Source organism: Pseudomonas zanjanensis (assembly GCF_014268745.2).
GTDB classification, from domain to species: domain Bacteria; phylum Pseudomonadota; class Gammaproteobacteria; order Pseudomonadales; family Pseudomonadaceae; genus Aquipseudomonas; species Aquipseudomonas zanjanensis.
In genome coordinates this window covers 1,261,077-1,317,309 of record NZ_JABWRB020000001.1, presented here as the reverse complement: position 1 = coordinate 1,317,309, position 56,233 = coordinate 1,261,077, and the positions used below count along the sequence as shown (strand labels likewise).

54 protein-coding genes and 1 tRNA gene (2 of these 55 only partly in view) are annotated in these 56,233 nt (G+C 61.3%); 15 read left to right on the top strand and 40 right to left on the bottom strand.

What is annotated here, in order from left to right:
- The 11 genes from HU715_RS06015 to thrS all read right to left on the bottom strand — a co-directional run.
- Window positions 1-648 carry the 5' portion of a zinc-dependent alcohol dehydrogenase family protein gene (locus tag HU715_RS06015; RefSeq protein WP_186706642.1) on the bottom strand. 393 nt of this gene lie to the left of the window's left edge, so 648 of the gene's 1,041 nt are visible here — the first part of the coding sequence; the start codon lies at window positions 646-648; its stop codon lies off the left edge, out of view.
- Window positions 649-767: 119 nt separating this feature from the next.
- Window positions 768-1,007, bottom strand: coding sequence for a YceK/YidQ family lipoprotein (locus tag HU715_RS06010; protein WP_186706641.1), 240 nt, complete (start codon window positions 1,005-1,007; stop codon window positions 768-770).
- Between the two features lie 154 nt (window positions 1,008-1,161).
- A tRNA-Pro gene (locus HU715_RS06005) sits at window positions 1,162-1,238 on the bottom strand.
- A gap of 89 nt (window positions 1,239-1,327) precedes the next feature.
- A complete protein-coding gene (locus HU715_RS06000) occupies window positions 1,328-1,684 on the bottom strand; it encodes a MerR family transcriptional regulator (RefSeq protein ID WP_003179985.1) in 357 nt (118 codons plus the stop codon).
- Window positions 1,665-1,967, bottom strand: a complete 303-nt coding sequence (gene ihfA / locus HU715_RS05995) for an integration host factor subunit alpha (protein WP_002553164.1) — start codon at window positions 1,965-1,967, stop codon at window positions 1,665-1,667. Before ihfA ends, HU715_RS06000 begins: the two co-directional genes overlap by 20 nt.
- Window positions 1,968-1,970: 3 nt before the next feature.
- On the bottom strand, window positions 1,971-4,349 hold the full coding sequence (gene pheT / locus HU715_RS05990; protein WP_186706640.1) for a phenylalanine--tRNA ligase subunit beta: 2,379 nt from the start codon (window positions 4,347-4,349) through the stop codon (window positions 1,971-1,973).
- 26 nt (window positions 4,350-4,375) lie between these two features.
- Entirely contained in the window at window positions 4,376-5,392 is a 1,017-nt protein-coding gene (pheS, locus tag HU715_RS05985) for a phenylalanine--tRNA ligase subunit alpha (RefSeq protein ID WP_186706639.1), read from the bottom strand.
- A 109-nt stretch (window positions 5,393-5,501) separates the two neighbouring features.
- Window positions 5,502-5,858 carry a 50S ribosomal protein L20 gene (gene rplT, locus HU715_RS05980; protein ID WP_002553161.1) on the bottom strand — a complete coding sequence of 119 codons (357 nt, stop codon included), beginning with the start codon at window positions 5,856-5,858 and terminating at the stop codon, window positions 5,502-5,504.
- A gap of 30 nt (window positions 5,859-5,888) precedes the next feature.
- On the bottom strand, window positions 5,889-6,083 hold the full coding sequence (rpmI, locus tag HU715_RS05975; protein ID WP_002553160.1) for a 50S ribosomal protein L35: 195 nt from the start codon (window positions 6,081-6,083) through the stop codon (window positions 5,889-5,891).
- A 60-nt stretch (window positions 6,084-6,143) separates the two neighbouring features.
- Window positions 6,144-6,695 carry a translation initiation factor IF-3 gene (infC, locus tag HU715_RS05970; RefSeq protein ID WP_169432615.1) on the bottom strand — a complete coding sequence of 184 codons (552 nt, stop codon included), beginning with the start codon at window positions 6,693-6,695 and terminating at the stop codon, window positions 6,144-6,146.
- The gene (gene thrS, locus HU715_RS05965; RefSeq protein WP_014337550.1) at window positions 6,695-8,617 is read right to left on the bottom strand and encodes a threonine--tRNA ligase; all 1,923 of its coding nucleotides are present in this window, start codon (window positions 8,615-8,617) and stop codon (window positions 6,695-6,697) included. Before thrS ends, infC begins: the two co-directional genes overlap by 1 nt.
- 370 nt (window positions 8,618-8,987) lie before the next feature.
- Between thrS and HU715_RS05960 the strand changes: the two genes are divergently transcribed.
- Window positions 8,988-9,290, top strand: a complete 303-nt coding sequence (locus HU715_RS05960) for a hypothetical protein (RefSeq protein ID WP_186706638.1) — start codon at window positions 8,988-8,990, stop codon at window positions 9,288-9,290.
- Window positions 9,291-9,579: 289 nt separating this feature from the next.
- A complete protein-coding gene (locus HU715_RS05955; protein ID WP_007905882.1) occupies window positions 9,580-9,792 on the top strand; it encodes a cold-shock protein in 213 nt (70 codons plus the stop codon).
- Window positions 9,793-9,859: 67 nt separating this feature from the next.
- Here HU715_RS05955 and HU715_RS05950 read toward each other — a convergent pair whose 3' ends face one another.
- Together HU715_RS05950 and HU715_RS05945 are read right to left on the bottom strand one after the other, a co-directional pair.
- Window positions 9,860-10,174 (bottom strand): I78 family peptidase inhibitor, encoded by a 315-nt coding sequence (locus HU715_RS05950; RefSeq protein WP_186706637.1) that lies wholly within the window; start codon window positions 10,172-10,174, stop codon window positions 9,860-9,862.
- 155 nt (window positions 10,175-10,329) lie between these two features.
- Window positions 10,330-10,635 carry a hypothetical protein gene (locus HU715_RS05945; RefSeq protein ID WP_186706636.1) on the bottom strand — a complete coding sequence of 102 codons (306 nt, stop codon included), beginning with the start codon at window positions 10,633-10,635 and terminating at the stop codon, window positions 10,330-10,332.
- Window positions 10,636-10,762: 127 nt separating this feature from the next.
- Between HU715_RS05945 and HU715_RS05940 the strand changes: the two genes are divergently transcribed.
- Window positions 10,763-10,960, top strand: a complete 198-nt coding sequence (locus HU715_RS05940) for a hypothetical protein (protein ID WP_186706635.1) — start codon at window positions 10,763-10,765, stop codon at window positions 10,958-10,960.
- 46 nt (window positions 10,961-11,006) lie between these two features.
- On the opposite strand, the gene HU715_RS05935 is transcribed toward HU715_RS05940, so the two are convergent.
- The 8 genes from HU715_RS05935 to HU715_RS05900 form a co-directional block, all read right to left on the bottom strand.
- On the bottom strand, window positions 11,007-12,035 hold the full coding sequence (locus HU715_RS05935; RefSeq protein WP_003203636.1) for a nucleoside hydrolase: 1,029 nt from the start codon (window positions 12,033-12,035) through the stop codon (window positions 11,007-11,009).
- Between the two features lie 30 nt (window positions 12,036-12,065).
- The gene (gene rbsD, locus HU715_RS05930) at window positions 12,066-12,470 is read right to left on the bottom strand and encodes a D-ribose pyranase (RefSeq protein WP_186706634.1); all 405 of its coding nucleotides are present in this window, start codon (window positions 12,468-12,470) and stop codon (window positions 12,066-12,068) included.
- The gene (gene rbsK, locus HU715_RS05925; protein ID WP_186706633.1) at window positions 12,467-13,381 is read right to left on the bottom strand and encodes a ribokinase; all 915 of its coding nucleotides are present in this window, start codon (window positions 13,379-13,381) and stop codon (window positions 12,467-12,469) included. The genes rbsD and rbsK overlap by 4 nt, the downstream gene beginning before the upstream one ends.
- A 23-nt stretch (window positions 13,382-13,404) precedes the next feature.
- Complete coding sequence (locus HU715_RS05920; RefSeq protein WP_186706632.1) at window positions 13,405-14,424, bottom strand: LacI family DNA-binding transcriptional regulator; 1,020 nt, start codon at window positions 14,422-14,424, stop codon at window positions 13,405-13,407.
- 3 nt (window positions 14,425-14,427) lie between these two features.
- Window positions 14,428-15,405, bottom strand: a complete 978-nt coding sequence (locus HU715_RS05915; RefSeq protein WP_186706631.1) for an ABC transporter permease — start codon at window positions 15,403-15,405, stop codon at window positions 14,428-14,430.
- Window positions 15,402-16,955 carry a sugar ABC transporter ATP-binding protein gene (locus HU715_RS05910; protein ID WP_186706630.1) on the bottom strand — a complete coding sequence of 518 codons (1,554 nt, stop codon included), beginning with the start codon at window positions 16,953-16,955 and terminating at the stop codon, window positions 15,402-15,404. The genes HU715_RS05915 and HU715_RS05910 overlap by 4 nt, the downstream gene beginning before the upstream one ends.
- A gap of 55 nt (window positions 16,956-17,010) precedes the next feature.
- Complete coding sequence (locus HU715_RS05905) at window positions 17,011-17,970, bottom strand: sugar ABC transporter substrate-binding protein (protein WP_186706629.1); 960 nt, start codon at window positions 17,968-17,970, stop codon at window positions 17,011-17,013.
- A gap of 146 nt (window positions 17,971-18,116) precedes the next feature.
- Window positions 18,117-18,569 carry a hypothetical protein gene (locus tag HU715_RS05900; RefSeq protein WP_186706628.1) on the bottom strand — a complete coding sequence of 151 codons (453 nt, stop codon included), beginning with the start codon at window positions 18,567-18,569 and terminating at the stop codon, window positions 18,117-18,119.
- A 205-nt stretch (window positions 18,570-18,774) separates the two neighbouring features.
- On the opposite strand from HU715_RS05900, the gene HU715_RS05895 reads away from it, so the two are divergent.
- A complete protein-coding gene (locus HU715_RS05895; RefSeq protein ID WP_186706627.1) occupies window positions 18,775-19,074 on the top strand; it encodes a DUF1654 domain-containing protein in 300 nt (99 codons plus the stop codon).
- 5 nt (window positions 19,075-19,079) lie between these two features.
- Complete coding sequence (locus HU715_RS05890) at window positions 19,080-19,769, top strand: endonuclease (RefSeq protein ID WP_186706626.1); 690 nt, start codon at window positions 19,080-19,082, stop codon at window positions 19,767-19,769.
- Window positions 19,770-19,900: 131 nt separating this feature from the next.
- Here HU715_RS05890 and HU715_RS05885 read toward each other — a convergent pair whose 3' ends face one another.
- Complete coding sequence (locus HU715_RS05885; RefSeq protein WP_186706625.1) at window positions 19,901-20,266, bottom strand: SPOR domain-containing protein; 366 nt, start codon at window positions 20,264-20,266, stop codon at window positions 19,901-19,903.
- Between the two features lie 247 nt (window positions 20,267-20,513).
- On the opposite strand from HU715_RS05885, the gene csrA reads away from it, so the two are divergent.
- A complete protein-coding gene (gene csrA, locus HU715_RS05880; protein WP_003179932.1) occupies window positions 20,514-20,708 on the top strand; it encodes a carbon storage regulator CsrA in 195 nt (64 codons plus the stop codon).
- Window positions 20,709-20,902: 194 nt separating this feature from the next.
- Here the strand turns inward: csrA and HU715_RS05875 are convergent, their stop codons facing one another.
- From HU715_RS05875 to HU715_RS05865, 3 genes are all read right to left on the bottom strand, one after another.
- Window positions 20,903-21,358 carry a DUF2214 family protein gene (locus HU715_RS05875; RefSeq protein ID WP_186706624.1) on the bottom strand — a complete coding sequence of 152 codons (456 nt, stop codon included), beginning with the start codon at window positions 21,356-21,358 and terminating at the stop codon, window positions 20,903-20,905.
- A gap of 313 nt (window positions 21,359-21,671) precedes the next feature.
- The gene (gene cysS / locus HU715_RS05870; RefSeq protein ID WP_186706623.1) at window positions 21,672-23,054 is read right to left on the bottom strand and encodes a cysteine--tRNA ligase; all 1,383 of its coding nucleotides are present in this window, start codon (window positions 23,052-23,054) and stop codon (window positions 21,672-21,674) included.
- Between the two features lie 21 nt (window positions 23,055-23,075).
- Window positions 23,076-24,773, bottom strand: coding sequence for a glutamine--tRNA ligase/YqeY domain fusion protein (locus tag HU715_RS05865; protein ID WP_186706622.1), 1,698 nt, complete (start codon window positions 24,771-24,773; stop codon window positions 23,076-23,078).
- 248 nt (window positions 24,774-25,021) lie between these two features.
- Here HU715_RS05865 and HU715_RS05860 point away from each other — a divergent pair, with 248 nt between their 5' ends.
- Together HU715_RS05860 and HU715_RS05855 are read left to right on the top strand one after the other, a co-directional pair.
- Complete coding sequence (locus HU715_RS05860; protein ID WP_053121103.1) at window positions 25,022-25,525, top strand: peptidylprolyl isomerase; 504 nt, start codon at window positions 25,022-25,024, stop codon at window positions 25,523-25,525.
- Window positions 25,522-26,271, top strand: coding sequence for a UDP-2,3-diacylglucosamine diphosphatase (locus HU715_RS05855; RefSeq protein WP_186706621.1), 750 nt, complete (start codon window positions 25,522-25,524; stop codon window positions 26,269-26,271). Before HU715_RS05860 ends, HU715_RS05855 begins: the two co-directional genes overlap by 4 nt.
- Before the next feature lie 128 nt (window positions 26,272-26,399).
- On the opposite strand, the gene HU715_RS05850 is transcribed toward HU715_RS05855, so the two are convergent.
- The 7 genes from HU715_RS05850 to HU715_RS05820 all read right to left on the bottom strand — a co-directional run bounded on the left by HU715_RS05850 (window position 26,400) and on the right by HU715_RS05820 (window position 37,630).
- Complete coding sequence (locus tag HU715_RS05850) at window positions 26,400-27,929, bottom strand: DHA2 family efflux MFS transporter permease subunit (protein ID WP_186706620.1); 1,530 nt, start codon at window positions 27,927-27,929, stop codon at window positions 26,400-26,402.
- Window positions 27,930-28,122: 193 nt separating this feature from the next.
- Window positions 28,123-29,322 (bottom strand): HlyD family secretion protein, encoded by a 1,200-nt coding sequence (locus HU715_RS05845; protein WP_186706619.1) that lies wholly within the window; start codon window positions 29,320-29,322, stop codon window positions 28,123-28,125.
- Between the two features lie 15 nt (window positions 29,323-29,337).
- Entirely contained in the window at window positions 29,338-30,807 is a 1,470-nt protein-coding gene (locus HU715_RS05840; protein ID WP_186706618.1) for an efflux transporter outer membrane subunit, read from the bottom strand.
- Window positions 30,804-31,277 carry a MarR family winged helix-turn-helix transcriptional regulator gene (locus HU715_RS05835; RefSeq protein WP_186706617.1) on the bottom strand — a complete coding sequence of 158 codons (474 nt, stop codon included), beginning with the start codon at window positions 31,275-31,277 and terminating at the stop codon, window positions 30,804-30,806. The genes HU715_RS05840 and HU715_RS05835 overlap by 4 nt, the downstream gene beginning before the upstream one ends.
- 232 nt (window positions 31,278-31,509) lie before the next feature.
- Window positions 31,510-35,196, bottom strand: a complete 3,687-nt coding sequence (locus HU715_RS05830) for a translocation/assembly module TamB domain-containing protein (RefSeq protein WP_186706616.1) — start codon at window positions 35,194-35,196, stop codon at window positions 31,510-31,512.
- Window positions 35,193-36,920, bottom strand: coding sequence for an autotransporter assembly complex protein TamA (locus HU715_RS05825; RefSeq protein WP_437182500.1), 1,728 nt, complete (start codon window positions 36,918-36,920; stop codon window positions 35,193-35,195). Before HU715_RS05825 ends, HU715_RS05830 begins: the two co-directional genes overlap by 4 nt.
- A gap of 65 nt (window positions 36,921-36,985) precedes the next feature.
- On the bottom strand, window positions 36,986-37,630 hold the full coding sequence (locus HU715_RS05820; RefSeq protein ID WP_186706615.1) for a GNAT family N-acetyltransferase: 645 nt from the start codon (window positions 37,628-37,630) through the stop codon (window positions 36,986-36,988).
- Between the two features lie 177 nt (window positions 37,631-37,807).
- Between HU715_RS05820 and xthA the strand changes: the two genes are divergently transcribed.
- From xthA to HU715_RS05805, 3 genes are all read left to right on the top strand, one after another.
- Window positions 37,808-38,620 (top strand): exodeoxyribonuclease III, encoded by an 813-nt coding sequence (xthA, locus tag HU715_RS05815; RefSeq protein ID WP_186706614.1) that lies wholly within the window; start codon window positions 37,808-37,810, stop codon window positions 38,618-38,620.
- 216 nt (window positions 38,621-38,836) lie between these two features.
- The gene (locus tag HU715_RS05810; RefSeq protein WP_186706613.1) at window positions 38,837-40,171 is read left to right on the top strand and encodes a substrate-binding domain-containing protein; all 1,335 of its coding nucleotides are present in this window, start codon (window positions 38,837-38,839) and stop codon (window positions 40,169-40,171) included.
- A gap of 474 nt (window positions 40,172-40,645) precedes the next feature.
- Window positions 40,646-40,987, top strand: a complete 342-nt coding sequence (locus HU715_RS05805) for a DUF6124 family protein (protein ID WP_186710887.1) — start codon at window positions 40,646-40,648, stop codon at window positions 40,985-40,987.
- Window positions 40,988-41,323: 336 nt separating this feature from the next.
- Here the strand turns inward: HU715_RS05805 and HU715_RS05800 are convergent, their stop codons facing one another.
- Window positions 41,324-42,562, bottom strand: coding sequence for a M20/M25/M40 family metallo-hydrolase (locus HU715_RS05800; RefSeq protein ID WP_186708662.1), 1,239 nt, complete (start codon window positions 42,560-42,562; stop codon window positions 41,324-41,326).
- A gap of 85 nt (window positions 42,563-42,647) precedes the next feature.
- The gene (locus HU715_RS05795; protein WP_186708661.1) at window positions 42,648-43,733 is read right to left on the bottom strand and encodes a diguanylate cyclase; all 1,086 of its coding nucleotides are present in this window, start codon (window positions 43,731-43,733) and stop codon (window positions 42,648-42,650) included.
- A 268-nt stretch (window positions 43,734-44,001) separates the two neighbouring features.
- Here HU715_RS05795 and HU715_RS05790 point away from each other — a divergent pair, with 268 nt between their 5' ends.
- The 3 genes from HU715_RS05790 (at window position 44,002) to HU715_RS05780 (ending at window position 47,281) form a co-directional block, all read left to right on the top strand.
- Window positions 44,002-44,931 carry an alpha/beta fold hydrolase gene (locus HU715_RS05790; RefSeq protein ID WP_186708660.1) on the top strand — a complete coding sequence of 310 codons (930 nt, stop codon included), beginning with the start codon at window positions 44,002-44,004 and terminating at the stop codon, window positions 44,929-44,931.
- A gap of 144 nt (window positions 44,932-45,075) precedes the next feature.
- Window positions 45,076-46,464 (top strand): 2-oxoadipate dioxygenase/decarboxylase HglS, encoded by a 1,389-nt coding sequence (gene hglS / locus HU715_RS05785; protein WP_186708652.1) that lies wholly within the window; start codon window positions 45,076-45,078, stop codon window positions 46,462-46,464.
- A gap of 298 nt (window positions 46,465-46,762) precedes the next feature.
- Window positions 46,763-47,281, top strand: coding sequence for an Hcp family type VI secretion system effector (locus HU715_RS05780; protein WP_186708650.1), 519 nt, complete (start codon window positions 46,763-46,765; stop codon window positions 47,279-47,281).
- 501 nt (window positions 47,282-47,782) lie between these two features.
- On the opposite strand, the gene HU715_RS05775 is transcribed toward HU715_RS05780, so the two are convergent.
- The 6 genes from HU715_RS05775 to HU715_RS05750 form a co-directional block, all read right to left on the bottom strand.
- Window positions 47,783-47,956, bottom strand: a complete 174-nt coding sequence (locus tag HU715_RS05775; RefSeq protein WP_186708648.1) for a hypothetical protein — start codon at window positions 47,954-47,956, stop codon at window positions 47,783-47,785.
- A 26-nt stretch (window positions 47,957-47,982) separates the two neighbouring features.
- Window positions 47,983-48,225, bottom strand: a complete 243-nt coding sequence (locus HU715_RS05770; RefSeq protein ID WP_186708646.1) for a hypothetical protein — start codon at window positions 48,223-48,225, stop codon at window positions 47,983-47,985.
- A gap of 65 nt (window positions 48,226-48,290) precedes the next feature.
- The gene (locus HU715_RS05765; protein ID WP_186708644.1) at window positions 48,291-49,361 is read right to left on the bottom strand and encodes a lipocalin-like domain-containing protein; all 1,071 of its coding nucleotides are present in this window, start codon (window positions 49,359-49,361) and stop codon (window positions 48,291-48,293) included.
- Complete coding sequence (locus tag HU715_RS05760; protein WP_186708665.1) at window positions 49,351-51,819, bottom strand: ABC transporter permease; 2,469 nt, start codon at window positions 51,817-51,819, stop codon at window positions 49,351-49,353. Before HU715_RS05760 ends, HU715_RS05765 begins: the two co-directional genes overlap by 11 nt.
- Entirely contained in the window at window positions 51,819-52,487 is a 669-nt protein-coding gene (locus HU715_RS05755) for an ABC transporter ATP-binding protein (protein WP_186708642.1), read from the bottom strand. Before HU715_RS05755 ends, HU715_RS05760 begins: the two co-directional genes overlap by 1 nt.
- A gap of 352 nt (window positions 52,488-52,839) precedes the next feature.
- Window positions 52,840-54,537, bottom strand: coding sequence for a sulfatase-like hydrolase/transferase (locus tag HU715_RS05750; protein WP_186708640.1), 1,698 nt, complete (start codon window positions 54,535-54,537; stop codon window positions 52,840-52,842).
- A gap of 374 nt (window positions 54,538-54,911) precedes the next feature.
- Between HU715_RS05750 and HU715_RS05745 the strand changes: the two genes are divergently transcribed.
- Window positions 54,912-56,233, top strand: the 5' portion of a protein-coding gene (locus HU715_RS05745) for a UDP-glucose dehydrogenase family protein (protein ID WP_186708632.1). The gene runs 43 nt beyond the window's last position; 1,322 of the gene's 1,365 nt are visible here — the first part of the coding sequence; it begins with the start codon at window positions 54,912-54,914; its stop codon lies beyond the right edge, outside the window.

The window sequence follows — 56,233 nt, the reverse complement described above, 5'->3', positions numbered from 1 at the left end:
TGCATTGACCGTCGCAACGGCACCAAGCGACTGGGCAAGCTTGAGCTTATCGTCGGAGATATCAATCGCGATAACGTTCGCCCCGACAGCGTGGGCGATCATCACCGCTGACAGCCCCACACCACCACAACCATGAACCGCCACCCACTGGCCCGCCGTGACCTTGCCTTGATCGACCACCGCACGGAACGACGTGACGAACCGACAACCCAGGCTCGCCGCCGTGGCGAAGTCCATGTTGTCCGGCAGCGCAACCAGGTTCAAATCCGCCTGGTGAATCCCAACATACTCGGCGAAAGAGCCCCAATGGGTGAACCCCGGCTGAAACTGGCTGTGGCACACCTGCTGGTTGCCGCTATTGCATTCCGGGCACGCGCCACAGCCACCAACAAAAGGCACGGTAATGCGATCGCCCACCTTCCATCGGGTGACGTCCTTGCCCACCTCCGCCACGATCCCGGCCAACTCGTGACCGGGCACATGGGGCAGCTGAATGTCAGGGTCATGGCCTTTCCAGCCATGCCAGTCGCTTCGGCATACGCCCGTGCCGAGGACCTGGACAACCACACCGTGACGCTCGGGGGTTGGATCTTCGACGGTCATCACATGTGGAGGTTGGGAAAAGGCTTCGTAAACGACGGCTTTCATGCAGGATCCCTCTACTTTGGAAAAGCGCTATGCCTGAACCCTGGCTCGCGGACTGGCCTGGGCACACACAAACGTCAACAGTAGCCACAAACGCCCCTGCACGTAAGAGCCTCTGTCGCTTAGAGGTTGCAGCTGTATTGATATTCGAAAGGGAAGAATACGGTATCGACCACCAAGGAGAACGGTGCGTCGATCAGCAGGAAAGGGATCAGCTTTCCTTTGGACGTGCCCACCAGCCACCAATCAAAGCGCAGGCCGATGTAGGGGCATCGGTGCTTGTCGTAGTCCATTCGCATCGCGGTGGCCATGCAGCCGCTTAGGCTGGTGATCAGCACCAGTAGAACCGCTTTCCGTAGCACGTAGTGTCCTTATTATGCTTTTGCCCGGCTGCGCAGGCAGGCTTAGTCGAATCTTCAGCACCGGATGCGAAGGAACATGGCCACAAATTTTTCGCAGGCACAAAAAAGCCGATCTATATGATCGGCTTAACTGTCTGATTTTACTCAGTAAATATGGTCGGGACGGAGTGATTCGAACACTCGACCCCTAGCACCCCATGCTAGTGCGCTACCGGACTGCGCTACGCCCCGACTAGGCGTGAATCTTGTTCCGCTTCTCAGCGGAACGCTCAGGAATATAACGCAAGCTTTTGAAAACTGGAAGTATTTAAAAGCAGAAATTATTTCTTGAGCACCACCAGCACATCTTCAAGCTCGGCGATCATCTGGCGGATCATCTGTTTGTACTGGGTTGTATCGTCCTTGGCCTCATCACCGGAGAGGCGCAGGCGTGCGCCGCCGATGGTGAACCCCTGGTCATACAGCAGCGCGCGGATCTGCCGGATCATCAGCACGTCTTGTCGCTGATAATACCGGCGGTTTCCGCGGCGCTTGACCGGGTTGAGTTGAGGAAACTCCTGCTCCCAGTAGCGCAGCACGTGTGGTTTTACCGCACACAGCTCGCTGACTTCACCAATGGTGAAGTAGCGTTTGCCCGGGATGACGGGTAGTTCGTCGTTATGACTTGGTTCCAGCATAAGCCTCAACTCGGGCCTTCAACTTCTGCCCTGGACGAAAGGTGACCACACGGCGAGCCGTGATCGGGATTTCTTCTCCCGTTTTCGGATTGCGGCCAGGCCGCTGGCGTTTGTCCCGAAGGTCGAAATTGCCGAAACCGGACAACTTGACCTGTTCGTTGTCTTCCAGAGCGTGCCTGATTTCTTCGAAAAACAGTTCGACCAATTCTTTGGCCTCCCGTTTATTCAGGCCCAGCTCCTCATACAGACGTTCCGCCATCTCAGCTTTCGTCAGAGCCCCCATACGTCACTTCCTTAACGTGGCGTTCAACCTGGTTTCGAGCGAGGTGAGGATATTTTGCGTTGCGGTATTCACCTCATCGTCATTAAGAGTGCGCGATGGATGCTGCCAGGTCAAGCCGACTGCAAGGCTTTTTCTATGCGGATCAATACCTTTACCCTGATACACGTCAAATAGCCTGAGGTCCGTTAGCCATTCGCCTGCATTTTCACGAATTACCTCCAGTACTGCACTGGAAGCGACCTCACGGTCGGCCAGCAGCGCAAGGTCACGGCGTACTTCAGGAAAGCGCGATAACTCCTGGAATTTCGGCATTTTCCCCTGTGCCACTTCGGACAGGACCAGCTCGAAAACGAAGACAGGACGATCAAGGCCCAAGGTTTTCGACAGTTCCGGGTGAATGGCACCGACATAGCCGACTTCACGCCCGTCTCGCTCGATCCGCGCAGTCTGCCCCGGATGCAGCGCCGGGTGCTTGCCCGGTACGAAAGTGAATGCGTCGAGCGCGCCGGCGAAGCCCAGCACCGCTTCCACGTCAGCCTTGACGTCGAAGAAGTCGACAACATCGCGACCTTGCGCCCAGCCTTCCGGCAAGCGACTGCCACAGACGACACCGGCCAACATCGGCTCTTGCTTCAAGCCTTCCAACTGACCGACAAAACGCAGGCCGCTTTCGAACAGGCGCACACGATCCTGCTGGCGGTTCAGGTTGTGCTGGAGCGACTTGACCAGGCCCGGCCACAGGGACGAACGCATGGCGGCCATGTCGTTGGAGATCGGGTTGGCCAACAACAGCGGCTCGACGCCCGGGCTGAACAGCTCGAACTGGCGTGGATCGATGAAGCTGTAGGTGATCGCTTCCTGATACCCACGGGCCACCAGCAGGCGGCGCAGTTCCGGCAGGTCGCTGCGGGCTTCAGCCTTGGCTTGTGGGGCCAGGCGGGCTTGCGGGTAGCGAACCGGCAGGCGGTTGTAGCCGTACAGGCGGGCCAATTCTTCGATCAGGTCGACTTCCAGGCTGATATCGAAGCGATGGCTTGGCACTTCGACGCGCCACTGCCCTGCCCCATCGGCGCTGATGTTCAGGCCCAGGGCGCTGAGCAGGCGTTCGACTTCGGCCGAATCCATTTCCATGCCCAGCATCTGGGTGATGCGCTGGGCACGCAGGGTGATCGGTGCAATCTTGGGCAGGTGCTGTTCGCTGACAGTCTCGATGACCGGCCCGGCTTCGCCACCGGTGATATCCAGCAGCAGGCCGGTGGCGCGCTCCATGGCTTCACGGGCCAGCTGCCAGTCCACGCCTCGCTCGTAGCGGTGCGAGGCGTCGGTGTGCAGGCCATAGGAACGAGCCTTGCCAGCGACGGCGATCTGGTCGAAGAACGCGCTTTCCAGGAATACATCGCGGGTGGTGGCGGATACGCCACTGTGCTCGCCACCCATCACGCCGGCAATCGCCAGGGCGCGGGCGTGGTCGGCAATCACCAGGGTGTCGCTGCGCAGGGTCACTTCCTGGCCGTCGAGCAGCACCAGCTTCTCGCCTTCTTCGGCCATGCGTACGCGGATGCCACCGTTGATTTCGGCGAGATCGAACGCATGCAGCGGCTGGCCCAGCTCCAGCATTACATAGTTGGTGATGTCGACGGCGGCGTCGATGCTGCGCACGTCGGCGCGACGCAGGCGCTCGACCATCCACAGCGGCGTTGGCTTGGACAGGTCGACGTTACGGATCACCCGGCCCAGGTATCGCGGGCACGCCGCCGGCGCCAGGACTTCAATCGAACGCACTTCGTCATGCACGGCCGGCACGGTCGCAACCGTCGGACGCGTCACAGGAGCTGCATACAGCGCGCCGACTTCACGGGCCAGACCCGCCAGGGACAGGCAGTCGCCACGGTTCGGCGTCAGGTCGACCTCGATGCTCGCGTCGTCCAGGCCCAGGTATTCACGAATGTCCTGGCCCACCGGCGCATCGGCCGGGAGCTCCATCAGGCCATCGTTGCCTTCGCCAATCTGCAGTTCGGCCTGGGAGCACAACATACCGTTGGACTCGACGCCGCGCAGCTTGGCTTTCTTGATCTTGAAGTCGCCCGGCAGTTCGGCGCCGATCATGGCGAATGGGATCTTCAGGCCCGGGCGCACGTTGGGCGCGCCGCAGACGACCTGGAAGGTTTCCGCGCCATTGCTGACCTGGCAAACCCGCAGCTTGTCAGCGTCAGGGTGCTGCTCGGTGCCCAGCACCTCGCCCACCACCACACCGCTGAATGCACCGGCGGCCGGCGTTACGCTATCGACCTCGAGGCCGGCCATCGACAGGCGAGCAACCAGCTCGTCCTGGCTTACCTGCGGGCTTACCCAGCCGCGCAGCCATTGTTCACTGAATTTCATCCTGCTCTCCTAAAGGTTCGTTACGACTAGCGAAATTGCGCGAGGAACCGCAAGTCGTTGTCGAAGAACAGACGCAAGTCGTTCACGCCGTAACGCAGCATGGCCAGGCGTTCCACGCCCATGCCGAAGGCAAAGCCCGAGAATTCTTCCGGATCGATTCCGGACATGCGCAGCACGTTCGGGTGAACCATGCCGCAGCCCATGACTTCCAGCCAGCCCGTCTGCTTACAGACGCGGCAGCCTTTGCCGCTGCACATCACGCATTCCATGTCGACTTCCGCCGAGGGCTCGGTGAACGGGAAGTACGAAGGGCGGAAACGCACGGCCAGCTCTTTTTCGAAGAACACCCGCAGGAATTCTTCGATGGTGCCTTTGAGGTCGGCGAAATTGATGTCGCGATCAACCAGCAAGCCTTCGACCTGATGGAACATCGGCGAGTGGGTGATATCGGAGTCGCTGCGATACACACGGCCTGGGCAGACGATGCGGATCGGCGGCCGCTGCGATTCCATGGTGCGGACCTGTACCGGCGAGGTATGGGTGCGCAACAGCATGTTCGCGTTGAAATAGAAGGTGTCGTGCATCGACCGGGCCGGGTGATGGCCTGGGATGTTGAGCGCCTCGAAGTTGTGATAGTCGTCTTCGACCTCGGGGCCTTCGGCAATGCCGTAGCCGATGTGGGTGAAGAACTGCTCGATGCGTTCCAGGGTCCGGGTGACCGGATGCAGGCCACCAGAAGTCTGGCCACGGCCAGGCAGGGTCACGTCGATGGACTCGGCGGCGAGCTTGGCAGCCAGGTCCGCCTCCTCGAACAACGCCTTGCGCGCATTGAGGACCTCTGTGACACGCTCCTTGGCAACGTTGATCAGCGCACCGACCTGCGGACGCTCTTCGGCTGGCAGGTTCCCCAGGGTCTTCATCACCTGAGTCAACTCGCCCTTCTTGCCAAGGTAGTGAACCCGGATTTGCTCCAGGGCATTGATATCTTCAGCGCTTTGCACAGCCTCTAGTGCTTGAGCGACCAGCGCGTCCAGGTTTTCCATGTACAGACTCCAGATACAAAATAGGGGAAGAGCTTTAAGGCTCTTCCCCTATTTATGACGTTTGACACCCGGGCCCACAGAGGTGGACCCCGGTGACTGCCGGGGGTACTTAAGCCAAGGTGGCTTTAGCTTTCTCGACAATCGCAGCAAACGCCGCTTTTTCGTTCACTGCCAGATCAGCCAGAACCTTACGGTCGATCTCGATGGACGCTTTTTTCAGGCCAGCGATGAAACGGCTGTAGGACAGACCGTTAACACGAGCACCAGCGTTGATACGAGCGATCCACAGAGCGCGGAACTGACGTTTTTTCTGACGACGGTCACGGTAGGCGTATTGGCCTGCCTTGATTACCGCTTGCTTGGCAACACGGAATACGCGGGAACGCGCGCCGTAGTAGCCTTTAGCAAGTTTCAGAATTTTTTTGTGACGTTTACGGGCAATGACGCCACGCTTTACACGAGCCATGAGTTACTTCCTCTATTCTTGATCCAAAAATTAACGAAGGCGCAGCATGCGCTCGACTTTTGCCACGTCAGACGGATGCAGCAAGCTGCTACCGCGCAGTTGACGCTTACGCTTGGTCGACATTTTGGTCAGGATGTGGCTCTTGAAAGCGTGCTTGTGCTTGATACCGTTAGCAGTTTTCAGAAACCGCTTAGCAGCACCACTTTTGGTCTTCATCTTTGGCATGTTCGGATACTCCGCATTCAGTTGATAAACATAATCGCAAGGCCTGCCGTGCCCTGGTGATTACTTCTTCTTTTTCGGGGCGATGACCATGATCAGCTGGCGTCCTTCCATCTTAGGATGCTGTTCGACCGAACCGTACTCGAGCAGGTCTTGTTCAACCCGCTTGAGGAGTTCCATCCCCAGCTCCTGGTGGGCCATCTCACGGCCGCGGAATCGCAAGGATACCTTGGCCCTGTCCCCATCACTCAGGAAACGTACCAGGTTGCGCAGTTTTACCTGGTAATCCCCTTCCTCCGTCCCTGGACGAAACTTGATTTCTTTTACCTGAATCTGCTTCTGGTTTTTCTTCGCCGCGGCAATCTGCTTCTTCTTTTCGAAGATCGACTTGCCGTAGTCCATCACCCGGCAAACCGGTGGGACTGCGTCCGCGGAGATTTCTACCAGATCAAGCTTGGCTTCTTCAGCAATACGAAGCGCTTCATCAATCGAGACGATGCCAATCTGCTCGCCGTCAGCGCCAATTAACCGAACCTCGCGTGCCGAGATATTCTCGTTGATCGGGGCTTTCGGTGCAGCTCGTTTATCTTGTCTCATTTCACGCTTAATAATAATTACTCCAAATCTGGGCGACCACGCCGGGAAACCGCTTGCGCGAGGAACTCAGCGAATTCGGCGACGGGCATCGAGCCCAGGTCAGCACCTTCACGAGTACGCACAGCGACAGTCTGCATCTCGACCTCCCGATCTCCAATAACCAAGAGAAAGGGAACCTTGAGCAAAGTATGCTCGCGGATTTTAAAGCCGATCTTTTCATTTCTCAAGTCGGACTTGGCACGAAATCCGCTTTGATTGAGAGTTTTTTCGACTTCAGCGGCAAAATCTGCCTGTTTATCAGTGATATTCATGATCACTGCCTGGGTCGGCGCCAGCCACGCAGGGAACGCGCCCTCGTAGTGTTCGATCAGAATCCCGACGAAACGCTCGAACGAACCGAGGATCGCGCGGTGAAGCATGACCGGGTGCTTGCGGCTGTTGTCTTCGGACACATATTCAGCGCCCAGACGGATCGGCAGGTTGAAATCGAGCTGCAAGGTACCACACTGCCACACGCGACCGAGGCAATCTTTCAGCGAAAATTCGATCTTCGGACCGTAGAAGGCGCCCTCGCCTGGCTGAAGGTCGTACGCAAGCCCCGCGCTATCAAGGGCGGCGGCCAGGGCCGCTTCGGCGCGATCCCACAGCTCATCGGAGCCGACGCGTTTTTCCGGACGAGTGGACAGCTTCATCTCGACCTCGGTGAACCCGAAGTCGCGATAGACGTCCATGGTCAGCTTGATGAACGCGGCGGATTCGGCCTGCATCTGCTCTTCGGTGCAGAAGATGTGCGCATCGTCCTGGGTGAACGCACGCACGCGCATGATGCCGTGCAGCGCACCCGACGGCTCGTTGCGGTGGCAGGCACCGAACTCGGCCAGGCGCATTGGCAGTTCGCGGTAGCTCTTCAAGCCCTGGTTGAACACCTGCACGTGGCACGGGCAGTTCATCGGCTTGATGGCGTAGTCGCGATTTTCCGACTGGGTGGTGAACATGTTGTCGGCGTAGTTGGCCCAGTGCCCGGATTTCTCCCACAGGCTGCGGTCGACCACTTGCGGCGTCTTGATCTCCAAGTAGCCGTTCTCACGCTGAACCTGGCGCATGTACTGCTCGAGCACCTGGTACAGGGTCCAGCCGTTCGGGTGCCAGAACACCATGCCCGGGGACTCTTCCTGGGTATGGAACAGGCCCAGGCGCTTGCCGATCTTGCGGTGATCGCGCTTTTCGGCTTCTTCGATGCGCTGGATATAGGCCGCCAGTTGCTTCTTGTCCGCCCAGGCGGTGCCGTAGACGCGCTGCAACTGCTCGTTCTTCGCGTCGCCACGCCAGTAGGCGCCGGACAGCTTGGTCAGCTTGAAGGATTTCAGGAAGCGCGTGTTCGGCACGTGCGGGCCGCGGCACATGTCGACGTATTCTTCGTGGTAGTACAGGCCCATGGCCTGCTCGTCCGGCATGTCTTCCACCAGACGCAGCTTGTAGTCCTCGCCACGGGCCTTGAAGACTTCGATGACTTCGGCGCGCGGGGTGACTTTCTTGATGACGTCGTAGTCTTTCTCGATCAGCTGCTGCATGCGCTGTTCGATGGCCGCCATGTCGTCCGGGGTGAAAGGACGTTCGAAGGCGATGTCGTAATAGAAGCCTTCATCGATGACCGGCCCGATGACCATCTTCGCGCTCGGGTACAGCTGCTTGACCGCATGGCCGACCAGGTGCGCGCAAGAGTGGCGAATGATCTCCAGCCCCTCTTCATCCTTGGGCGTGATGATTTGCAGCGTGGCGTCGCTGTCGATGACGTCACTGGCGTCGACCAGTTTGCCGTTGACCTTGCCGGCCAGGGTGGCCTTGGCCAGGCCAGCACCGATGGATGCGGCGACCTCGGCTACGGAAACCGGGTGATCGAACGAACGTTGACTGCCGTCGGGAAGAGTAATAGTTGGCATGGCGCCTCCTCTCCTAGTGGTGACCCCTACCAAAGGTCACGTGGGTTGGGATGAGCCAGTACAAGATCCAGTCCAGGCCATTCAATGACGAACGCCTGCCTTACAGCGGCAGGAGCCTTGCGGCCAACCGGAAAACCGAACCAGAGTGACTGGGATTCAAATCAGGGTTATTCGGGTTATTTGCCACCGGGACGAACGATCATCCGCAGCCTGGAAATAGCCGAGCCCGGCATGCTAGCACAGATGAACGGTCATCGCCGCGTGGGAATTGAAGCAGACGTAAATCCAGGGTTTTTATGCCAGAGTGCTGAACTGAAGCGAGCGCAACGCCTCAGATAACAAGACATCGACCCGAAAGGAGCATCTTCGCATGCGTCTGAATACATTGTTCGCAGTAGTCGCCCCCCTCGCCCTGCTGCTTCCACTGACCGCCCATGCCGACTGGCCCAAGGGCGAGCGCGAAAAATACATGGCCCAATGCACGGAGGCGGCAACACCCCAGATCGGCGCGGCCGCGGCCAAGTCCCATTGTGCCTGTGGCGCCGATGCGATCAAGTCCTACCCTGCCTCGGACATCCAGGCCTTGATGGACAACAAGGCCACCCCGGAGCTGCAGCAAAAGGCATTGGGGCAGATCGCCAAATGCAAGGCCAACCCGCCCGCGAAAAAATGAATAATCGGGGCCTTGCGAGGCGCCCGACAGGGATAAAAAGGCTCGAATAAAGGCTTTTTTCTTTGATTTATGCAGGTTTTTCAGCTTTTTTTATCGTCTTTACTTTCGGCTGAAAGCCTTTAAAACCGGGCCTTTCAGCGGGTAAAGGCGATAAAGTAAACACGACTGATTGGCAAACAACGCCTGCGGGGGGCTCCCAAATCGAACATTTCGACTATGATACCCGGGTGTGCCCAGTTGGCCTGAGCAGCACAGTACACTGAAAATATATGTTTCTTGGAGATACACCATGTCTAATCGCCAAACCGGCACCGTTAAATGGTTCAACGATGAAAAAGGCTTCGGCTTCATCACTCCTCAAGGTGGCGGTGACGACCTGTTCGTACACTTCAAAGCTATCGAAAGCGACGGTTTCAAAAGCCTGAAAGAAGGCCAGACCGTTTCCTTCGTGGCTGAGAAAGGCCAAAAGGGTATGCAAGCTGCACAGGTTCGCGCTGAGTAATTTCTCCGCGTACTAAAAAACCCCGTCCATGTGACGGGGTTTTTTATGGGCGATTGAAAAGCGTCAATCAGCCGCAGTTCACTCGATTGATCACCAGGTTGGCATCGGTATTGAGGTTCAGGCGATCGGAGCGATATTCAAGCGTCACCATGTCGTTGGGCTTGAGGATCCGCGCATTCTGTGCGCCGGCACGGGTACGGGCCTGCTCCAGCAGCTCTGGCGAAGCCTTCTTTCCAATGGTGAACTCGGCGGCCTTTGCTTCGCAGCGGCTGTGACCGGTCTCGGCCGCCACAGGTTCAGGGGTCGATTCAGAGGTGTTGCTGCAACCGCTCAAGATCATGGCGGCCAGCAAAGTACTCAATGACGCGAGCTTCCAAGGCATGAAGCCTCCTTTTTTCGATGAATAAACAGTGAGCGTGCGACAACCTAAACGGCGCTTGGTTGCAACACCGCAGCCATCAGACTGGGAAAGCTGGCAGTTTGCCTGAGCCCGCTCCCGCTGTTCAGGCTTGAATCGTGACTGGATATGAACGCGACTCAATAAACGTCGATGTAATCGAAGGGCGGATTGGGCCAGTTGTCCTTCAGCGCGTTGTAGATCTGCATGACCCAAACCTCGTCACTGGCAGCGACACGCCCGACGTAGCCCGAACCCTTCGCCCAGGTCTCGAGGCGAAACCGTAAACCGTCGATGTCGGTGCCGCCGACCACGCCCGAGGACAAATAGGCGATGCCGCCTTTGGTCACGCGCAGCTGGGTATGCTCGTCATCACTGGCCGAGGCCAGCAACTGACGAACCGCCTCGACGGTCAGGCCATCAGGAGCGTTCAAATCGATCTGCACGGTGGGGCTCCTTAAAAATAAAAGACCAAGTGTCGCACAGCCCTCCCCCAATGCCTAAGTCGCAGTGCCAAATCCTCGGCAAAAATGGTTAACTCAGCCTACAGACCTCCAACTCGCGAGCCCGACCATGAGCACCGTCAGCATCGAAGCCACCATCAATGCCAAATGGTCGCAGGGCCACAGCTCCTATAGCCCGGGCAGCCCGGAGGAACTGGCGCTCATCGGTATAGAATTGTTGGTGAAGGAGCTGGGAACGGAGGTCGCACGCGATTTCATCCAGCAAGCCTTCGAACGCTACCCGAGCATCGTCGACGCCGTGGATTGAGGCTCATGCACCCGCAGCTCCGGCCTGCGGGCACATGTCAGGCAAGTTACTTCAGGCGCGCCAGGCGCTCGGTCAGCAGATCGAAGAAGCCCTGGGCATCACCGTTTTCCACCCAGAACGCGTTCTTCGGTGCCTTCAAGCCGTCGTACCAGTCAACGATGGTCTGCCCGAACGTTGGCCCCTCACGGCTGTCCACGACGACATTGACCGAACGGCCGGTGAACAATTGCGGCTTGAGCAGGTAGGCAATCACCGTCGCGTCATGCACCGGCCCGCCCGTCATGCCGTAGTGCTCCATGTCGCCCTTGACGTATTCGTTGAGAATATCGCCCACCAGCTTGCTGGCGTTATTGTTCAACGCCGCGATCTGCTTCAGGCGCGCTTCGCTGGTGAGGATCTTGTGGGTCACGTCCAACGGCAGGTAGGTCAGCTTCACGCCGCTCTTGGCCACCACCTCGGCCGCCTGCGGGTCGGCGAACAGATTGAACTCGGCCACCGGCGTGATATTACCGCCGTTGAAGTGCGCGCCGCCCATGATCACCACTTCCTTGATGCCCTGGACGATATCGGGCTCCTGGACCAAGGCCAGCGCCAGGTTGGTCTGCGGACCCAGCATCGCAATGGTGATGCTGTGGGGCTTGGCAGCCTTTAGCGTGTCGATCAGGTAGTTGACGGCATTGCCCTCGGCCAACCCCTTCTTCGGCTCATGTACCGTGACACCCGACAGGCCTTCCTTGCCATGGATGTTTTCCGCGTAGATGGGCGTGCGCATCAACGGTTTCGGCGCACCGGCATAGACCGGCACGTCTTCGCGCCCCGCCCATTCACGGGCCAGGCGAGCGTTGCGCGAGGTCTTGTCCAGGCGCACATTGCCGGCGACGGTGGTCAGCGCACGGATATGCAGTTCCTCGGGCGATGCCAGGGCGAACAGCAGCGCCACCACGTCGTCAGCGCCTGGATCGGTGTCGATGATCAAGTCAATTTTTTCCGCCGCCTGGGCGCTCGTTGCGGTGATCAGTGACAAAAGCAGCAGACTCCGGATCAGTTGATGCATTTTCTGAGCATAGCGGTGCATGGCGCACTCCTTGTGCAGGGTTGAACGGGATTAGAACGTCACTCCAGCGACCAGCACGATATTGCAGTATGGCGAGCACTCGCCGGTGCGAATGATCGCCCGCGCCTGTCGGCTGATGACCTTGAATTGCTCATGACTGACCAGCGTCCGCTCACCCAGCGCACCCTCTGCATTCAGCTCTTGCAGGGTCGTCAGGGCCGACGGTTGCTTGTCGAGGATTTCCTCGGCCAACACATGGCTTTCCACCTGCATTTCGCTGAGCACCACCTTCAAGGTGCTGACAAAGTCAGGAATGCCATGGGTCAGGGCCAGGTCGATCAATTCGACCTGGGGCGGCACAGGCAGACCGGCATCGCCGATGACCACCTTGTCTCCGTGGCCGAGGGAGGCGATCAGTCGGGACAGTGCCACATTCAACAACGGCGTCTTTTTCATGATTTGAAAGCCTGTACGTCCAGCAATGTGGGAATTGAAGGTTGCGCGCCGGATCGGGTGACCGACAGCGCGGCGGCGGCCTGACCGAAACGAATCGCTTCGACTTCGTTCTTGCCGCCGGCCAGGGCTGCCGCGAAGCCGCCGACAAAGGTGTCTCCGGCCGCCGTGGTGTCCACTGCCTTGACCCGCGGGGCCGGGAAATGTTCGAAGCTGGCACCGTTGGCGAACATCAAGCCCTGGCCCCCCAGGGTCACGATCACCTTGCCGGCACCGGCGGCGATCAGATGCGCTGCGGCGGCTTCGGCGGTTTCCAACGATTCCACCGCCAGCCCGCTCAGCACCGCGGCTTCGCTTTCATTGGGAATCAGATAATCGACACAGGCATACCAGTCGGCCGGCAACGCATGGGAAGCCGGTGCGGGGTTGAGAATGACGATTTTGCCCAACTCACGGCCGCGCTTGAGGGCATGGCCGACGGTGGCGTCCGGCACTTCCAACTGGCAGATGATGACATCGGCGCTTTGCAGCACTGCATCGACACTGTCCAAGACCTCGGCGGTGAGTGCTCCGTTGGCGCCGGCGACGATGACGATGGCATTCTGGCTGTTGTCATCGACGACAATCAGCGCCACGCCACTTGAATCCTCCACCACGCGCACCGCCTGGCAGTCGATGCCCTCGACCAGCAGCGCGCCGCGCAATTGCTCGCCGTAGGCATCGCTGCCCACGCAACCCACCATCGACACTTGCGCCCCCAGGCGCGCGGCGGCGACCGCCTGGTTGGCGCCCTTGCCGCCCGGGATGGTGGCGAACGAATGACCAATCAGCGTTTCACCGCCACGGGGCAGGCGCGGCGCCCGGGTCACCAGGTCCATGTTCAGGCTGCCTATTACCACTACTTTTGCTGGCATACATCACTACTCATCAATTCGGTTCAGCGGTATTGGGCGAATGTACCGGACAGCGGTGCAGTCGACTCTCGCAGGACAATACTCGGCGTCACGATCCGCTGGTCAGTGGCAAGGCTCGGCGTCGCGATACGCAGCAGCAGCACTTCGGCCGCCATCTCGCCAAGCTGCAGGATCGACTGCCCCACCGTGGTCAACGCCGGATAGACATAACGGCTCATCTGGATGTCGTCGAAACCGATGACCGACAGTTCGCTGGGCACGCGCACGTTGCGTTCGGCGGCGGCACGCAGCACACCGATGCCGATCATGTCGTTGGCCGCAAAGATCGCGCTGGGCGGCTGCCGCTCAAGCAGTTGCGCAGCGGCGCGGTAGCCGCCGGTACTGGTGAAGTCGCTTTCGAGCATGCGCTCGACGGGCAACTCGATCCCCGCCTCTTTCAGCGCTCGGCAGTAACCGGCCAAGCGCATTTGCGCCACGCTGGTATTGGCCGGGCCGCCAATGAAGGCAATATCGCGGTGCCCCAGCTCCAACAGATGCCGGGTCGCCAGGTAGGCGCCGTATTCATGATCGATGCGCACCAGGTCCGCATCGACACCCTCGAGCCCGCGGTCGACGATCACCATGGGCGTGCGCACGTTGGCCAGCCCCTCGGCCAGGCCGACATCACCGCCGGTGGACGCGAAGATCAGCCCATCGATACGTTTTTCCAGCAATACCCGCAGGTAGCTGCGTTGCTTGTCCGGGTTGTCGTCGGAGTTGCACAGGATCACGCAATAGCCGTTGCGCTCACAGTAATCCTCGATGCCCCGGGCCAGTTCGGCAAAGTAAGGGTTGAGGCTGTTGGGCACCAGCAGGCCGATGGTCGCCGTGGTCTTGGCCTTGAGCGACCGGGCCACGGCGCTGGGCACGTAGTCCAGGCGCTCGATGGCCGCCTCGACCTTGAGCCGCACCTCCTCGCTGACCGGTCGCGTCTTGTTCACCACGTGGGACACGGTGGTGTAGGAAATACCCGCGAGCGCCGCTACATCCTTGATCGTCGCCATGGTTCAAGCCCGCCGACTGGCGCGCTGGCTGCGGTAGGTATCGAGCACGACCGCCACCACGATCACCGCGCCGGTAATGATGCGCTTGGTCGGCTCGGTGGCGCCAATCTGCGCCAGGCCCGCCGCGAGCACGGAGATGATCAGCACGCCAAAGAAGGTGCTGATGACCGAGCCGCGCCCACCCATCAGGCTGGTGCCACCAATGACGACTGCAGCGATCACTTGCAGCTCGAGCCCCGAACCGGCGTTCGGATCCGCGGCCTCCAGGCGAGAAATCTGGAACAGCGCCGCCACACCGGCCAGCAGACCCATCAGGCTGAACACCAGGATCTTGTAAGGCTTTGGGTTGATGCCGGCCAGGCGCACGGCTTCTTCATTGGTGCCGATGCCGATCAGGTAGCGACCGAACACCGTGCGGGTCAGCACCGCTTGGGCAATGAAGATCACCAGCAAGGCGATGATGAACGAAGGCGAGATGCCAAAGGCGATGGGGTTGGACAGCCAGGCGAACGAGTCGCCGATGTAGGCGGTCCGGGAACCGGTCATCTGGTACGCCAGGCCTCGGGCCATTTCCAGCACGCCGAGGGAGACGATGAACGATGGAATCCGCCATGCCACGGTGATCGAACCGGTGACCGTGCCCGCCAGCGCCGCCACGGCCATGCCGAGCAAGGCCGATGGCCAGACGCTCCAGCCCCAGCCGAGCACGGCCACGCTGACCGTCGAGGCCGCCAGTGCGAGCACCGAGCCCACCGACAGGTCGATGCCGCCGATGATCAGGATGAAGGTCATGCCGACCGCCAGCACCATGAGGTCGGGAATCTGGTTGGCCAAGGTGCTGAACGTGTCATAGGACAGGAAATGGCTGCTCAGGACCGAGAACAGCGCGACCATGGCCAGCAGCGCGCCGGCCAGGCCCAGGTAAGTCCCGAGGCCATAGAAGTTGCCACTCGATTTGCCGACGGCAGATGCGGTTTTCATGAAAAATCCCTAGGCGCTGCTTCGTTGAGCAACGCATCACGTTTCTGGTAGCCGGCGAATGCGGCGGCAAGCAAGTCATCCTGGGTCCAGCTGTCGCGCTCGAAGGTGTCGATCAAGCGTCCGGCGGACAGCACGCCGATCCGGTCACAGATCAACATCAATTCCCGCAGGTCACTGGACACCACGACCAGCGCCTTGCCCTGGCGAGTCAGCTCGCCGAGCAGTGCATAAATGTCGAATTTGGCGCCGACGTCGATGCCACGGGTCGGCTCGTCGAACAGCATGACCGCACAGTCGCGTTCGAGCCAACGACCGATCACGACTTTCTGCTGGTTGCCGCCCGACAATTCGGACACCAATTGGGTTGGGCTGGAACTGCGGATGCGCATGGCATCGACCTGCCGCTGGGCCAAGGCTAATTCGGCATCGCCATTGACCAGGCCGGCGCTGGAAATCTCCGGCATGTTGCCCAGGGCAATGTTGGCGGCGATGGATTGGGTCAGCAGCAGGCCTTCGCCCTTGCGGTCTTCGGTGATCAACGCAATGCCATGGGCCACCGCATCGGCCGGCGAGCGAATGCTCACGACCTGGGCCGGCGAACCCAGCGCCACCGTGCCACTGTCGGCCGGGTCGGCACCGAAGATCAGCCGCAACAACTCGGTGCGCCCGGCCCCGATCAGGCCGGAGATGCCAAAGATCTCGCCACTGCGCACTTCGAAGGACACGTCACGGACCTTGTCGGAACGGGTCAGGCCTTTAACCGTCAACGCCGGTGCGCCGATCTGGCGCGGACCAAGGTCGATATGCTCGCCCAGCTCCCGACCGACCATCAGGGTCACCAGTTGCTCGCTGTCGTAGTTGGCCATCGGCTCGACACAGACCAGGTTGCCATCGCGCAGCACGGCAATGCGCTGGGCGACTCGCGCCAGTTCTTCGAGGCGATGGGAAATGTAGATGATCGACACGCCGCGCGCCTGCAAGCGAGTGATCTGCTCAAAAAGCATCTCGACTTCGCGCGCCGTGAGCATGGCGGTCGGCTCATCGAGAATCAGCACATGGCAATCGCCGATCAGGTTGCGGGCTATCTCGACCATCTGCTGGTGACCGATCCCCAGCTCGCCGACCAGCGTGTCGGGATCGATGGCATCGAGCCCCACCTGGGCCATGGCCTCGATCGCCGCCTTGCGCAACTGCTTGCGGCTGATCCAGCCACCGTGGCTGGGCAGGTTGTCGAGAAACAGGTTTTCAGCCACGGACAGGGTCGGCAGCAGGTTGAGTTCCTGCATCACCATGCGCACGCCCAGCTCTTCAGCCTGGGTCCGGCTGCCAGGGCGATAATCCTGACCTTGAAATTGCATCTGCCCGGTCGTCGGCGTCACCAGCCCACCGATGATCTTGGACAAGGTGCTTTTGCCGGCGCCATTTTCACCGGTCAGCGCCAGCACTTCACCGCGCATCAACGTCAAAGTGATATCGGTCAGTACCGGCTGGGCATAGGTCTTGCCGATACCGCTGACGCACAGGACAGCGTTCGGGTCGCGAACGGACATAACAAACTCTCCAATGCGCTCGCCCGGACGGGCGAGCACCGTTGTGTCGCCAGGATTACGGCTTGGTCACCAGCTCGACCGGAGTTTCGATAACGCCGTTGGTGCCGCTGTCGACTTTTTCGCCCTTGAGCATCTTCAGCGCTGTTTCGATGCCGAACACCGCCTGCTTGGCGGCGAACTGATCGGCAGTCGCCAGGACACGACCGTCCTTGAGCATCGGCTTGATGGCGTTGATGTTGTCGTAGCCGACCACCTGCACCTTGCCGGCCTTGCCCGCCGCGCGCACGGCCGATACAGCACCGACCGCCATGCTGTCGTTACCGGCCAGCAGTGCCTTGATGTTCGGGTATTCGCTGAGCATCGACGCGGCCACCTGGTTGCCCTTGTTGATTTCCCAATCGCCGGATTGCAGGGACACGACCTTGACCTGCGCCGCTTCCATCGCATCCTTGAAGCCCGCGGTGCGGGCCTGGGCGTTGGTGGTGGTGGAGACGCCTTCGATGATGCCGACTTCGTCACCGGCCTTGAGTTGCTTGGCCAGGTATTCGCCCACCAGACGCGCGCCCTTGCGGTTGTCAGGGCCTACGAACGGCACGGTGATGTTCTTGCTCTTGACCACGGCCGGATCGAGCTGGTTATCGATGTTGATGACTGTGATGCCGGCATCCACGGCTTTCTTGATCACCGGCACCATCGCCTTGGAATCCGCGGGCGCGATGATCAGGGCATCGACCTTGGACACGATCATCTGCTCGACGATACGGATCTGGTTGGCGGTGTCGGTTTCATCCTTGATCCCGTTGGAGATCAGGTCGAAATCGGCGGAGTGTTCCTTCTGATAAGCCTTGGCGCCGTCTTCCATGGTCAGGAAGAATTCGTTGGCCAGGGATTTCATGACCAGGGCGACCTTGGGTTTTTCTGCGGTCTGGGCGAATGCCGAGGAGAGAGGCAGCGCAGCGGAGGCGGCCGCGAGCATGGCAACAGCGAGAAGGCGTCCAGCGAATGGCAACTTCATGGGTTCACTCCGATCTTATGATTATTGTGAGCAAATCAGTGCACGGAACGCCGCGCAAACGTTTGCGTGAAGTGAACTATGGTAAGGCTTCGGGGATTTGTCAACGTTGCGGTTTCATCGGCAACGTCGCCGCTCAACGTAGAGACTCAGGCCGTCGTGTTGACCACGGTACCCGAACCGGCGCCCTTGGCCAGCTCCGTGACCAAATGGCCGGTGACTTCCAGCAACGCGCCACTGGTATCGGCGATTTGCCCCTGGATCGCCATGACCGCCGAGGTCTTACCTTCCGGCGTCGGATAGTTGCGCGCCTGGGCGACGGCCAGTTGCTGTTGCTGCTCACGAAGCTGTTGCTGCAGCTCTTGCATCCGCTTGAGCAGCACCTGGACGGCAACGCTCTCGGTGCTACCACCCTCCTGCGCCTGGTCGGTTGCTTCGGCGCTGGCCCCCATGCCCGTGCGGACCTTGCCCGAGGCTCGCGTCGTACCCAAGGCCTCATCGGCGGCCTGGGCTTCTGCCTCGCTCAGCGCCGTCAGGGTGGCTGCGGATTTGCCGCCGATGGTCACGGCTGCCGCACTGGGAAAGCCGATGGAAAAGGCCATATCAAAACTCCATGAAGGGGGATTCCTACGAAGGACATCGCCCGCCGAAACATTTTCTTTAGCGCCCGCTGAGATCAATCGATAGCTTCGCCACCCTGAACGGGTGACACCTGTTTATGCAAGCCGAGAAAAAAATCCTTTCTCCTACACCAAAACGAAAAAAGTGCTGTCAGACGATCTTCTTGAATTTTAAGTAGTTGCGTAAATGCCTACGGTTAAATACTGTATGCCCGTACAGCTTAATAAGGATAATCCTGTGGCCACTCCCTCCGCTGCAACCACCCCCTTAGATTCCTATACGCGACTCGGCCTTCGGGTCTCGAAAATCATCAACGCCCCCACCGCGCAAAAAGCCAAGGCCGCACTGCTCTTCCGCCTTCCCGACGAGCCTGTGGATGAGTGGGAGCGCCTCCTGGAAGAAATCGACGAGAACGACAACGTGACCCTCGCCTATCGCGACGACGGTGGCGTGCAGGTTTTCTGGGTTGTGCCGAAGGAAGATTGAGCGTGATGAGTGTTCGCTGTTTAGCTTTACTGCTTGTGTTTATCGCCACGGGCGCACAGGCCGGTGCCCCACGCACCTTCAACGAAGCCAAGAAAATCGCCTGGAAACTCTACGCCCCGCAATCCACGGAGTTCTATTGTGGCTGCAAATACACCGGCAACCGCGTGAACCTGGCCGCCTGCGGTTATGTACCGCGCAAGAATGCCAGCCGCGCCGCTCGTATCGAGTGGGAGCATATCGTTCCGGCGTGGCAGATCGGCCATCAGCGTCAATGCTGGCAAGCAGGCGGTCGCAAGAACTGCACCCGCTATGATCCGGTCTATCAACGGGCCGAGGCCGACCTGCACAACCTGGTGCCGAGCATCGGGGAAGTGAATGGCGACCGCAGCAATTTCAGTTTCGGCTGGCTGCCGGAGCAAAAGGGCCAATACGGCTCATGCCTGACCCAAGTGGATTTCAAGGCCAAGAAGGTCATGCCCCGCCCTTCCATCCGAGGGATGATCGCTCGGACCTATTTCTACATGAGCAAGCAATATGGCCTGCGCCTGTCGAAACAGGACCGACGCCTGTATGAAGCCTGGGACAAGACCTACCCGGTCGAAAGCTGGGAACGCCAGCGCAACCAGAGCGTGGCGTGCGTCATGGGACGTGGGAACGAGTTCGTGGGGCCGGTGGACATGAAGGCCTGCGGTTGACCTCCCCTTTGTAAACACCACAAACCCACTGTGGGAGCTTGCTCGCGATAGCGGAGTAACAGACAACAGTTTGTCGACTGATACACCGCTATCGCGAGCAGGCTCGCTCCCACAGGTTTTGTTCTGTCCGGTTATTGAGTGACCGGGTAATCCACTACCAACGCCTCGATGTTGCGTTTCTTCGCCCGAACCAACGCGGCCGTGACCTGTTCCTGCTTGGCTTTGGCTTCAGCCTCGGAGCTCAAAGGGCCGACCAGGACGCGTTCCTTGCCGTTTTCCCGCACCACGGTCGACATGAAGCTGTGCTCGATGAGCCAACCGGTCAGGTCGCTGACAGCCTGCGGTGTCTGCCCGCGAACCTCGACGGCCCACTGCGGTGCGGCAGCGGCGGCCGGTGCGGAGGTCACGGCGGGTTTCGGCTTCGGTGCCTCGACGTCACGCCCTTCCCCGCATCCTGCCAGTGCCAATACCGCAATTACCCAAGCCAATTTGCGCACAACGTTTCCCCTGGAAGACATGAGGCACGGATTTTAGCACCCGTGCCCATCTAGATCGCCGCAAACAATGCTCAAAACACGAGAATCCTGCCCGGCGTCTCTGTATAGTCGCACCCTGGGAATTAATGCAGCATCTGCACGTCAGAAAGAGGCACCCACATTGTGACACTTAGCACTAATCTATAAGCAGTACCGACAACTGCACTGTCTGAATCAGGTGCCCTATAAAGCAATCAAGGAGAACACCATGCTGATACTCACCCGCAAAGTCGGTGAAAGCATAAACATTGGTGACGACATCACGATCACCATTCTGGGCGTTAGCGGCCAACAGGTCCGGATCGGCATCAACGCCCCGAAGAACGTTGCGGTGCATCGCGAAGAGATTTATCAGCGCATTCAGGCCGGCCTCACCGCGCCCGACAAGCCGCAAACTCCCTGAGCCTTGCAAGCAGTCCGCAGCCAGCCCGTTTGCATCGTCGCAATGGCTGGCTAAAGATTCTGGTCGACCGCGCCGTACCCCTGCCCTCCTCGTCTTCTTTCGTCCCGCCCGTGAACCGATACTAATGGCATGGCCTCTAGCATGGCTGTCAGACGTTTCGTTTTAATGATGACGAAGCGGGCGTTCGCGGCCGGTCAGCCCAGGCCCACGCCGCGCGCCATGCCTGTGGCGGCGACCACCATCAAGATCAGCAACAAGGCTTCGATGTGGCTGATCCGCGCAAGTCGACCGGCTTTCGAAGGATCGATCGCCGTCCCTTTGCCCAGCGCCATCCGCCATTTGATCAGGGCGATCATCGGCACGATCTCCAGCAGCAGGATCAGCAGCAGCAAGGTCATCTTCAGGTGAAACAGCGGTTGGTGCAGATAATAGTCCGTGCCTTTTTCGAACCCGCCGAACGCTCGCATCCCACCGGTCACCAACAGCACCAGCGCCGACAGGCCCCACACGTTGTCGGCGACCAAGACACCCCGCACCGCATCCACGCCGCCCGCCAGGCGTCGTAGCGCCGTGCCGCGCGTCAGCACCGCCCAGAACCCGAGGGCGAACGCCAGCAAATGGATTGCCGCAAGCGACCAATGAGCCAACATGGAAGACTCCTGACAGAGAGAACGTCGAATCGACCTGACAGTACTAGCTCATAAAGCAATGATTGCCAGGGTTGGCATGCAAAAAACTGCGGGGGGGTATCAGTGGCAAAAATGCTGCCTGACACACCGCATTCGCGAGCAGGCTCGCTCCCACAGGGGATTTTTGGTGTATGCGATGGCAGTGAGCCGCGCAAAAAAATGTGGGAGCGGGCTTGCTCGCGAATGCGGTGTGTCAGTCAACAAATCATTAACTGAGGCACCGCATTCGCGAGCAAGCCCGCTCCCACAGGGGGTATTGCAGGCTTTGAAGATCTTAGTCCGCCAGTCGCCAGGTCGTCCCGCCCTTCCCGTCTTCCAGCACCACGCCCATGGCGGTGAGCTGGTCGCGGATGCGGTCGGATTCGGCCCAGTCCTTGTTGGCCCGGGCGGTCAGGCGCGCCTGGATCAAGGCTTCGACCTCGGCGGCGTCCACCCGGCCTTCGGCGCCGGCCTGCAGGAAGTCATCGGCTTCGAGCTGCAACACACCCAGCACGCTGGCCAGTTCTTTCAGACGGGCCGCGAGACCGGCCGCGGCATTGAGATCGCTCTCACGCAGACGGTTGATTTCGCGCACCATCTCGAACAGCACCGCGCAGGCTTCCGGCGTGCCGAAGTCGTCGTTCATCACTTCGGTGAAACGCGCCACGAACCCCTCGCCACCAGCAGGCGCCACGGCAGGCAGGCCCTTCAACGCGTGGTAGAAACGCTCCAGGGCACCCTTGGCGTCCTTGAGGTTATCTTCCGAGTAGTTGATGGCGCTGCGATAGTGGCTGGATACCAGCAGGTAACGCACGACTTCCGGGTGGTACTTGTCGAGCACGTCGCGGATGGTGAAGAAGTTGTTCAAGGACTTGGACATCTTCTCGCCATTGATGCGAATCATGCCGCAATGCATCCACGCGTTGGCGTAGGTCTTGCCGGTGGCCGCTTCACTCTGGGCGATTTCGTTTTCGTGGTGCGGGAATTCCAGGTCGCTGCCGCCACCATGAATGTCGAAGGTCTCGCCCAGGCAGCAGGTGGACATCACCGAGCATTCGATATGCCAGCCCGGACGCCCGGCGCCCCATGGCGACTCCCAGCTCGGCTCGCCCGGCTTGGCAGCCTTCCACAGCACGAAGTCCAGCGGGTCTTGCTTCGACTCGTCGACTTCGATGCGTGCGCCGATGCGCAGGTCTTCGATCTTCTTGCGCGACAGCTTGCCGTAGCCCATGAACTTGGCGACGCGGTAGTACACGTCGCCATTGCCCGGTGCGTAGGCATAACCTTTGTCGATCAAGGTCTGGATCATCGCCAGCATGCCTGGGATGTGGTCCGTGGCACGGGGCTCCAGGTCCGGCTTGAGGATATTGAGGCGCGCCTCGTCCTCGTGCATGGCCTTGATCATGCGCTCGGTCAGCGCATCGTAAGGCTCGCCGTTTTCACGGGCACGGTTGATGATCTTGTCTTCGATGTCGGTGATGTTGCGCACGTAAGTCAGGTCGTAGCCACTGAAACGCAACCAGCGGGTCACCAGGTCGAAGGCGACCATGCTGCGACCATGGCCGATGTGGCAGTAGTCGTACACGGTCATGCCGCAGACATACATGCGGACCTTGTTGCCATCCAGCGGCTTGAAGACTTCTTTGCTCTTGGTGAGCGTGTTGTAGATCGTTAGCACAGGGTTTCCCTTAAGACTTGATCACTGACCCCAGGAATCGCGCAAGGTCACGGTACGGTTGAATACCGGAGCACCGGGTTTCGAGTCCTTGATATCCGCGCAGAAGTAGCCTTCGCGCTCGAACTGGAAACGGTCTTCCGGCTGTGCGTTGCCCAGCGAAGGCTCGGCACGACAACCCGTAAGTACTTGCAGGGAGTCAGGGTTGATGTTGTCCAGGAAGCTGGCGCTGTCTTCGGCCTTCTCCGGGTTCGGCGAACGGAACAGGCGATCGTACAGGCGCACTTCGCACTCGACGCTGGCGGCGGCCGGTACCCAGTGGATCACGCCCTTGACCTTGCGACCTTCCGGGTTCTTGCCCAGGGTGTCGGGATCGTAGGAGCAACGCAGTTCGACGATGTTGCCGTCGGCGTCCTTGATGGCTTCGTCGGCGCGGATCACGTAGCTGCCACGCAGGCGCACTTCACCGGCAGGCTCCAGGCGCTTGTAGCCTTTTGGCGGCTCTTCCATGAAGTCTTCACGGTCGATGTAGATTTCCCGGGCGAATGGCAGGACGCGCACGCCCATGTCTTCTTTCGGGTGGCGCGGCAGCTCGAGGTTCTCGACCTGGCCTTCCGGGTAGTTGGTAATGACGACTTTCAGCGGACGCAGCACGCACATGGCGCGGGGGGCGCTGTGGTCCAGGTCGTCACGGATGCTGAATTCCAGCATGCCGAAGTCCACCACGCCGTCGGAACGGTTGGTGCCGACCATCTCGCAGAAATTGCGGATCGATTTGGGAGTGTAGCCGCGACGACGGAAGCCCGACAGCGTCGACATGCGCGGGTCGTCCCAGCCATTGACGTGCTTCTCGTCCACCAGTTGCTTGAGCTTGCGCTTGCTGGTGATGGTGTAGTTCAGGTTCAGGCGACTGAATTCGTACTGGCGCGGGGTGGCCGGCACCGGCAGGTGCTCGAGGAACCACTCGTACAACGGACGGTGGCTTTCGAACTCCAGGGTGCAGATCGAATGCGTGATGCCTTCGATGGCATCCGACTGGCCGTGGGTGAAGTCATAGTTGGGGTAGATGCACCATTTGTCGCCGGTCTGGTGGTGATGGGCGTGACGGATGCGGTACATGATCGGATCGCGCAGGTTCATGTTCGGCGAGGCCATGTCGATCTTGGCGCGCAACACCCGGGCACCGTCCGGGAACTCACCGGCGCGCATGCGGGCGAACAGGTCCAGGTTCTCTTCCACGCTGCGCTCACGGAACGGGCTGTTCTTGCCCGGCTCGGTCAGGCTGCCACGGTATTCCTTGGCCTGCTCGGGGGTCAGGTCGCACACGTAGGCGTTGCCGGACTTGATCAGCTCCACTGCCCAGTCGTGCAACTGGTCGAAATATTGCGAGGCGTAGCGCACCTCACCGGACCATTCGAAACCCAGCCACTTGACGTCGCTTTCGATTGCGTCGATGTATTCCTGGTCTTCCTTGGCCGGGTTGGTGTCGTCGAAACGCAGGTGCGTGACGCCGCCGAACTCCTGGGCCAGGCCGAAATTCACGCAGATCGACTTGGCGTGGCCGATGTGCAGGTAGCCGTTGGGTTCCGGTGGAAAACGCGTGACGATCTGTGTGTGCTTACCCGAGTCCAGGTCCGCCTGGATGATCGGGCGCAGGAAATTGACCGGCACGGCCGGGCCGGTCTTGGAATTCGAGGTAGGGTCGACAGTGGGCTTGCTCATAGGATCCTTGAACAGACAAGTGCGCGGCCGGGTGCGGCCTGATAAATCAAAGCCCGTATCATAGCCGATGCTGTCAAGCACCTGACAGGCCAGGCCGGCAAACGATTGAATTTAATCGACGGCCAGATGAAAAACAGCCTCGAATTTCGTGCCTGGCGCGCTAAACTGCCCAACCTGGCGATTGCAGCCGGACCGGTTGCGGGCGTTCGCGCCCCGAAACCCACGAATTTCTTGAAAGAGTAGTAATCATGACCCAAGTCAAACTGACCACCAACCATGGCGACATCGTCCTGGAACTGAACGCCGAGAAGGCTCCGATCACCGTTGCCAACTTCGTTGAATACGTCAAGGCAGGCCATTACGAGAACACCGTTTTCCACCGCGTGATCGGTAACTTCATGATTCAAGGCGGTGGTTTCGAGCCGGGCATGAAGGAAAAGAAAGACAAGCGCCCAAGCATCCAGAACGAAGCCGACAACGGTCTTTCCAACGACAAGTACACCGTCGCCATGGCCCGCACCATGGAACCGCATTCGGCCTCCGCGCAATTCTTCATCAACGTCGCCGACAACTCGTTCCTGAACCACAGTGGCAAGAACGTCCAGGGCTGGGGCTACGCGGTATTCGGTAAAGTCACCGCTGGCACCGACGTGGTCGACAAGATCAAGGGCGTCGCCACCACTTCCAAGGCTGGCCACCAGGACGTCCCGGCAGAAGACGTGATCATCGAGAAAGCCGAGATCATTGAGTGATACTGCTGATTTCAGACTTGCATCTGGAAGAGGAGCGCCCGGACATCACCCGGGCGTTTCTGGATTTACTGGCCACACGCGCCCGTTCGGCGCAAGCGTTGTACATCCTGGGCGACTTTTTCGAAGCCTGGATCGGCGACGATGCGATGACGCCCTTCCAGCGTTCCATCTGCCAGGCCCTGCGCGAATTGAGCGACAGCGGCACGGCCATTTTCCTGATGCACGGCAATCGCGATTTCATGCTGGGGCAGGCCTTCTGCAAAGCGGCCGGCTGCACCCTGCTCAAGGACCCAAGCGTCGTGCAGTTCAATGGTGAGCCGGTGCTGCTGATGCACGGTGATAGCCTCTGCACCCGCGACGAAGGCTACATGAAGCTGCGGCGCTGGCTGCGCAACCCGGTCACGCTGTTCATCCTGCGTCACCTGCCGCTGGGCAGCCGCCAGAAACTGGCGCGCAAGCTGCGCAGCGAAAGCCGCACGCAAACACGCATGAAAGCCAATGACATCGTCGACGTCACGCCTGAAGAGATCCCACGGATCATGCAGCAATACGGCGTGAAGACCCTGGTCCACGGCCACACCCACCGCCCCGCCATCCACAAGTTGCAACTGGGCGAACACGCCGCCCGACGCATCGTGCTGGGGGATTGGGACAAGCAAGGCTGGGCGTTGCAGGTGGATGAACAGGGGTTTGCGTTGGCGCCGTTCGGGTTTGGTAACGCGCAGTTGGCATTGCCAGGAACCTGAAGCATACATAGATCCTGTGGGAGCGGGCTTGCTCGCGAAGGCGATGTGTCAGTCAACATAAAAAATGACTGTCATGCCCCTTTCGCGAGCAAGCCCGCTCCCACATTGGATTGCATCCAACCCTTGGATCAGTGTCCTGCCGATGCAGGCCCAGCCTTCGCCGCAAACGGCGGCTTCGCCAGCCACACCAGCACGATCAACCCCATGAACGCCCACCCCAGCAACGTGAAGTAATCCACGGTGGAGAGCATGTACGCCTGGCTGTTGAGGATCTGGTCGAGCTGGGCATAGGCCGGCGCACTCGCGCCGCCGAGCTGGTTGAGGGCTTCGCGGGTGGTGGGCTCGAAGGTGCTGATGCTTTCGCTCAGGTAGGCGTGATGCTGGTCCGCCCGGCGGATCCAGATCCAGGTGGTCAACGACGCGGCAAAGCTGCCGCCCAGGGTCCGCAGGAACGTCGCCAGCCCCGCGCCGTCGGCAATCTGGTGCGGCGGCAGGTCCGACATCAGGATGCTCAAGGTCGGCATGAAGAACAGCGCCACGCCAATACCCATGAACAACTGCACCAGCGCAATGTGCTGGAAATCCACTTCGTTGGTGAAGCCGGCGCGCATGAAGCAGCTCAGGCCGATGGCCAGGAACGCCAGCCCGGCCAGCAAGCGCAGGTCGAACTTGTGGGCGTACTTGCCGACGAAGGGCGACATCAGCACCGGCAGGATGCCGATCGGCGCCACCGCCAGCCCAGCCCAGGTCGCGGTGTAGCCCATCTGCGTCTGCAACCATTGTGGCAGGATCAGGTTGATGCCGAAGAACCCGGCATAGCCGCCCACTAGCACAATAGTGCCGATGCGGAAGTTGCGATAAGCGAACAGCCGCAGGTTGACCACCGGATGACGATCGGTCATTTCCCAGATCACGAACACCGCCAGGGCAATGACTGAAATCAAGGCTCCGATGACGATGAAGTTCGACTCGAACCAATCCAGGTCGTTGCCCTTGTCGAGGATCACCTGGAGTGCACCGACGCCGATGATCAACGTGATCAACCCGACGTAGTCCATCGGTTGATGACTGGTGACCACAGGCCGGGCCTTGAGCTGCTGGCGCACCACCATCACCGCAAAGATCCCAATCGGCACGTTGATGAAGAAGATCCACGGCCAACTGTAGCTGTCGGTGATCCAGCCGCCGAGGATTGGCCCGGCAATCGGCGCCACCACCGTGACCATCGCCAGCAGCGCCAGTGCCATGCCCCGCCTGGCCGGCGGGTACACGGCAATCAGCAGCGTCTGGGTCATCGGGTACAACGGCCCGGCCACCAGCCCCTGGACCACACGAAAGCCAATCAGCTCCGGCATCGAAGTGGAAATGCCACACAGGAACGAAGCGAGCACGAACAGCATCGTTGCCCACAAAAACAGCTTCACCTCGCCAAAGCGCCGGCTCAGCCAGCCGGTGAGCGGCAGGGCGATGGCGTTGCTCACCGCGAACGAGGTGATCACCCAGGTGCCCTGCTCCGAGCTGACGCCCAGGTTGCCGGAAATGGTCGGCAAGGCGACGTTGGCGATAGTGGTGTCGAGCACTTGCATGAACGTCGCCAGCGACAGCCCGATGGTGCTGAGCAACAGGCTGGGCGGCGTGAAGGACGCGTTATTGCTCATTGCGAGAGTCCTATGAAGCGGAGGTGGCGAAATCCCTTGAGACGGCAAGCCCTCCCTGTGGGAGCGGGCTTGCTCGCGAAGACGATTTCACATTCAACATCTGTGTTGGCTGATACTGCGCATTCGCGAGCAAGCCCGCTCCCACAGGGTTTTTTACCATCCTGCTAATGCTCAGATCGCCCGCCAACAGTGGTCAGCGCTGCGCGGTCTTGCTCGCCGCGGCACTGTTGTCGTGGATCAGGCGAGTGATCATCGCGTCGGCATCGGCCAGTTGTCGGTCATAGGCCTGGGTGCTGAACGAGGCTTTCTGCGGTGGTTGCTGGGCCAGCACCGGGCCGCTCTGGTCGTGCAGGTTGACGCTGACCTGGGTCGACAAGCCGACCCGCAGCGGATGCTTGGCCAGCTCCTGGGCATTGATGTGAATCCGCACCGGCACCCGCTGGACGATCTTGATCCAGTTACCGGTGGCGTTCTGCGCCGGCAGCAAGGCAAACGCGCTGCCGGTCCCGGCGCCCAGGCTGTCGATGGTGCCGCTGTACTTCACATCGCTGCCGTACAGGTCGGTTTCGATGTCCACCGGCTGGCCGATGCGCATGTCACGCAGTTGGGTTTCCTTGAAGTTGGCATCGATCCACAGTTGATCCAGCGGGATCACCGCCATCAGCGCCGTGCCCGGCTGCACCCGTTGGCCCAACTGCACGGTGCGCTTGGCCACATAGCCAGTGACCGGCGCGATCAAGGTGCTGCGGGCATTGGTCAGGAAGGCCTGGCGCAGTTGCGCGGCCGCGGCTTGCACATCGGGATGGGATGACACCACGGTATCGTCCACCAACGCGCTGGTCGTCTTGAGCTGTTGCCGGGCATTGGCCAGGGCGTTCTGCGCCGAGGTCAGGTCATCCCGGGCGTGGGACAGCTCTTCCTGGGAAATCGCCCCGCCGGCCGCCAGGTTCTTGCGTCGGCTGTAGTTTTCCTGGGCCTTCTGCACTTCGGCCTCTTGGGCATTGACCTGCGCCCGCATGCCGTCGACGTTGCTGTACAAGCCACGCACCTGGCGCACGGTCCGGGCCAGGTTGGCCTGGGCACTTTGCAGCCCGACTTCGGCATCGTTCGGATCGAATTGCACCAGCACCTGGCCTTCACGCACCAGGTCGCCGTCATCGGCACCGATGCTCACCACGGTCCCGGTGACTTGCGGAGTGATTTCCACCACGTTGCCATTTACATAGGCGTCGTCGGTGCTTTCGCTCCAGCGGCCATACAGTTCATGCCAGCCCCACACCCCGAGGCCCGCGAGGATGACGATCAGCGTGAGTGCCAACAGCATGACCTTGCGCTTGCGTGGGTTGCCGCTGTCTTGGGTTTGTGCGGATTGAGTCGTTTCGGCAGTCGCCATGACAAGTACCTCGAATCAGTGGGTCGGCGTGGCAGGGGTCGGCGTGGCCGCCGCCAGGGTCTGGGCTTCGAAACCACCGCCCAGGGCCTGCATCAGTTGGATCGACAAATCGATCTGCTCGGCATTCAGGTTCGCCAGTTGGCGCTGGGCCTGAAGCAATTGCTGCTCGATGCTCAGCACGTCCAGGTAATTGCCGATGCCCGAGCCGTAGCGCTGGACCACGGTGTCGTAGGAGTTCTGCGCAATGTCGGTGGCATGTTGTTGGGCACCGATCTGGCGAGCGATGTCACGCAACTGGTTGATGGTGTCGCTGACATCGCCAAGGGCCGTGACCAGGCTCTTGTTGTACTGCGCCACCGCCAGGTCGTAATCGGCGTCCCGGGCATCCAGGTCCGCCCGCAAACGGCCGCCGTCGAAGATCGGCAGCGACACGGTGGGCGCCACGTTGAAGAAACGGCTGGGCGAACCGAACATCGCATCGCCCAGCAACGACTGCACTCCCGCCGCCGCGCTCAGGTTGAGGTTGGGATAGAACTGGGTCTTGCCAGCCTCGATGTTCTTGCTCGCCGCCTCCACCCGCCAGCGCGCCGCGACCAGGTCGGGACGGCGGCCCAGCAGCTCGGCCGGCAGGTTCGACGGCAAGGCGACCACGCTGGCTTGCAGCACGTTCGGCCGGGCGATTTCGTTGCCGCGGTCCGGCCCCTTGCCCAGCAGCACGGCCAGGGCGATCTTGGCGCTCTGCAGGCGTTTCTCGGCGTCGATCAGGGTCGCATCGGCGCTGGCTTCCAGGCTTTCGGTTTGCTGGAACTGATATTCGCTGTCGATCCCGGCGCTGAGACGGCGCTTGCCCAGATCGAGCATTTGCCGGGTGCGCTTGAGGTCCTCGGCGGCCAAGTCATGAATGATGTGGGCCTGGCCCAGATCGCTGTAGGCCCGGGCCACGTCGGCGGCCAGGGTCAGCTGCGCGGCCTGGCGATCGATCTCTGCGGCGCGGGCCTGGCCCAGGGCGGCTTCCCAGGCGGCACGCTGGCCACCCCAGAGGTCGAAATTGTAGTTGAAGTCCACGCTCAGCGAACGCAGGGTGCTGTAGGCCCCGCCCTGCCCTTGCGGGTCCTGGTCACGGGCCAGGCGCGAACGGCTGACGCTGCCGCTGGCATCCAGGGTCGGCAGGCGTGCGGCGTTGGCGGCATAGGCCGCGGCACTGGCCTGGTGGACCCGGGCGCTGGCGACTTGCATGTCCGGGCTGTCGCGCAAGGCTTCACGGATCAGGCCGTCGAGTTGCGGGTCGCCGAGGCTTTTCCACCAATCGTTTTTCGGCCACGCGGCCGGCGACAGCGTGACCCTATTCAACGATTGTCCAGCCTGGAGACTCTTGGCCTCGAGGCTGACGCCTTCGGTCTTCAAGCCACTGTAGCTGGCACAACCGGCGAGGCTCATGGCCAACAGCACCAGGCTCAAGCGGGTACGCAAGGTTTGACGTTTCATTTCTCCCCCAATCGCAACACGGTGATGGGATCACCGGCGGCGAGCAGTATTTTCTTGAGGATGTCTTCGAGGGTTTGCAGCTCCTCGCGGCTGATGGCACCGGCCAATTGATTCATGGCGTCGGCACCAATGAACGGCAGGCGATCGGCGAGGGCCTGGCCAGCTTCGGTCAACACCAATTGCACCTGGCGCCGATCCTCTGCCGAGCGCTGGCGGACCAGGAAACCTTTCTGCTCCAGGCGATCGAGCATGCGCGTCATCGAGCCGCTGTCCAGGGACAGGTAGCGACACAGCTCGACCGGCGTGTCGATGCCGTGCTGGGCCATGATGATCAACACCTTGAACTGCGCGGCGGTGATGCCGACGGGTTCCATGTGGGTGTCGATGATCCGGTCCTTGAGCAGCGCGGCGCGGCCGAGCAGCATGCCGAGGTGGCAATTGTGAAATTCGTCAGGGGTGAAATGCTTCATCCGGGCACCGTTTGCTGCCTAGGCAGTGAATGTATGTCGAAATATTACTGCTTAGGCAGCAAATGTCAAACAAATCGTTAGCGTGCTATTCACCAACAGACGAAACGCAGACAAACCTGTGGGAGCGGGCTTGCTCGCGAATGCGGCGTGTCAGTCAACAAATCGCTAACTGATACACCGCATTCGCGAGCAAGCCCGCTCCCACATTGGACGCTGGGGATTCAGGAAGAGGTTAGAAATCGCGCTTGTAGAAGATATCCAGCGAGCTGGCGACGCCGCTGGCGGCTTCGAGGTAGACCTTCTTGCTGAGCTTGTAGCGCAGGGCGATGGTGTTGGCCGGTTCGAACACGCCGACGCCGTAGCGCAGGCTGAGCTTTTCCGAGAGGTTGCCGCTGGCGACCACGCTGGTGGTATTGCCGCTGCCCTGGGTGTCGAGCTGGAAATCATCGATGCCCAGGTTATTGGCCAGGCTGCTGGTCACCCCCGAACTGCCCATCAACCCCAGGCCCAAGGCGGCCTGGGCGAGCATGTTGTTGTCCTCGCCCGTCGTGCTCAGCGGTCGGCCCAGCACCAGGTAGGACAATGCCTGCTCCTGGCTCATGGCCGGTTCGGAAAAGATTTGCGTGGTCGGTTGCTCGGCGCTGCCGCTCAAGCGAATGCCGGCGACCACATCGTCGGTCTGGCGGATGGCTTCGATGTCCAGGTAGGGCTGGTCGATGGGTCCGGCGAACAGCAGCCGTGCCCGACGCACCGTTAGCCGTTGCCCGTAGGCGCGATAGCGGCCGTCGTTGAGCCACAGTTCACCGCGGGTGTCCATGTTGTCGCCGATGTGCACCTGGCCCTGGACGTTGGCCGTCAGGCCGAAACCCGAGAATGCGAGTTTGTCCTGGCCGACGATCACGTCGATGTCCATCGCCATGGCCAGCGGCGCCTTGCCCTCTTCGGTCTGGTGGCCGACGATCACCGTATCATCCGAGACCTTGACGGTGGACGGTGGCAGTTCGCGAACAGTGATCTCGCCTTTGGGCACCAGGACCTTGCCGGCAATGGAAAGCTGCTCGCCCTGCATCGTGATGTTCAGGTCCGGTGCCACGTCGAGCACCGCATAAGGCTCAACGGTGACCGGCAGTTGCGAGCCCTTGAGGGCCAGGTTCATGGAGAGGGCCTCGCCCCAGCCGATGTTCCCGGTCAGGCTGCCCTGCCCGCGCTTGCCACTTTTCCAGTCGCCGTCGAGCCGTACCGTTTCGCCGGCGATCATCGCCCGCACTTGCAAGGCTTCGAGGCTGACCGGCAGCTCCGGCCCGGAGACTTCTCCGTCGCTGAGCACCAGGTTGCCGTTGACCTGGGGCGCGAGCAAACCACCGGATAATGTCCCGCTGCCGTTCAGGTGACCGGTGAGGGTTTCCACCATCGGCACGAACGGCCGGGCCACGGACAAGTCCAGGCCGGTCAGGCGGAATGAGCCGCTCAAGGGCTTGCTCGCCGGCAGCGGGTTGATTTGCGCCTGGAGCATCAGTTCGCCGAGCCTGGCACCGACGAAATTCAAGTCGGTGTCGATGCGCTTGGGGGTCAGGCGGCTGTTGAGCGTCAGGGTCTGGTACGGGAAGTCCAGCCATCGCGGTTTATCACTCGCCTTATCCCGAATCCGCAAGGTGCCTCCACTGGCATCCACCAGGATGCGGCCATTCGGGCCGCTGGCCGGCAGGTCCAATTGCAGGTCCGCGTTGAGCCGGCCCTGCCAGGCAAAATCCTTGGGCATCCACTGGGCCAGGCTTTCGATGGGGAATTGCTTGAGGTGATAGCGCAGCTTTGGCTCCGGCATCAGCCGTTGGTCTTCACCGCACAGGCTGGCTTCACCGGAACGCCAGCAATGGGCACCGACGTTGAGCGTGCCATCGGCCAGGCGTTCGAGTTTCGCCGGGGCTTGCAGGCGCCAGGCTTGGCCGCCGGCCTGCACCTCGCCGCTGGCCAGGCGCCCGCGCCAACTCCCCTGGTCGAGGGCGCCGTCGAGTGCCAGGGTCGTGTCGAGCTGCGGCCCCTGCAAATCCAGGTTCAGTGATTGCCGCTTGATGTCGCCCTGCCCGCTGACGGTCAGCACGCCTAACGACGTTTCGCCGGCGCGGATGCCACTGGCCTTGAGGTCGAGCTTGCCGCGCTGGGCGCTGTCGAGGGTCGCATCGAGGTTCAGGCTTTGCAGGCGATTGTCCTGCAACGCCAACTGCGTGCCTTGCAGGCCGAGCTTGCCTTGGGGCGCCTTGAGCGTGCCGGCCATGTCGACCCGGCCGACCACTTGGCCGCGCAGTTGCGGCCAGAGCTGGGCCAGGCGCGAGAGCTTGATGTCGATCTGGCCGGTGAGTTTCTGTTGCAGGCTGGCGCTGCCGTTGATGCGGTTGTCCCCCAGGCGGATATCCAGCGCGCTGAGGTTCCACTGCTCGCCGGCACCGCTGGCCTTGGCCTGGAATTGCGCCGGTTGGCCGCGCAGCTTGCCCTTGAGGTCCAGGTCCGCGTCGAGGTCGAGGCGGTCGTTCTTCATCGCCCCTTTGCTGCGCAACGGCCCGGCCAGGGTCCCGGGCAGTTCGCCCAGCCAGTACGCCGGGTTGATGGCCGACAGTTGCAGCGCCGTGTCCCAGCCAATGCCGTCGGCAAATTGCAGGCTCAGGTGCCCTTCGGCCTTGCCCTGCCCCGCGGCGAGCTTGAGCTGTGGCAGATGAATTTGCGTCAGGTCGCCGCTGAAGGGGCTGTCCAGGCTGAAGGCTCCGGCCGGTCCGTCCAGGGCGGCTTGGAAGTTGCCGAGGTATTTACCGTCGGTGTACGAGACTTCGCCGTTGAAGCTGCGCAAGGTCACCTGCGGCTCGTCGATCAGCGGATAAAGGCGATGCCAGGGGAAATCCAGCCAGGCGACTTTCGCCTCGGCGCTCAGGCCTTCGCGCCAGTCCAACTGCCCGTTGAGCTTCAGGCTTTGCTGATCGCCAGCGTCCAGGTCCAAACCGGCGATGTGTGCGCCATTGGCATCCACGGTGCCTTGTAGCAGCAACGCCACCGGTCCTTTCTCGGCCGGCAGGGTCGCCTTACCGAGCAGTTGGTAGCCGTTTTTCAGATCGCCTGCGCCGGTCAATTCCAGCTGGTTGAGCAACAAGGTGTCGGGCAGATCGCCGCTGGCCTTGAAGCCGTCGGCGGTGATGCGCACCTTGGCGGGCAGGTTGTCCGCCAACGGTTGCAGCTCACCGGTCAACTGGCCTTGCAGGTAGCCGCTGCTGTCGGCCTTGAGGTTGAGGGTCTTGAGCAGGTTGCCGTCGACTTTCAGGTCCAGGGCCCAGGGCGCCGCACCTGGCGCCGGCAAGGTCAATCGGCCTTCGGCGTTCAATGGCCAGTCGCCGCCCGGCTTCAACAAGCCGGACAGCTGCAGGCCCAGCGCGTCGCGCTGTAATTGCACCGAATCGATCCGCAGGCCCTCGGCGGTCCAATGGGCAACCAATTGCAAGCCCTTGAGCTGCTCGCTGCCGTTGAACGACAGGCTGCCGACTTGCACATCGCCCAGTTCGATCGCGAGCGGCAAGTCCAGGTCCGGCAAGCTGATCGGGCCGCTGCTTGGCTCATCGGCCGAGGCTGGCAATTGCAACGCGATCTGGTCGGCCTTGAGCTGCTCGATGCACAGGGTCATGCGCACCAGGCACAGCGGCGACCAGGCGAATATCAGCCGATCCACCTCCACCCGACTGTCGCCCTGCTGCCACAGCAGCCGATCGGCGCTCCACTGCCCGCCCAGCCGGCCCTGGAAATTTTCCACGCTCAGCCCAGGCACCAGGCCAAGGGCCCAGCGGCTGCCAAAGGCCGTGCCCAGCGCCACGCTCAAGGCCAGCACGAGCGCCAGCAATACCCCGGCGAGCGCCAGCAGCGTTTTCTTCAAACCACGCGTCACAGCTCAGGCCCCATGGAAAAGTGCAATCGAATGCCGCCCTCGTCGTCCATCGCATGGGCCAGGTCCAGGCGGATCGGCCCCACCGGCGACACCCAACGCACGCCAACACCCACGCCGGTCTTCAGGCTCGGCAGCTCCAGGCTATTAAAGGAGTTGCCCTGGTCGATGAACGTCGCCACCCGCCATTTTTCCGCGATGGAATATTGATACTCCAGGCTGCCGGCGACCATGTAGCGACCACCGATACGATCGCCCTCGGAGTTCTCCGGAGACAGGCTCTGGTAGTCGTAACCGCGCACGCTCTGGTCGCCACCGGCGAAGAAGCGCAGGGACGGCGGAATGGATTTATAGCCATTGGTGGCGCTCCCGCCGATCTGCGCCCGAGCCAGCAGCCGATGCTTGTCGAACACGGTGGTCAGGCCCTTGACCATGGCGGTGCCGTATAACAGGTTGTTGTCCGAACCCAGGCCTTCCTTGGCGACCTTGGTGTCGAACTGCAAACGGTAGCCGTTGTGCGGGTCGATGCGGTTGTCGCTGCGCAGGTAGGAATAACTCACGCCGGGCATCAACAACGTGCTCAGGCCCGCATCGTCGCCGAGGCGGTACTCCTCGCGCTGCCACTTGAGCGACACCACCCGCTGCCAGCCACTGGGCAACTTGCTGTGCCATTCCGGGCCCACGGTGAGCAGTTTGCTGAGGCTGTCGGTGCCGGCCAGTTCTTCATATTGATAACCGCCGGCGTAGCGCATCTTGTCGGTCAGCGGCGGGTCCAGCGGCACGTCGTACCACAGGCCGACGTTCTGCCGGGGCGCCGACACTTCCGCTTCCCAGCCATAACTGTGGCCCTGGGGGTTGACCCAGTGACGCGTCCAGTTGGCTTTGGCCCGGGGACCGACGTCGGTGGAAAAGCCCAGGCCCAGGCCCATGGTGCGCGGCTTGCGCGTGTCGAGCTTGACCGCCACCGGAATCACGTTATCGGTGGCAGCGGTGGGCGCGGCATCGACGCGCACGCCTTCGAAATAACCGCTCGATTGCAGGGCCTGGTTGAGTTCTGCGATGAGTTCGGAATCGTACGCCGTGCCGGCCTTGAACGGCACCATGCGTTGCAGCAAGTCTTCGTCGAACGGCGTGTCGCCCTCGAAGCTGACCGGACCCAAGGCATAACGCGGGCCGCTGTCGTAGACCAGCTCGATGTCGGCGAGGCCCGCCTGAGGGTCTACCAGGAGTTTCTGCTGGGTAAAGCGCCCACTGAAATAGCCATAGCGCGAGGCCTGGTTCTGGATGACCCGCTTGGCGTCTTCGTAGCGACCATGGTTGAGCACCGCGCCGGGTTTCAGGCCGGCGTTGCCGGGTACGCGAAAAGCCTTGAGCGAAGCCGCCGGGCCATCGATGCGCACAGTGACATTGCGCAAGTGCACCGGCTCGCCGGGGTCGATGGTCAGCACCAGGCGCGGGTCCTTGCCGCCCTTGACCTCACTGTCGATCTGCGGCTGGTAGTAGCCCAGCGCCTGGGCGGCCTTGCGCGCCTGTTCCTCGGCGCCGCGACTGAAGCGCAGCAAGGCCTCCTCGTCACGATCACCCAAGCCACCAACGTAGCCTTCCACGTTGGCCTTGAGTTCGTCGTTGGACGGCTGGACGCGTACTTCCAATTCACTTTTTGCCAGGGCCGCGCAGCTGAGGGACAGCAAGAGCGCACCACTGATCATTCTTCCTGAGCGGTTCATGGCGCGGATGCTATCACGAGCGTAGGTGCCTGATAGAGCCGGACATTTCCTAAAAGTTCGCCCGACTATGCCGTTGCGCTTTGCAGAACCTGCGGGTTGGCGTGGAAGAACACATGCTCGCGGATCGGTCCTACCGCCACTTCCCCGATTTCCTCGTAACCTTGACGTTTATAAAACTCCAGGTAACGCGGGTTGCCGGTGTCCAGCACCACGCCCCGGGAATGTTCGTCCACCGCACACCAGTTATGCACCGCCGTGAGCAACTGTTCGCCGAAATGCTTGCCCTGGAACTGTGGGTGCACCCCCAGCAGCGGCAGTACATGGACCGCATCGGACGGCAGGCAGGCCAGCACCGCTGCGTGATAGTCCAAGTAGCGCCTTGTGCAACGAAAACCAGTGCTCAAGACCATGCGCAGGCGCCAGGCCCAGCTTTCAGTGATGCCCAGGCGCCGCTGTGGCGGGGCGATCAGGGCGATGCCGATCAGGCGGTCGTTGACCAGCAGGCCGATGGCCGGCAGGTCCTGGAGAAAATGCTGCTTGACCAGCTCACGCACCGTGGCCCGTACCCGCTGTTCATAACCGGGACGCTCGGATTCGAACAGGTAGCTGAAGGTCGGCTCATGGCGATAGGCCTGGTACAGCAACGAACGGGCTTCACGGGAATAACCACTGTCGAGCATATGGACGTCGGCGATGGCGGTTTCAGGCATGGCGTTGGATCTCCTGGGGCGAGGCTCGGTAAGGCCCTGCTCTTATTGAGTACGAGCTCGATAGGATCGTGATCGTTCCTACGTGCAAAGGACATTAGCAGCGCATTTGTCCTACTGCCACGCTAGCTCCCTTCCCACATGTCAGCTAGCATCGCAGTTTTGCCAGGACAGCCGACCATGAAGATCGTCTCCTTCAACATCAACGGGCTGCGCGCCCGCCCCCATCAGCTGGCGGCGCTGATCGAGAAGCATCAGCCGGATGTGATCGGGCTGCAGGAAACCAAGGTCCACGACGAACAGTTTCCCCTGGCCGAAGTGCAGGCCCTGGGCTACCACGTGCATTACCACGGGCAAAAAGGCCACTACGGCGTCGCCCTGCTCTCCCGCCAGGCGCCGCTGAGCCTGTACAAAGGCTTCGAAGGTGACGACGAAGACGCCCAGCGGCGCTTCATCTGGGGCACCTTCGCCGATGCCAATGGCGTGCCGGTGACCATCATGAACGGTTATTTCCCACAGGGTGAAAGCCGCGACCACCCGACCAAATTCCCGGCCAAGGAACGTTTCTACAGCGATCTGCAGCATCTGCTGGAAAGCCGCTTCAGCAACGACCAGCCGGTGGTGGTAATGGGTGACGTGAACATTTCCCCGGAAGACTGCGACATCGGCATCGGCCCGGACAACATGAAGCGCTGGCTGAAGACCGGCAAATGCAGCTTCCTGCCGGAAGAGCGCGAATGGATGGCCCGCCTGAAGAACTGGGGCCTGGTGGACAGCTTCCGCCACCTGAACCCGGACGTCACCGACCGTTTCAGCTGGTTCGACTACCGCAGCCGCGGTTTCGAGGACGAGCCCAAGCGCGGCCTGCGCATCGACCTGATCCTCACCTCCCACGGCCTGCTGCCACGGGTCAAGGATGCCGGCGTGGACTACGAGCTGCGGGGCATGGAAAAACCCTCGGACCATGCGCCGATCTGGTTGCAGTTGGGCTAAGTCCGAAGCATCCACATCCCCCTGTGGGAGCGGGCTTGCTCGCGAAGGCGTCGGCACATTCAACATTTATGTCGATTGACACACCGCTTTCGCGAGCAAGCCCGCTCCCACAGGAGATTTGTGGTGAGTCGGGCTAACAGGTAGCACCCCTGTCACCTTTCAGTAACCTGACTGACTTAATCTTCCGGCACTTCCTCGGGTTCAGCAGGTGCCGGCATGCGGCTGTGTGTTGTCTTTTTCATGGGCCTCTGGCTGCCGTTCGTGGCATGGGCCGGCAATTTGCCCATTCCCGAACACGGCCCAGCCTTGCGCCTGCAGGGTTCCAATACGATCGGTGCGGCGCTGGGACCGGCGCTGGTCAGGGGATTGATGGAGGACCAGGGGCTACTCAGGGTCAGCAGCGAAATCACAGGGCGCGACAATGAGCAGCGCATCGTCGGCCAGACCGCCGATGGCCGGCGGGTGCAGGTCGATATCGCGGCCCACGGCTCCAGCACCGGCTTTGCTGCCCTCAAACAGGCCAGCACCGACCTGGCGGCATCCTCCCGGCCGATCAAGGACAGCGAACTGAAGGACTTGTCGTCCCTGGGCGACCTGAAAAGTCCTGCCGCCGAACAAGTCATCGCCATCGATGGCCTGGCGATCATCCTTCATCCCCACAACCCACTGCGCCAACTCGATACCGTACAGCTGGCTCGAATATTCAGCGGCGAGGCAAAAACCTGGGAAGCCGTCGGCGGCACGGGCGGGCCGATTCATCTGTACGCCCGGGATGAGCAGTCCGGCACCTACGACACCTTCAAGGAACTGGTCCTTAGCCGACAGGGAAAACGGCTGGATCCTACAGCGCGACGCTTCGAGTCCAGCGAACAGTTGTCCGACGCGGTCAGCCAGGACCCGCAAGGCATCGGTTTCATCGGTTTGCCCTACGTGCGCCAGGCCAAGGCGCTGGCCATTGTCGACGGCGCATCCCAGCCCATGCTGCCGCTTAACCACCTGATCGCCACCGAGGACTACCCGCTTTCCCGGCGCCTGTTCTTCTATCTGCCACCCTGGGGCACCAACCCCTGGGCCGAAGCGTTGGTGGCGTTTACCCAAAGCGACAAAGGCCAGGCCATCGTCGCCGCCAACGGTTTCATCGCCCAGACCGTCCAAGCCATGGCCGTCGCACCGAATGCACTGATGCCCGAGGGCTACCAGGCCCTGAGCCGCCATGCCCAACGCTTGACCGTGAATTTTCGCTTCGAAGAAGGCAGCGCCAGCCTGGACAACAAGGCCCACCAGGACCTGGGGCGCGTGCTCGACTATATAAAGCAGCATGGAAAAGCCGACCGACGCGTGACCCTGGTGGGCTTTGGCGACGCCAAGGACGACCCGGCCCGGGCCGACCTGTTGTCCAAACTGCGGGCCATGGCGGTGCGACGGGAACTGGTCAAATACGGCGTGGCGCTACGGGAAGTGCGAGGGTTCGGGGCCTTGATGCCAGTGGCGGCCAACAGCGAGGATGAAGGACGGGTCAGGAATCGGCGGGTGGAGGTTTGGGTTTACTAGCAACGACGCCATCAAACGCCTAACCCGCTTTTGTGGCGAGGGAGCTTGCTCCCGCTGGGTGGCGCAGCCGCCCCAAGCATTGTGTGTCGAACCAAAAACTTGGGCCTGCTACGCAGTCCAGCGGGAGCAAGCTCCCTCGCCACAAAAGCTTTATGTTTATCGCATTAATCTCGGCGTAAGACCGAACGACCTCACCTTGCGCCATTGCCTACAACTACGCCAGAATCCGCCGGCTTGTGCGCCTTGAGGGCGGGCTTTACTGTTTCCGGGTCGCTGAAAATCAGCGATCGGGTTTGGTAGCCCGGGTAAAACTAAGGCGCACAGCTCCGGCATATTTACTATGGCGGCTGTGCGCGGGGCGCCCTTGTGGCGCGCTGGGTTTGCCTTGGTACCCGGTCTACCAACCTGCGTATAGCCGCCACCTAATGTTTGGTAGCAAAAGGTTGCGGCTCCCATTACCAAGGAGTTTCATCCATGTTCAAACCAACACCAAACCCACCGGATACCGATCCAACATCAAAAGCGTTCGACAAAGCCGCCGACCGCATCCTCGACTACTATCTCAAGCCCAAACCCAGCAAACCCGAGGCAGATGAAGGCCAACTCTTCACGGTCGCCAACGGTGTCGACACCGAAACCCTGCTCGCCAACCTCAGCGAAAACCTGGCCTCGGCCAACGCCATGCTCAACGACCTGGCCTTCGACCTGGAAGGCTCAAGGCGCCACATTGCCCTGGGCATCCACCAATTGATCGAATTGAGTGGACAGCTGGCAGACCGAGCGCTGGACAACGTCGAAGCCCGTCCCTCGACATAGCGCATCCCCCCGTGGCGAGGGAGCTTGCTCCCGCTGGGTCGCGAAGCAGCCCCAAGCATTGTGTGTTGAACCAAAAAACTTGGGCCTGCTGCGCCCGAGGCGTCGGACCGGTCCAGCGGGAGCAAGCTCCCTCGCCACGAAAGCCTTGTGTTTATCGTATTACCATCGATGTAGGAGCCAACCACCGAGTCTTGCAGCACATTCCCTTGCTCGCGAAGGCGGTGTGTCAGTCAACATGTGATCGACAGACAGATCGCTTTCGCGAGCAAGCTCGCTCCCACAGGGTTTCGAGGTGTTCACCCTATGCTCGGTTAGCACCCCGAACGACACAGCGCATCAGCGCCCCGCCAACTCCATGATCATCCGCGACAACAGATAAATCCTTGGCACCACGCTCTCGACTTCGGCGTACTCCTCCGGCGTGTGGATATTGCCACCCACGATGCCAAACCCATCCAGCGTCGGCGTACCGACCCCGGCTGACAGACTGGCGTCCGCCGCGCCGCCACTGCCTTCTTCGGTCAGTTTGCGCCCCAGTTCGCCATAGATGCCCTGGGCCATGGCCATCAATCGGTCCGACTCCGCCGTCTGCGGCATCGGCGGCAGGCCGCGCTTGAGGCTGGTGGTGACTTCGGTATCGGCGATCAGCTTGTCCTGTGAAACACGGGCCAGGTCTTTTTCGATACGGTCGAATTCTTCCGGTACCGCCGCGCGTACATCGGCCTTGGCGCTCGCCTGGTCGGGGATCACGTTGGTCCGGTCACCGGCCTTGAGTACCGTGAAGTTGATGGTGGTTTTCTTTTCCGCGTCGCCGAGCTTGCCCAATTGCAGAATCTGGTGCGCGGCTTCCATCGCCGCATTGCGCCCCAGTTCCGGCGCGACACCGGCGTGGGACGCCTTGCCCTTGACCTCCACCAGCGCCGTGGCACTGCCCTTGCGCCACACCACCAGGCCGTCGGCCGGGCGACCCGGCTCGAGGTTGAGGGTCACGTCGTGGGCCTTGGCGGTTTTCTTGATCAGGTCGGTGGCCACGTCCGAGCCGGTTTCCTCGCTGGCGTCGAGCAGGAAGGTGATTTGCGCGTAATTCTTGAAATCGAGATTCTTGAGCACTTTCAAGGCGTAGATCCCGGCGACGATGCCGCCCTTGTCATCCATCACCCCCGGCCCGTAGGCGCGGCCATCCTTGATGTGGAACGGGCGTTCGGCGGCCGAGCCCTCCTTGAACACCGTGTCCATGTGGGCCATCAGCAGGATTTTTGCTTTACCGGTGCCCTTGAGGGTCGCCAGGATGTGCTGGCTACCGTCCGAATTCGGCACCTTCTCGATGGTAGCGCCCAACTTTTCCAGTTCGTCGATGGCAATGTCACCGACCTGGGTCAGCCCTGGCACATAGCCGGAGCCGGAGTCGATATTCACCAGCCGCTCCAGCAGTTTCAGGGCCTCGCCCTGGTACTGCTGCGCATCGGTCAGGATTTGTTGATGGGGTTGCGCGAAGGCCATGGGGGTGAAGGCGCCAAGGGCCAGGCTCAGGCCGAGGCTGACGGCCAGGCGGGAGCGAACAGCGGTCATCGTCATGATTTCATCCTTGTTCCGTATCGAAAGAGTGCCATAGGCACCCTACCCGACAATGAACCAAGGCTCTAGACAGCAGGTGGCCATCTCAAAGGGAAACGGCCGACGTTTCCAGCACCGGCCGATGCCGGTGGCAAGTGACCCGGTTGCGCCCGCTGGTCTTGGCTTCATACAACGCCTGGTCTGCATCGTTGAGCCAAAGCGTTGCGTCGCCATACGCCGGGTTGAACACCGCCAGGCCAATACTCAGGCTCACTTTAAGCGCCGGATCCTGCTCGTAGCCGAGGGTCGCGAAGCGCTCACGCAAACCATCCATCGCCTGCACAGCGTTATGCAGGGTCAGGTCCGGCAAGACCACGCAAAACTCGTCGCCACCATAACGCCCGACAATGTCGGCGGCGCGCAGGTTCTGCCTGAGCAGCTTGCCGAGCCGGCGCAGCACGACGTCGCCGGCGCCGTGGCCATAGGTGTCATTGATGGCTTTGAAATGGTCGATGTCGATCAGCGCAATCGCGCCATGGGCCGTCCCGTCCGCTGGATGGCGCCCGCAACGCTGGAACTCCTCGTTGAGGCGATCTTTCCAGGCGCCATGGTTGAGCAACCCGGTCAGGCTGTCGGTACGACTCAGGGCCAGCAACTCACGTTTCTGCCGCCCCAGGGTGTAGGCCTGGCGAAAGCAGATCCAACCCAGTGCCATCGGATACAGGCACAGCAGCGGCAGACAAGCATAGATCTGCGTCGGGCTGGTCATGGGCACGCCGGTCAACGGGAAGATCACCATGCCCACGGCGATGCCCGCCACTTGGGCCACAACCCCGACGAGCAGGAAACGCAGACCACCGATGGCGACGTTGTTCATCGCCATCATCGCCAGCGTGACGGCCGTGGGCAACGGGTTGAATTGCATCGCCACGACCCAGAAGCCGCCGAGAAAGGCATCGATCAACAAGTTACGGTGTTCGGCGTGGTACGGCACCGCGCATCGGCGAGCCCACCCATAGGACAGGTGCGGCCAGAGCAGGCCGTTGAACAGCATGAGGCCCCAGACCCAGGGCGGCGGATCGAGGGGATAGAGCGCGGCGCTGACCAGCAGCAACCCCAGCGTCAGGCCCAGGATGCGCGATACGTAGAGCCTCCTGGCCAACGACAGTCCCTTTTTTCCCGTCTTTTGCATAGACGCCTCTGCACCGCGGGTTTCCCGAATCATCGGGATGGGCTTGCCTGGAGTCTATCAGGGCGGCATCAAATAGCCACCACTGAATGCAGGGGTATTTTCTTCGTCAAAATGCGGGGCTCTGCTCGGATTTTGGCTATATATGACAAGGAAGTCCGTGACACCTCGCAAAGCAGGTTCCTGGGCAACGATGTTCCCGGGTTAAGCTTCACTGAACACCGCCTGATCCGTTTGATTACATTCTGTCGCAGCCCATGGAGGGCAAAACATGCTGGTGTTGTTCGTGGTTATTGCTGTACTTATCGCCTGGAGTTGGTTGACCTATCCCGGCATTGGCCATGTGATCTACGACATGAGCATGGCCTTGGAAGCACGCCTTTACCGGTTGCGCAAAATCACCGTGCCCATCAGTGAAATGACCGTGTCGACCTGGCAGGGCGGGCCTTATGAAGCGTCCGCCAGCATCCTGATGCTGCACGGCTACAGCGGCGACAAGAATCTCTGGCTGCGGGTTGCCCGACATTTTGTTGGTGATTACCGAGTGGTGATCCCCGACCTCCCCGGCCATGGCGAAACCGGCTTCAAGGCCGGCGGCGGCTACGACATCCCGACCCAGGCCCGGCGAATCATCGAATTGCTCGACGCCTGCGGCCTGGACAAGGTCCATGTGATCGGCAATTCCATGGGTGGGCATCTCGCCGCGTGGCTGGCAGCCACTTCGCCTGACCGCGTGCTGACCCTGGCGCTGCTCAATCCGGCCGGTGTCACCTCCCCCCAGCCCAGCGACATGGACCGCCAATTGGCCGCCGGTCATAACCCGTCCCTCGTGCATTCGCGGGAGGAGTTCATGCCGTTCTACGCAATGACCATGGCCTCGCCGCCCTGGGTACCCGGCATGGTCATGGCCGCGGTGGCCGAGCGTTATGTACAGCAACGCGAAGAACTGGCGGAGATCTACACCGACTTTCGCGCCAGCCCGCCAATGGAGCCCCACTTGGCCGCCATTCGTGCCCCTTCGCTGCTGCTCTGGGGTCGCCAGGACCGGGTGATCGACGTCAGCAGCGTACCCGCATGGAGCAAGGGCATCGCGGACTTGCGTGTGGAAATCTGGGACGGGATCGGCCACCTGCCCATGATCGAACAACCAGGGAAAACCGCGGCGCTGTACCGTGACTTTCTCAAGGGATTGGGGCAGTGATCATGATGCAAGCAACGCCCGGTGGTGAACCGGTGGGTCAGTCCCTGGCAGAATGAAGTCCTGAAGATTCTTCGTTTGCCGGGACCGGCGAAGGCTGCGATCTTTCGTCCAACTTTCCCACAGCCCTCGCCAGGAATTCCCACGATGAGCTTCGTCAGCCCCGACCTGATCCGCCAACGCTTCTCCAAAGCGATGTCCGACATGTACCGCGACGAGGTGCCGTTGTATGGCGCACTGATGGAGCTGGTGGAAGCCACCAACGCCCAGGTCCTGAGCGAACAGCCGGAACTGGCCGCCCACCTGCGCAACACGGGCGAACTCGAGCGCCTGGACCTGGAACGCCACGGCGCGATCCGCGTCGGCACCGCCGCCGAGCTGGCGACCCTGGGGCGACTGTTCGCGGTCATGGGCATGCAGCCGGTGGGCTACTACGACCTCACGCCAGCCGGTGTACCGGTGCATTCCACCGCGTTTCGCGCCGTGCATGAAAGCGCCTTGCAGGTCAGCCCGTTCCGGGTGTTTACCTCGCTGCTGCGCCTGGAACTGATCGAGAATGCCGAGCTTCGGGCCTTTGCCGAATCGGTGCTGGCCAAACGGCAGATCTTCACCCCCGGCGCCCTTGAGCTCATTGACCTGGCCGAACGCCAGGGCGGCCTGAGCGAAACCCAAGCCGAGGACTTTGTCCTACAGGCCCTGGAAACCTTTCGCTGGCACCACAGCGCCACCGTCACCGCCGAACAGTATCGGCAACTGAGCGGCCAGCATCGCCTGATCGCCGACGTGGTGGCGTTCAAGGGCCCGCACATCAACCACCTGACGCCGCGCACCCTGGACATCGACATCGTCCAGGCGCGGATGCCCGTGCATGGCATCACCCCCAAGGCCGTGATCGAAGGCCCACCCCGTCGCCAATGCCCGATCCTGCTGCGCCAGACCAGTTTCAAGGCGCTCGATGAGCCCGTTGCCTTCACCGACCAGCCCCAGACCCGGACCCAGCCCCAAGGCAGCCATAGCGCCCGCTTCGGCGAAATCGAACAACGCGGCGCCGCGCTCACACCCAAAGGCCGTGCGCTTTATGACCAATTGCTGAACGCCGCGCGCGATGCGCTGGGGGAATTCCCCAACGAAGCCAACGCCGGGCGCTACAACGTGCTGATGGCCGAACACTTCGGCGCATTCCCGGATAACCACGATGAGCTGCGCCAACAGGCGTTGGCGTATTTCCGTTATGTCCCGACGCCCAAGGGCCTCGCCGCCAAGGGCACCCTCGAGGCAGCGACCACCCTGGAACACTTGCTCGAACAGCAATACCTGCGGGCCGAGCCCTTGGTGTACGAAGACTTCCTACCCGTCAGCGCCGCCGGCATCTTCCAGTCGAACCTCGGCGACGCCGCCCAAAGCCATTACGCCGGGCAATCCAACCGCCAGGCTTTCGAGGCGGCGCTGGGGCGAGGGACCATCGACGAGTTGGGGCTGTATGCCCAGACGCAACAGCGCTCCATCGATGAGTGCAGGGCTGCGTTGGGCGTCTAGGAACATGCTGAAGGATCAAATGGCAAGAAGTTGCCTGACAGGCGCGCAGTATGGCGCGCCTTCCTTGGTGATTCTGCTTGGGTAGCACGGCGTCCGGGTGGGCCGCGAATATCTGCGATGTACTGGGCAAGGGTTTGTGCGTTTTGTTGCTTGCCTGAAGGGAGCAGTTGCCTTACATCAAATCAACTTATTGATATATATAGTTTTTTTGAAAGTGGCACAGCTCTTGATAACCGTCAGGCCACCTCGGGGCGATTCCCGTCCCAGGCCCTTAGTTATCCAGGAAGGAGAGCATCCCTTGGCTACCCCCGCATATATGGCCATCGTCGGCAGCAAACAAGGCCTGATTACCTCCGGTGCGTTTACCGCCGACTCGGTGGGCAATACCTATCAGGAAGGTCACGAAGACCAGATCATGGTGCAGGGATTCCAGCACCAAGTGATCATCCCGCGCGACGCTCAATCCGGCCAGCCAACCGGCCAGCGCATACACAAACCCTTGGTCATCACCAAGGTGTTCGACAAAGCCTCACCGCTGTTGCTGGCCGCCCTGACCAGCGGTGAGCTCATGGAAGAGGTTTCGATCCAATGGTTCCGCACTTCGAAGCTAGGCGCTCAGGAGCACTACTTCACGACCACGTTGTACGACGCGATCATCGTGGAAATCAAGGACTACATGTTCAACTGCCAGGACCCGGCGAACGCGCACTTCACCCATCTGGAAGACGTGCATTTCACGTACCGCAAAATCACTTGGACCCACGAAGTCAGTGGCACTTCGGGTTCCGATGACTGGCGTTCACCCATAGTCGGCTAATGTTCGAGCGCAACCACTCACGCATGGGCCACCGCTGTTGGCCAATGTGCAAACAAATAATTGAAAGTCATTGATTCAGGACGGTGTTCGCCCAGTGCGACGGCCTCGGCAATCCATGCACTGGTAAAGAGCCTGACACTGGGCGAACGGGGACAATAATAATGGAACTTTCAGACTATGTCCGGGAGACTGTTTAAATAATTGTTTATCTTTGATCGTAACTGCCGCCGATTGATCATGACTCGCACAGTTACATTGTGACCGAACCGCGGAACCTGTGGCGAGGGAGCTTGCTCCCGCTCGGGCGCGCAGCGGCCGCTTTTGGGGCTGCCTCGCATCCCAGCGGGAGCAAGCTCCCTCGCCACAGTATTGAATGGCAACTCCTGCACTAGCCGTACAACCGGTTATACAAGACATGGACAAATACAAAAAAGTTATCCATGAATAAAAATTAAACAACCATTAAAAACTCTTTTTTAATACCCGTCGGCATGACGCACTTCATCCACGCCGTCCGGTTTTTTGCGCATCGGTATCCCCCGCATCAGGGTCACCGTGTTGCTGTTTGCGCTTGGCCGGGTCATTGGGCCGCAAGGCATCGTTATCGCGTTCCACTTCGCCGGGCAATGCTGGCGCGTCCGGGTTGGGCCGGGTTTGATCGGGGCTGTGGTTCATGGCGAACTCCTGGGGTCATTCGGGATTCAGGCATCGGGGTCGGCGACTTCTTCGGCGACATTGGCATCCGGGGAGCGCTGGTGCAGTTGCTCGGCCTGGGTCTTCAAATCCTGCCAGCGTGCCAGATCGATGGCGCCGCGGCCGAACAGGTCATTGGCCACCTGCATCAACTCAGTGAAATGAGCATCGGGGGACTGCTGCCGGTAGGCCTTGTCGTCGAACAGTCGCTGCCAATCGGCCAGCGACGCAAGCTTGAGGTCATCGCCCATGACGGACTCCTGCGAGACATTCATTGGTTATGAGGGTCGGCGTTCGCGGGGAGTTCCAGTGATTTTCAGTAGCCGGTCATTTCCAGGTATCCCGTGCCGCCCTGGTTGCCACTCAGACGCACCGGGCCTTCCCAATAGGGAATGCGCAAGTCCATCCAGGCCTTGGGATTGAGTGCCTGGGTGATGATGTCGAGTTGCTTGCCGGGGATCTTGATGGCCCAGCGTACCGGCATCGAGCGCCCGGCGACCTTGGCCGTGTCCAATGGCGCGAGACTGATCTCCTCGGCGCGCAGGGTTTGCGCCCGGCCCTGGGCATCGATCCAGGTGCCCGTGAGGTAAGGCGCGCCGTGCTTGTGGCGCATGCGATAGAGCATCAGGTGCTGGCCATTGTCCAGATGCAGGGAGAACCAGTCCCAGCCGGTCTGGTTGGCGGTCAGGGGCTGGCTGCTCCATTCGCGATCGAGCCAGGCCGGGCCACTGACCGTGTAGCGCTGGCCGTCGATTTCCAGTTCACCGTCGGCCTGGAAAAACGGCTGGCTGTAGTAGTACGACGCCTGGCCCTGTTCGGATTTCTGGCTGAAACCTTGATCGCCCTGCAACACCAACGGACGGTTCGACGTCAGCCGTAAGGCATAGCTGAAGCGTCGGTCGCGAGCCTTCAATTGCATGTCCGCCAACGGCTCGGCCGCTGAGGCCTGGGTGCCGAATTGCCAGTCGTCGATCCAGGCCTCGAAGGGCTGCACTTGCACCCCGGCCTGCCCCACCCCACCTCGCGCATAACGCTCGGCGGCATAGTGCACGCTGTCGGAAGTGACCGCCGCATGACCGAGCCAGATTGCCTGGTTGCGCCAACCGCTGGCTTGGGGTGCGGCATCCAAGGCGCTGCGAAACAGCGTCCATTGCACGCCGAACTCCCGGCCTTGGGAATCCTTGAGGTTGGCGGTGACGTACCACCATTCGATGCGAAAACCGTCATGCATACCGTGGTCGGCCGGGAAACTGAACACCCGCCCAGGCACGACCGGCGTGAACGCGACAGCCTGGTCACCGAGGCCGGCGAAGCCCTTTTGCGTCGGCGCCGAGTCATCACAGCCGCTGAGCAACGCCAGCAGCAACAGGCCGGCTTTAATCTTCATGGGCAAAGGTCCTCAGCAAATCCGCCGGCTGCGAGCGGTACAACGCATACAGCGGCCAGGCCGATGCCAGGAGCGTGGCGAGCATCGCCAGGGCCAGCAGTTGCGCCAACTGCAATGGGAACACCCGCAACGGCAGGCGCCAGCCGAAAGCCTGCACATTGATCACCGCGTCCAGGCACCAGGCCAGGGCAATGCCCAGCGGCAAGGCCAGGACCAGGGTCAGCAGCGCCAGTAGCCAGGTCTGGCCGAGGTTGAGCAACATCAACTGCCGACGCGTCACCCCCAGCGCCCACAGCGGCGCCAACTGGCCGAGACGACTCTGGCTCTGGGTCAGCAGGCTGATGAACAACGCCACCCCGGCTACCGCCAGGGTCAGGCTGTTGAGGGCGGCGGTGGCGGCGAAGGTACGTTCGAACACCTGGGTCGACCAGCCCTTGAGCCGGGCCTGGTCGACGATGCGGCTGTCATCCAGGCCGAACCGGTCCTGCAATGCCGTCACCAGCGCCGGAATCGCCGGCGGTTCAATGCGCAAGTTGAAACGGTTCGGCGTCAGGTTCGGCCAGTGCGCCAGCAAGTGCTCGACGTTGACCAGCACATGGCCCTTGGGATTGCCATAGTCGGCGTAGATGCCGACGATGCGTAGTGCCCAAGGTCCCTGCGGCGTCGGCAAGGTCAACTGATCGCCGATCCTCACCTTGAGGCGTCGGGCCAGTTGTTCGCTGAGCATGAGGGTGTCGGCGGCGGCCAACTGCTCCCACGGCTTGTCGCCGGACGATTCCAGCAGCGGCCAATGCTGGCGATAGTGAGGGTGATCGAGGATGCCGTGGATATCCGTCGGCCAGCCCTGCAACGGGAGCGAGACTTGCCAGAGGGGCACAACGGCAGTGATCGCTGGTTGCTGCTTGAGCCAGGTATGCAGTTCTTCGGCCTGGGCCGGGGTTTGCGGGTTGATATACAACTCGGCGCTCAGCCGTTGTTCGAGCCAGTTGCTGAACGTCTGGCGAAAGCCGGCGGTCATGCTGCCGGCGCCGATGTTCGCCGCCAATGCCAACAGCAGGGCCATCAGCGCGAGGCTCAGGGTCGGCAGTTGTTGGCGACAATCGGCGAGAAACCATTGCCCGAGCACCGAGCGGCTGCGGCGCAACAACCACGTCAGCATGCCGCTGAGCAACACCGGCAAGGCCAGCGCCGCGCCCAGCAACAAGGCGGTCATCAGGACAAAACCGCTGACCAGGCTGTCGCCCCAGACCAACGCCGATGCGGCAATCAACGCCGCCACCGTCGCCACCCAACCCTGGCGTCGCAGCCAACGCCCATGGGCTTGATGCCAGGCTTGGGAATTGGCCAGCGCCAGCAAGGGCAGGCGCGCCGCCCGCAACAGGCTGTCGGCGCCGGCCAGCAGCGCGCCAAGCAAGCTCAGGCCGACACCGCTGAGCCACCACGCCGGGCTGAGGTTCAAGTGCCCGGCCACCTCGGCGCCGTACAAACCCCGCAGGCTCGCCGCGACATCGGGCAATAACAGGCTCGCCAGCCAATAGCCGCTGAGCACCCCGGCGATCCCACCGAGCAAGGCCAACCCGCCCAGCTCAACCACCAGGCTGGTGACCAGTACCCGCGCACTGACGCCACAGGCCCGCAGGGTTCGCAACAGACTGCGGCGCTGTTCGAGCGCCAGGCCGATGGCCGCGTGAACGATGAACAGCCCCACCACGAAGGATAAAATGCCCAGGGCGTCGAGGTTCAGGTGGAAACTTTCGGTCAGGCGCGAGAGGTTGTTTTCTTCATCGGCGCGCTTGAATTGCAGTCGATCGCCGAACGCCTCCGGCAGCGCGGCGCTGAACGTCGCGGGCAACAGCAGCCGCGACAGCTGGTCCGGCATTCCGAGTACCGCTTGGGCAAACCCGATGTCCATCAACAGCATGCCCGGCGCCATGTCCATTTGGACATGCAGCGGCGGCAGGGGTCGTCCATCGGCGGTTTGGGGCTGGTCGCCCTCACCCAGCCCCAGGGCCTGCAAAGTCTGCGGGGCGATCCAGGTACGACCGGGACTGGTAAAGAACTCCACCACCTCGCCCATCTCCCGCGCCTGTCCCGCCAACGCCGCACCGGGCGGCATCGACACCGGGTCGATGCCCATCAGTTGCAGACGCTGGTCCTCGTGCCCCTTGAGCACCACCCGGGCCTGCAACACCGGCGACACCGGCCAGCCCTGGCGCCGCAAATCGACAAACCATTGTTGAGGGAAGGTGCCGCCGCCGGGTGCAGTGAGGCTGGCCTGGGGTTCGCCGCCGATCAGTTGGCTGGCGCGGGCGTAGCTGTCCCGGGCCTGACTGTTCAGCGCTTGCACGCCGGTGAGCAGGCTGGTGGCGAGCCAGAGGCCAGTCAACACGCTGAAGAACTGCACCGGGTGCTGGCGCCAATGGCTGAGCAGGGCCTTGAGGGCCTGGCGGAAAATCATCACCCCTGGGCCACCTGCGCCAACCGTCCGCCATGCAATACCACGCGTTGGGCCAGGCGAGCCGCTACCCGGGGACTGTGGGTCACCATCAACAGGCTGGTGGGGCTGCCCTCCAGCAGTTCCAGCAACAGTTGCAGCACTTCGTCACTGGTGGCTTCGTCGAGGCTGCCGGTGGGTTCGTCAGCCAGCAACAAGGGCGGTCGAGAAGCCAGCGCCCGACCCAGCGCCACCCGTTGCTGCTGGCCGCCGGAAAGCTGCTCGGGGTAACGCCGCAGCAACCCTGAAAGCCCGAGCCGCTGCACCAGATGGGCTTGCCAGGCCGCGTCATAGCGACCGCACAAGCGGGCCTGGAACGCCAGGTTATCTTCCACCGACAAGCTGCTGATGAGGTTGAACTGCTGGAACACCAGGCCGATTTCCGTGCGCCGCCAATTCGCCAGCTGGCTTTCACTCATGCCGTCGAGTCGATATTCGCCACTGCGAATGCTCCCGCGATCGACCTTGTCCAGCCCGGCAACCAAATGCAGCAAGGTACTCTTGCCGCTGCCAGATTCCCCCATCAGCGCCAGGCTGCTGCCGGGCATCAGGGTCAGGTCGACACCCTGCAGCACCGGCAACGGGCCTTGGGGCGTGGGGTAGCTTTTGAACACTTGGCGGACTTCCAGCATGGGCAGCCTCGACGGGTGGGCGTGAGGCTCAGGATAGCGGAGGTTGGGCGCACTCAACACCTCCCACCCACTCACCCACCGCCATCGCGAGCAGGCTCGCTCCCACAGGGCTTACCGTTGATCAATCCGTGGCGTGATGGCTGGGTCGCTTTTGTGGCGAGGGAGCTTGCTCCCGCTTGAGTGCGCAGCGCTCATCGCTTTTTTGGGGCCGCTGCGCGACCCAGCGGGAGCAAGCTCCCTCGCCACAGGGTCGTGCAAGACCTTGTGGGTATCCAACATCATCGCAAACTGACCCTCCGACATCGCGAGCAGGCTCGCTCCCACAAAGAGCCCAGCGCATGGGGGCCTTCAATCAATGCCCCGCCGCCATTTCGGCCTGGCCAGGCTGCGGCGTCACGATATGGTCCAGGTCAATATGCTTCCAAGCCGGTTTCGCCCCCAACCGCGCGTTGAAACGATAGTTGAACGTAAACTCATCCTCCGTCGGCTGGCTCAACGACCTGCCATAAACCGATTCAACCCCAACCGGGTCATACCCCATCAACTGCAACAGCGTCGGAAAGATGTTGTAGTGACTCGAACGATCCTTGTTCCGCGCCCAGGCGCCACGCCAATCAAGACTATCCAACTGACGGCCCTGGATCACCACCAACGGCACCAACCCCTCTTCGGGCATCGGGTCGCCACCACAATGAGTGTTGAGCCCAGGATTGCCACGCTCGTGCAGATCCTGGCCATGATCGGAGGTGTAAATCAGCACCGCTCGGCTCAAATCGGCCTGCTGGAAGACTCGCTTGAAGAACTCGCCAACATTCCACAGCAAGGTGTTCTGGTACGCGTTGCGGTACAGCAACCAGTCATCTTTCTGCCCATCGAAGCCGTCGCGGCTGCCGGTATCGGCCACTTCCTGGAACTGCCCGCGCGGCAAGGTCGGGCGGTAGTTCATGAAGTCGTCGGGGTATTTGTCGTGTACCGGAAAATGCGCCCCCACCTTGTTGATCACCACCAGTTCAGCCTGGTGATCGTCCAGCAGTTCGATCAACTTCGCCGCCGCCGCCATGTCGCGGTCGCGCACGCTGGTCTGGTCGAATTGGACGAACTCATCGATGTCCTGTTTTTCCAGTTCGGTCATCAGGTTCTGCAAGTTGCCGCCGGTGCGCTGGGCGTCGATGTAGACGGTACGCAAGCCGGCCTTTTTGGCGTACTGCCAGATCGACGGCCGAGTGCTGTTGATGCGTATGTAGTCGGTCCGCGTCCCCCCGTAGCGCAAGGTGACATTGGTATCGGCGCTGCAGTTGGCAATGGACGCCGCGTAGCCGAAATTGAACATATCCACGCCCTCGGGCGGCGTTTTCAGGCCGCTGCGCACGCCAAACGGCGTGTTGATATCCAGGTAATTGCCGCCGACGCTTTCATCGATGATCAGCACTATGTCCTGTTCGATCAAGGATGATCGCCGCGTTAGGGTGACCGGCTCCCGGGGACCGATCGTGCTGTGCAAGGACTCATAGGCAAGGAGATTCAAATAGGCCAACGGCGTGTACATCACCGGCAGGCCGCGCGCACCTTCGCCCGCCCGCACGAACAACACGCCACTGAGCAACATCACCCCCAGCACGGGCGCGACCACAGGCAGATAACCGGGCACTCGCAGCGTTCGTCGAGGTTTGAGAGCGATGCCGAACAACAGTAACAAGCCCCCGATCACCGCGTTGATGATCACCTCGCGGTACTGATAGGCCGCCTCCTGGATAAAGCCTCCCGAGTACACCAGCGAAACGAACTGGCTGTAGGTCAGGTAACTGTCCGTGACTCGGGTGTACACCTCGAAAAACACCGCCGAAACAAACAACGCCAAGGCAAACACATGCCTCACCAACGTCTGGCGAATGTAGGCGCTCATCCACAGCGCCAGCACCAACACCACGAACATGGCGCCGAACAGCACGGTCGCCAAGCCCAGGCCCAACGCGTCGAGACGCTCGAGGTAAGCGTCGTACCCCTTGAGCAGGTACAAAAACAGCAGCAATTCCTTGAGGTAGCGGGTCATGTTTTCCTCGCCCGGATCGCGGTGTCGAAAGCGCTTCGTTCCTGCACGTTAGCAGCCGATTTGCAAAGCGCAAGAAACGTCCCCCACAACACGCGTCAAAAAAAAGTTACCCCAAAAACGACACGAAAACAGGTAACAAAATATAAAAATCTATGGATAACGACCGTCTATCGCTTTGTTAAATGCCGGCCATCCCCAGCAAAACAGCCACTTTGCTAGGACAGTCAATGACTTGATATCAAAAGGCCCGATTTCACATGAATTGCCAACACTGACAACTGTCATTTTGCTGACACGCTTTTCTGAAGCTGCGCTATACCCCTCTAAACAGTTTCATCCGAGTTACATCATTCGGTTTGCGAGGCGCGCCAAAAATGGACGTGAGCGTATTTGGTACGGGGTATGTCGGGCTGATCCAGGCGGCTGCAATGGCCGACGTCGGACACCGCGTTTTGTGCATCGATATCGACCCGAACAAGATCCGGCAACTGCAACAGGCTGTGCCAACCATCAGCGAGCCGGGGCTGTCCAATCTGCTCGAAGACAACATCAAGGCCGGACGCTTGTCGTTCAGCTCCCAGGCCAGCGACGCGGTCAATCATGGCGAGTTGATCTTCATCGCCGTCGGCACGCCCGCCGATGAAGACGGCTCGGCCGACCTCAGCCATGTGCTGGCCGTCACCCGGCAGATCGCCGATTTCATGGACAGCGACCGCACCCTGGTCATCAAGTCCACCGTGCCGGTGGGCACCGCCGACAAGGTGGCCGAATGCGCCCGCCAGGCATTGGCCCGGCGCGGCCTGAAACAGCTGAACGTACGCGTCGTGTCCAATCCCGAGTTTCTCAAGGAAGGCAGCGCCCTGGCCGATTGCATGCGTCCGGACCGGATCATCGTCGGCACCGCCGATCCAGTGGCCCGCGACCAGATGACCGAGCTCTACGCGCCCTTCTGCCGCAACCACGAAAAACTGATGTTCATGGACAACCGCAGCGCCGAACTGACCAAGTACGCCGCCAACGCCATGCTCGCCACCCGCATCAGTTTCATGAACGAACTGGCCAACCTCACCGAACGGTTGGGCGCCGACATCGAAGCGGTGCGCAAAGGCATCGGCTCGGACCCGCGCATCGGTTATCACTTCATCTACCCTGGCTGCGGTTTCGGCGGTTCGTGCTTTCCCAAGGACCTGCGGGCCCTGCTGCACACCGCCGAACAAAGCGGCATGCCGCTGCGCCTGCTGCGCAGCGTCACCGACGTCAACGACAGCCAGCGGCACATCCTCTTCGAAAAACTGGCCAAGCAGTTCCAGGATGGCCTGGCCGGCAAGTCGATTGCCATCTGGGGCCTGGCGTTCAAGCCCAACACCGATGACATGCGCGAAGCCCCCAGCCGCTACCTGATGGAAGCCCTGTGGCGCGAAGGCGCACGGGTCCAGGCCTACGATCCGGAAGCCATGTCCGAATGCCGTCGCCTCTACGGCTATCGCAAAGACCTCAATCTCTGCGCGACCCGCGATGACACCTTGGAAGACGCCGATGCCCTGGTGATCTGCACTGAGTGGAAGAACTTTCGCGTGGTGGATTTCGACCTGCTGGCCAGCAAGTTGCGCGCCCGGGTGATCATCGATGGCCGCAACCTGTACAACCCCGAACACCTGGCCGCCGCCGGGCTGTTGTATCGCGGTATCGGGCTGCG

What these genes read in the sequence shown, in the direction of transcription:
- HU715_RS06000 (WP_003179985.1), bottom strand. Translation starts at nt 1,684, where the DNA reads ATGCTGGAACCAAGTCATAACGACGAACTACCCGTCATCCCGGGCAAA.
- ihfA (WP_002553164.1), bottom strand. Translation starts at nt 1,967, where the DNA reads ATGGGGGCTCTGACGAAAGCTGAGATGGCGGAACGTCTGTATGAGGAG.
- pheT (WP_186706640.1), bottom strand. Translation starts at nt 4,349, where the DNA reads ATGAAATTCAGTGAACAATGGCTGCGCGGCTGGGTAAGCCCGCAGGTA.
- pheS (WP_186706639.1), bottom strand. Translation starts at nt 5,392, where the DNA reads ATGGAAAACCTGGACGCGCTGGTCGCTCAAGCACTAGAGGCTGTGCAA.
- rplT (WP_002553161.1), bottom strand. Translation starts at nt 5,858, where the DNA reads ATGGCTCGTGTAAAGCGTGGCGTCATTGCCCGTAAACGTCACAAAAAA.
- rpmI (WP_002553160.1), bottom strand. Translation starts at nt 6,083, where the DNA reads ATGCCAAAGATGAAGACCAAAAGTGGTGCTGCTAAGCGGTTTCTGAAA.
- thrS (WP_014337550.1), bottom strand. Translation starts at nt 8,617, where the DNA reads ATGCCAACTATTACTCTTCCCGACGGCAGTCAACGTTCGTTCGATCAC.
- HU715_RS05960 (WP_186706638.1), top strand. Translation starts at nt 8,988, where the DNA reads ATGCGTCTGAATACATTGTTCGCAGTAGTCGCCCCCCTCGCCCTGCTG.
- HU715_RS05955 (WP_007905882.1), top strand. Translation starts at nt 9,580, where the DNA reads ATGTCTAATCGCCAAACCGGCACCGTTAAATGGTTCAACGATGAAAAA.
- HU715_RS05950 (WP_186706637.1), bottom strand. Translation starts at nt 10,174, where the DNA reads ATGCCTTGGAAGCTCGCGTCATTGAGTACTTTGCTGGCCGCCATGATC.
- HU715_RS05940 (WP_186706635.1), top strand. Translation starts at nt 10,763, where the DNA reads ATGAGCACCGTCAGCATCGAAGCCACCATCAATGCCAAATGGTCGCAG.
- HU715_RS05935 (WP_003203636.1), bottom strand. Translation starts at nt 12,035, where the DNA reads ATGCACCGCTATGCTCAGAAAATGCATCAACTGATCCGGAGTCTGCTG.
- rbsD (WP_186706634.1), bottom strand. Translation starts at nt 12,470, where the DNA reads ATGAAAAAGACGCCGTTGTTGAATGTGGCACTGTCCCGACTGATCGCC.
- rbsK (WP_186706633.1), bottom strand. Translation starts at nt 13,381, where the DNA reads ATGCCAGCAAAAGTAGTGGTAATAGGCAGCCTGAACATGGACCTGGTG.
- HU715_RS05920 (WP_186706632.1), bottom strand. Translation starts at nt 14,424, where the DNA reads ATGGCGACGATCAAGGATGTAGCGGCGCTCGCGGGTATTTCCTACACC.
- HU715_RS05915 (WP_186706631.1), bottom strand. Translation starts at nt 15,405, where the DNA reads ATGAAAACCGCATCTGCCGTCGGCAAATCGAGTGGCAACTTCTATGGC.
- HU715_RS05910 (WP_186706630.1), bottom strand. Translation starts at nt 16,955, where the DNA reads ATGTCCGTTCGCGACCCGAACGCTGTCCTGTGCGTCAGCGGTATCGGC.
- HU715_RS05905 (WP_186706629.1), bottom strand. Translation starts at nt 17,970, where the DNA reads ATGAAGTTGCCATTCGCTGGACGCCTTCTCGCTGTTGCCATGCTCGCG.
- HU715_RS05900 (WP_186706628.1), bottom strand. Translation starts at nt 18,569, where the DNA reads ATGGCCTTTTCCATCGGCTTTCCCAGTGCGGCAGCCGTGACCATCGGC.
- HU715_RS05895 (WP_186706627.1), top strand. Translation starts at nt 18,775, where the DNA reads ATGCCTACGGTTAAATACTGTATGCCCGTACAGCTTAATAAGGATAAT.
- HU715_RS05890 (WP_186706626.1), top strand. Translation starts at nt 19,080, where the DNA reads ATGAGTGTTCGCTGTTTAGCTTTACTGCTTGTGTTTATCGCCACGGGC.
- csrA (WP_003179932.1), top strand. Translation starts at nt 20,514, where the DNA reads ATGCTGATACTCACCCGCAAAGTCGGTGAAAGCATAAACATTGGTGAC.
- HU715_RS05875 (WP_186706624.1), bottom strand. Translation starts at nt 21,358, where the DNA reads ATGTTGGCTCATTGGTCGCTTGCGGCAATCCATTTGCTGGCGTTCGCC.
- HU715_RS05865 (WP_186706622.1), bottom strand. Translation starts at nt 24,773, where the DNA reads ATGAGCAAGCCCACTGTCGACCCTACCTCGAATTCCAAGACCGGCCCG.
- HU715_RS05860 (WP_053121103.1), top strand. Translation starts at nt 25,022, where the DNA reads ATGACCCAAGTCAAACTGACCACCAACCATGGCGACATCGTCCTGGAA.
- HU715_RS05850 (WP_186706620.1), bottom strand. Translation starts at nt 27,929, where the DNA reads ATGAGCAATAACGCGTCCTTCACGCCGCCCAGCCTGTTGCTCAGCACC.
- HU715_RS05845 (WP_186706619.1), bottom strand. Translation starts at nt 29,322, where the DNA reads ATGGCGACTGCCGAAACGACTCAATCCGCACAAACCCAAGACAGCGGC.
- HU715_RS05840 (WP_186706618.1), bottom strand. Translation starts at nt 30,807, where the DNA reads ATGAAACGTCAAACCTTGCGTACCCGCTTGAGCCTGGTGCTGTTGGCC.
- HU715_RS05835 (WP_186706617.1), bottom strand. Translation starts at nt 31,277, where the DNA reads ATGAAGCATTTCACCCCTGACGAATTTCACAATTGCCACCTCGGCATG.
- HU715_RS05825 (WP_437182500.1), bottom strand. Translation starts at nt 36,920, where the DNA reads ATGAACCGCTCAGGAAGAATGATCAGTGGTGCGCTCTTGCTGTCCCTC.
- HU715_RS05820 (WP_186706615.1), bottom strand. Translation starts at nt 37,630, where the DNA reads ATGCCTGAAACCGCCATCGCCGACGTCCATATGCTCGACAGTGGTTAT.
- xthA (WP_186706614.1), top strand. Translation starts at nt 37,808, where the DNA reads ATGAAGATCGTCTCCTTCAACATCAACGGGCTGCGCGCCCGCCCCCAT.
- HU715_RS05810 (WP_186706613.1), top strand. Translation starts at nt 38,837, where the DNA reads ATGCGGCTGTGTGTTGTCTTTTTCATGGGCCTCTGGCTGCCGTTCGTG.
- HU715_RS05805 (WP_186710887.1), top strand. Translation starts at nt 40,646, where the DNA reads ATGTTCAAACCAACACCAAACCCACCGGATACCGATCCAACATCAAAA.
- HU715_RS05800 (WP_186708662.1), bottom strand. Translation starts at nt 42,562, where the DNA reads ATGACGATGACCGCTGTTCGCTCCCGCCTGGCCGTCAGCCTCGGCCTG.
- HU715_RS05795 (WP_186708661.1), bottom strand. Translation starts at nt 43,733, where the DNA reads ATGCAAAAGACGGGAAAAAAGGGACTGTCGTTGGCCAGGAGGCTCTAC.
- HU715_RS05790 (WP_186708660.1), top strand. Translation starts at nt 44,002, where the DNA reads ATGCTGGTGTTGTTCGTGGTTATTGCTGTACTTATCGCCTGGAGTTGG.
- hglS (WP_186708652.1), top strand. Translation starts at nt 45,076, where the DNA reads ATGAGCTTCGTCAGCCCCGACCTGATCCGCCAACGCTTCTCCAAAGCG.
- HU715_RS05775 (WP_186708648.1), bottom strand. Translation starts at nt 47,956, where the DNA reads ATGAACCACAGCCCCGATCAAACCCGGCCCAACCCGGACGCGCCAGCA.
- HU715_RS05770 (WP_186708646.1), bottom strand. Translation starts at nt 48,225, where the DNA reads ATGGGCGATGACCTCAAGCTTGCGTCGCTGGCCGATTGGCAGCGACTG.
- HU715_RS05765 (WP_186708644.1), bottom strand. Translation starts at nt 49,361, where the DNA reads ATGAAGATTAAAGCCGGCCTGTTGCTGCTGGCGTTGCTCAGCGGCTGT.
- HU715_RS05760 (WP_186708665.1), bottom strand. Translation starts at nt 51,819, where the DNA reads ATGATTTTCCGCCAGGCCCTCAAGGCCCTGCTCAGCCATTGGCGCCAG.
- HU715_RS05755 (WP_186708642.1), bottom strand. Translation starts at nt 52,487, where the DNA reads ATGCTGGAAGTCCGCCAAGTGTTCAAAAGCTACCCCACGCCCCAAGGC.
- HU715_RS05750 (WP_186708640.1), bottom strand. Translation starts at nt 54,537, where the DNA reads ATGACCCGCTACCTCAAGGAATTGCTGCTGTTTTTGTACCTGCTCAAG.